The organism is Kitasatospora sp. SUK 42, assembly GCF_015776785.2.
Classification (GTDB): domain Bacteria; phylum Actinomycetota; class Actinomycetes; order Streptomycetales; family Streptomycetaceae; genus Kitasatospora.
In genome coordinates this window covers 129600-185516 of sequence record NZ_LFMD02000005.1, presented here as the reverse complement: position 1 = coordinate 185516, position 55917 = coordinate 129600, and the positions used below count along the sequence as shown (strand labels likewise).

50 protein-coding genes are annotated in these 55917 nt (G+C 74.3%); 31 read left to right on the top strand and 19 right to left on the bottom strand.

Going from position 1 to position 55917, the window contains the following annotated elements; all coding sequences use genetic code 11:
- The first annotated feature begins 68 nt into the window (after positions 1–68).
- Both RZ50_RS19500 and RZ50_RS19495 read left to right on the top strand, forming a co-directional pair.
- A complete protein-coding gene (locus tag RZ50_RS19500) occupies positions 69–521 on the top strand; it encodes a universal stress protein (RefSeq protein WP_196952223.1) in 453 nt (150 codons plus the stop codon).
- Positions 522–585: 64 nt separating this feature from the next.
- Positions 586–1434 (top strand): Fpg/Nei family DNA glycosylase, encoded by an 849-nt coding sequence (locus RZ50_RS19495; protein WP_196952224.1) that lies wholly within the window; start codon positions 586–588, stop codon positions 1432–1434.
- Here RZ50_RS19495 and RZ50_RS19490 read toward each other — a convergent pair.
- Together RZ50_RS19490 and RZ50_RS19485 are read right to left on the bottom strand one after the other, a co-directional pair.
- Positions 1382–2017, bottom strand: a complete 636-nt coding sequence (locus tag RZ50_RS19490; RefSeq protein WP_196952225.1) for a uridine kinase — start codon at positions 2015–2017, stop codon at positions 1382–1384. The two genes, RZ50_RS19495 and RZ50_RS19490, sit on opposite strands and share 53 nt — an antisense overlap.
- Positions 2018–2098: 81 nt before the next feature.
- Complete coding sequence (locus RZ50_RS19485) at positions 2099–3394, bottom strand: PQQ-binding-like beta-propeller repeat protein (RefSeq protein WP_196952226.1); 1296 nt, start codon at positions 3392–3394, stop codon at positions 2099–2101.
- Between the two features lie 151 nt (positions 3395–3545).
- On the opposite strand from RZ50_RS19485, the gene RZ50_RS19480 reads away from it, so the two are divergent.
- The 8 genes from RZ50_RS19480 to RZ50_RS19445 all read left to right on the top strand — a co-directional run bounded on the left by RZ50_RS19480 (position 3546) and on the right by RZ50_RS19445 (position 12996).
- Positions 3546–4112, top strand: coding sequence for a Uma2 family endonuclease (locus RZ50_RS19480; protein ID WP_196952227.1), 567 nt, complete (start codon positions 3546–3548; stop codon positions 4110–4112).
- 83 nt (positions 4113–4195) lie between these two features.
- Positions 4196–6727: a SpoIIE family protein phosphatase gene (locus tag RZ50_RS19475; protein ID WP_196952228.1), complete on the top strand. Its 2532-nt coding sequence runs from the start codon at positions 4196–4198 to the stop codon at positions 6725–6727.
- 21 nt (positions 6728–6748) lie between these two features.
- Positions 6749–8407, top strand: coding sequence for a histidine kinase (locus tag RZ50_RS19470; RefSeq protein ID WP_308271880.1), 1659 nt, complete (start codon positions 6749–6751; stop codon positions 8405–8407).
- Positions 8408–8548: 141 nt separating this feature from the next.
- The gene (locus tag RZ50_RS19465) at positions 8549–9217 is read left to right on the top strand and encodes a response regulator transcription factor (RefSeq protein ID WP_196952229.1); all 669 of its coding nucleotides are present in this window, start codon (positions 8549–8551) and stop codon (positions 9215–9217) included.
- 553 nt (positions 9218–9770) lie between these two features.
- Positions 9771–10532, top strand: a complete 762-nt coding sequence (locus tag RZ50_RS19460; protein WP_196952230.1) for a transglycosylase family protein — start codon at positions 9771–9773, stop codon at positions 10530–10532.
- A 182-nt stretch (positions 10533–10714) separates the two neighbouring features.
- Positions 10715–11398 (top strand): trans-aconitate 2-methyltransferase, encoded by a 684-nt coding sequence (locus RZ50_RS19455; RefSeq protein ID WP_196952231.1) that lies wholly within the window; start codon positions 10715–10717, stop codon positions 11396–11398.
- Positions 11399–11541: 143 nt separating this feature from the next.
- Positions 11542–12297, top strand: coding sequence for an SDR family NAD(P)-dependent oxidoreductase (locus tag RZ50_RS19450; RefSeq protein ID WP_196952232.1), 756 nt, complete (start codon positions 11542–11544; stop codon positions 12295–12297).
- Positions 12298–12390: 93 nt separating this feature from the next.
- A complete protein-coding gene (locus tag RZ50_RS19445; protein WP_196952233.1) occupies positions 12391–12996 on the top strand; it encodes a TIGR03086 family metal-binding protein in 606 nt (201 codons plus the stop codon).
- 25 nt (positions 12997–13021) lie between these two features.
- Here the strand turns inward: RZ50_RS19445 and RZ50_RS19440 are convergent, their stop codons facing one another.
- The 3 genes from RZ50_RS19440 to RZ50_RS19430 form a co-directional block, all read right to left on the bottom strand.
- Positions 13022–14161 carry an alpha/beta hydrolase gene (locus RZ50_RS19440; RefSeq protein WP_196952234.1) on the bottom strand — a complete coding sequence of 380 codons (1140 nt, stop codon included), beginning with the start codon at positions 14159–14161 and terminating at the stop codon, positions 13022–13024.
- 156 nt (positions 14162–14317) lie between these two features.
- Positions 14318–14779: a (2Fe-2S)-binding protein gene (locus tag RZ50_RS19435; protein ID WP_196952235.1), complete on the bottom strand. Its 462-nt coding sequence runs from the start codon at positions 14777–14779 to the stop codon at positions 14318–14320.
- A 62-nt stretch (positions 14780–14841) separates the two neighbouring features.
- On the bottom strand, positions 14842–17442 hold the full coding sequence (locus RZ50_RS19430; RefSeq protein ID WP_308271876.1) for a molybdopterin cofactor-binding domain-containing protein: 2601 nt from the start codon (positions 17440–17442) through the stop codon (positions 14842–14844).
- 127 nt (positions 17443–17569) lie between these two features.
- Here RZ50_RS19430 and RZ50_RS19425 point away from each other — a divergent pair, with 127 nt between their 5' ends.
- The 4 genes from RZ50_RS19425 to RZ50_RS19410 all read left to right on the top strand — a co-directional run bounded on the left by RZ50_RS19425 (position 17570) and on the right by RZ50_RS19410 (position 22136).
- Positions 17570–18835 (top strand): MFS transporter, encoded by a 1266-nt coding sequence (locus RZ50_RS19425; protein WP_308271874.1) that lies wholly within the window; start codon positions 17570–17572, stop codon positions 18833–18835.
- 65 nt (positions 18836–18900) lie between these two features.
- The gene (locus RZ50_RS19420; protein WP_196950948.1) at positions 18901–19632 is read left to right on the top strand and encodes a Mut7-C RNAse domain-containing protein; all 732 of its coding nucleotides are present in this window, start codon (positions 18901–18903) and stop codon (positions 19630–19632) included.
- 291 nt (positions 19633–19923) lie between these two features.
- Complete coding sequence (locus tag RZ50_RS19415) at positions 19924–20223, top strand: cupin domain-containing protein (protein WP_196950949.1); 300 nt, start codon at positions 19924–19926, stop codon at positions 20221–20223.
- 26 nt (positions 20224–20249) lie between these two features.
- A complete protein-coding gene (locus RZ50_RS19410) occupies positions 20250–22136 on the top strand; it encodes a CocE/NonD family hydrolase (RefSeq protein ID WP_196950950.1) in 1887 nt (628 codons plus the stop codon).
- A gap of 119 nt (positions 22137–22255) precedes the next feature.
- Here RZ50_RS19410 and RZ50_RS19405 read toward each other — a convergent pair whose 3' ends face one another.
- Both RZ50_RS19405 and RZ50_RS19400 read right to left on the bottom strand, forming a co-directional pair.
- Positions 22256–23332 (bottom strand): restriction endonuclease, encoded by a 1077-nt coding sequence (locus tag RZ50_RS19405; protein ID WP_196950951.1) that lies wholly within the window; start codon positions 23330–23332, stop codon positions 22256–22258.
- A gap of 271 nt (positions 23333–23603) precedes the next feature.
- On the bottom strand, positions 23604–24899 hold the full coding sequence (locus tag RZ50_RS19400) for a pyroglutamyl peptidase (protein WP_196950952.1): 1296 nt from the start codon (positions 24897–24899) through the stop codon (positions 23604–23606).
- Positions 24900–24968: 69 nt separating this feature from the next.
- Here RZ50_RS19400 and RZ50_RS19395 point away from each other — a divergent pair, with 69 nt between their 5' ends.
- Positions 24969–26162 (top strand): cytochrome P450, encoded by a 1194-nt coding sequence (locus RZ50_RS19395; RefSeq protein ID WP_308271872.1) that lies wholly within the window; start codon positions 24969–24971, stop codon positions 26160–26162.
- Between the two features lie 93 nt (positions 26163–26255).
- The gene (locus tag RZ50_RS29925; RefSeq protein ID WP_196950953.1) at positions 26256–27338 is read left to right on the top strand and encodes a TerD family protein; all 1083 of its coding nucleotides are present in this window, start codon (positions 26256–26258) and stop codon (positions 27336–27338) included.
- Positions 27339–27433: 95 nt separating this feature from the next.
- Here the strand turns inward: RZ50_RS29925 and RZ50_RS19385 are convergent, their stop codons facing one another.
- Positions 27434–28063, bottom strand: a complete 630-nt coding sequence (locus tag RZ50_RS19385) for a TetR/AcrR family transcriptional regulator (RefSeq protein ID WP_196950954.1) — start codon at positions 28061–28063, stop codon at positions 27434–27436.
- Between the two features lie 183 nt (positions 28064–28246).
- Here RZ50_RS19385 and RZ50_RS19380 point away from each other — a divergent pair, with 183 nt between their 5' ends.
- Positions 28247–29284 carry an aldo/keto reductase gene (locus tag RZ50_RS19380; RefSeq protein ID WP_196950979.1) on the top strand — a complete coding sequence of 346 codons (1038 nt, stop codon included), beginning with the start codon at positions 28247–28249 and terminating at the stop codon, positions 29282–29284.
- Between the two features lie 166 nt (positions 29285–29450).
- On the opposite strand, the gene RZ50_RS19375 is transcribed toward RZ50_RS19380, so the two are convergent.
- Positions 29451–30371, bottom strand: a complete 921-nt coding sequence (locus tag RZ50_RS19375; protein ID WP_196950955.1) for an NADP-dependent oxidoreductase — start codon at positions 30369–30371, stop codon at positions 29451–29453.
- A gap of 75 nt (positions 30372–30446) precedes the next feature.
- On the opposite strand from RZ50_RS19375, the gene RZ50_RS19370 reads away from it, so the two are divergent.
- On the top strand, positions 30447–30860 hold the full coding sequence (locus RZ50_RS19370) for a helix-turn-helix domain-containing protein (protein WP_196950956.1): 414 nt from the start codon (positions 30447–30449) through the stop codon (positions 30858–30860).
- 139 nt (positions 30861–30999) lie between these two features.
- On the opposite strand, the gene RZ50_RS19365 is transcribed toward RZ50_RS19370, so the two are convergent.
- From RZ50_RS19365 to RZ50_RS19350, 4 genes are all read right to left on the bottom strand, one after another.
- On the bottom strand, positions 31000–32472 hold the full coding sequence (locus tag RZ50_RS19365; RefSeq protein WP_217680664.1) for an alpha/beta fold hydrolase: 1473 nt from the start codon (positions 32470–32472) through the stop codon (positions 31000–31002).
- Positions 32473–32731: 259 nt separating this feature from the next.
- On the bottom strand, positions 32732–34444 hold the full coding sequence (locus tag RZ50_RS19360; protein ID WP_196950958.1) for an Ig domain-containing protein: 1713 nt from the start codon (positions 34442–34444) through the stop codon (positions 32732–32734).
- A gap of 145 nt (positions 34445–34589) precedes the next feature.
- Positions 34590–35393 (bottom strand): hypothetical protein, encoded by an 804-nt coding sequence (locus RZ50_RS19355; protein WP_196950959.1) that lies wholly within the window; start codon positions 35391–35393, stop codon positions 34590–34592.
- Positions 35394–35548: 155 nt separating this feature from the next.
- Positions 35549–36034: an FBP domain-containing protein gene (locus tag RZ50_RS19350; RefSeq protein WP_196950960.1), complete on the bottom strand. Its 486-nt coding sequence runs from the start codon at positions 36032–36034 to the stop codon at positions 35549–35551.
- Positions 36035–36107: 73 nt separating this feature from the next.
- On the opposite strand from RZ50_RS19350, the gene RZ50_RS19345 reads away from it, so the two are divergent.
- From RZ50_RS19345 to RZ50_RS19320, 6 genes are all read left to right on the top strand, one after another.
- Entirely contained in the window at positions 36108–36677 is a 570-nt protein-coding gene (locus RZ50_RS19345) for a TetR/AcrR family transcriptional regulator (RefSeq protein ID WP_196950961.1), read from the top strand.
- Between the two features lie 228 nt (positions 36678–36905).
- The gene (locus RZ50_RS19340; protein ID WP_196950962.1) at positions 36906–37790 is read left to right on the top strand and encodes an ABC transporter substrate-binding protein; all 885 of its coding nucleotides are present in this window, start codon (positions 36906–36908) and stop codon (positions 37788–37790) included.
- 31 nt (positions 37791–37821) lie between these two features.
- Positions 37822–38844, top strand: coding sequence for an amino acid ABC transporter permease (locus RZ50_RS19335; RefSeq protein WP_196950963.1), 1023 nt, complete (start codon positions 37822–37824; stop codon positions 38842–38844).
- 35 nt (positions 38845–38879) lie between these two features.
- Entirely contained in the window at positions 38880–39638 is a 759-nt protein-coding gene (locus RZ50_RS19330) for an amino acid ABC transporter ATP-binding protein (RefSeq protein ID WP_196950980.1), read from the top strand.
- A gap of 29 nt (positions 39639–39667) precedes the next feature.
- Positions 39668–41308, top strand: a complete 1641-nt coding sequence (locus RZ50_RS19325) for a D-aminoacylase (protein WP_308271869.1) — start codon at positions 39668–39670, stop codon at positions 41306–41308.
- On the top strand, positions 41305–42153 hold the full coding sequence (locus RZ50_RS19320) for a serine hydrolase (RefSeq protein WP_196950965.1): 849 nt from the start codon (positions 41305–41307) through the stop codon (positions 42151–42153). The genes RZ50_RS19325 and RZ50_RS19320 overlap by 4 nt, the downstream gene beginning before the upstream one ends.
- Before the next feature lie 34 nt (positions 42154–42187).
- On the opposite strand, the gene RZ50_RS19315 is transcribed toward RZ50_RS19320, so the two are convergent.
- From RZ50_RS19315 to lysA, 3 genes are all read right to left on the bottom strand, one after another.
- Positions 42188–42364 carry a hypothetical protein gene (locus RZ50_RS19315; RefSeq protein ID WP_196950966.1) on the bottom strand — a complete coding sequence of 59 codons (177 nt, stop codon included), beginning with the start codon at positions 42362–42364 and terminating at the stop codon, positions 42188–42190.
- Positions 42365–42461: 97 nt separating this feature from the next.
- On the bottom strand, positions 42462–43388 hold the full coding sequence (locus tag RZ50_RS19310) for a LysR family transcriptional regulator (RefSeq protein ID WP_196950967.1): 927 nt from the start codon (positions 43386–43388) through the stop codon (positions 42462–42464).
- Between the two features lie 9 nt (positions 43389–43397).
- On the bottom strand, positions 43398–44747 hold the full coding sequence (lysA, locus tag RZ50_RS19305) for a diaminopimelate decarboxylase (RefSeq protein WP_308271867.1): 1350 nt from the start codon (positions 44745–44747) through the stop codon (positions 43398–43400).
- Positions 44748–44989: 242 nt separating this feature from the next.
- Between lysA and RZ50_RS19300 the strand changes: the two genes are divergently transcribed.
- From RZ50_RS19300 to RZ50_RS19285, 4 genes are all read left to right on the top strand, one after another.
- Positions 44990–45631: a GntR family transcriptional regulator gene (locus RZ50_RS19300; protein WP_196950969.1), complete on the top strand. Its 642-nt coding sequence runs from the start codon at positions 44990–44992 to the stop codon at positions 45629–45631.
- Positions 45632–45712: 81 nt separating this feature from the next.
- The gene (locus RZ50_RS19295; protein ID WP_196950970.1) at positions 45713–46981 is read left to right on the top strand and encodes an MFS transporter; all 1269 of its coding nucleotides are present in this window, start codon (positions 45713–45715) and stop codon (positions 46979–46981) included.
- A gap of 108 nt (positions 46982–47089) precedes the next feature.
- A complete protein-coding gene (locus RZ50_RS19290; RefSeq protein WP_196950971.1) occupies positions 47090–47599 on the top strand; it encodes a GNAT family N-acetyltransferase in 510 nt (169 codons plus the stop codon).
- A gap of 187 nt (positions 47600–47786) precedes the next feature.
- The gene (locus RZ50_RS19285) at positions 47787–48356 is read left to right on the top strand and encodes a Uma2 family endonuclease (RefSeq protein ID WP_196950972.1); all 570 of its coding nucleotides are present in this window, start codon (positions 47787–47789) and stop codon (positions 48354–48356) included.
- Positions 48357–48387: 31 nt separating this feature from the next.
- Here the strand turns inward: RZ50_RS19285 and RZ50_RS19280 are convergent, their stop codons facing one another.
- Positions 48388–50454: an MDR family MFS transporter gene (locus tag RZ50_RS19280; protein WP_196950973.1), complete on the bottom strand. Its 2067-nt coding sequence runs from the start codon at positions 50452–50454 to the stop codon at positions 48388–48390.
- Positions 50455–50741: 287 nt separating this feature from the next.
- Here RZ50_RS19280 and RZ50_RS19275 point away from each other — a divergent pair, with 287 nt between their 5' ends.
- Positions 50742–52226, top strand: coding sequence for an MFS transporter (locus tag RZ50_RS19275; protein ID WP_254802880.1), 1485 nt, complete (start codon positions 50742–50744; stop codon positions 52224–52226).
- A 28-nt stretch (positions 52227–52254) separates the two neighbouring features.
- Here the strand turns inward: RZ50_RS19275 and RZ50_RS19270 are convergent, their stop codons facing one another.
- Positions 52255–53082: an ABC transporter permease subunit gene (locus RZ50_RS19270; protein ID WP_196950975.1), complete on the bottom strand. Its 828-nt coding sequence runs from the start codon at positions 53080–53082 to the stop codon at positions 52255–52257.
- Positions 53079–53990 (bottom strand): ABC transporter ATP-binding protein, encoded by a 912-nt coding sequence (locus RZ50_RS19265; protein ID WP_196950976.1) that lies wholly within the window; start codon positions 53988–53990, stop codon positions 53079–53081. The genes RZ50_RS19270 and RZ50_RS19265 overlap by 4 nt, the downstream gene beginning before the upstream one ends.
- A gap of 125 nt (positions 53991–54115) precedes the next feature.
- Here RZ50_RS19265 and RZ50_RS19260 point away from each other — a divergent pair, with 125 nt between their 5' ends.
- Together RZ50_RS19260 and RZ50_RS19255 are read left to right on the top strand one after the other, a co-directional pair.
- Positions 54116–55372 carry a sensor histidine kinase gene (locus RZ50_RS19260; RefSeq protein WP_196950977.1) on the top strand — a complete coding sequence of 419 codons (1257 nt, stop codon included), beginning with the start codon at positions 54116–54118 and terminating at the stop codon, positions 55370–55372.
- Entirely contained in the window at positions 55369–55701 is a 333-nt protein-coding gene (locus tag RZ50_RS19255; protein ID WP_374199959.1) for a response regulator transcription factor, read from the top strand. Before RZ50_RS19260 ends, RZ50_RS19255 begins: the two co-directional genes overlap by 4 nt.
- Positions 55702–55917: the final 216 nt, after the last annotated feature.

Here is a 55917-nt window from a genome sequence, read left to right as displayed (position 1 = left end):
GAGCACGCAGGAACAGCACGAGCAATACGAGCAGCACGAGCAACACGAGCAACCGAAGGAGCAACGGCATGAGTGCCAACCCCCGGATCGTCGTCGGTGTGGACGGCTCGCCCGCCTCGGAGCAGGCGCTGCGCTGGGCCGTCGACTACGCCAAGGCCGTCGGCGGGACGGTCAACGTGATCGCCGCCTGGGAGTACCCCGCCTTCTACGGCTGGGTCGGAACGGGCGTCCCCGTCTCCGAGGCCTTCAACCCCGAGGAGCTCGCGGGCAAGACCCTCTCCGACACCGTCGCCAAGGTGGTCGGCGAGGACCCCGCCGTGCGGATCAGCGAGACCGTGATGCCCGGCAACGCCGCCCAGGCCCTGCTGGAGGCCGCCAAGGGCGCCGCGCTGCTGGTCGTCGGCAGCCGAGGCCTCGGCGGATTCTCCGGCGTACTGCTCGGCTCCGTCAGCCGCCACCTCACCGAGCACGCGCCCTGCCCGGTGGTCGTGGTCCGCGAGGGCCAGGCCGCCTCCGAATAGCCCGAACGGCCCGCGGACGGGGGGTCCCGTCCCACGGCGCCGCCGCGCGGACCAGAATGGAGTCATGCCAGAAGGTGACTCCGTCTACCGCGCGGCGGCCCGGCTGCACGACGTCCTCGCCGGACAGCCGCTGACCAGCGCCGACCTGCGGGTGCCCGGGTACGCGACCGCCCCGCTGGCCGGCCGCCGGGTGCTGGAGGTCCGCCCGCGCGGCAAACACCTGCTCACCCGCCTCGAAGGCGGCCTCACCCTGCACACCCATCTGCGGGTCGAGGGCCGCTGGGAGGTCTACCGGCCCGGCGAGCGCTGGACCGGCGGCCCCGACTGGCAGATCCGTGCCGTCCTCGGCACCGACCGGGGCACCGCCGTCGGCTACCGGCTGCCCGTCGTCGAGCTGCTGCGCACCACCGACGAACGCCGGATCGTCGGCCACCTCGGCCCCGACCTGCTCGGCCCCGACTGGGACCCGGTCGAGGCCGTCCGCCGACTCCTCGCCCGGCCCGCCCGCCCGCTCATCGAGGCCCTGCTCGACCAGCGCAACCTCGCCGGGATCGGCAACGTCTACGCCAACGAGCTGTGCTTCGTCGCCGGCGTCACCCCGTGGACCGAGGCCGGCGAACTCCCGCACCCCGACCGGCTGGTGGAGCGCGCCCGGGCGATGCTCGACGCCAACAAGCTGCGCCCCGGCCACATCACCACCGGCGACACCCGCCCCGGCTACCAGCACTGGGTCTACGGCCGGGCCGGACGGCCCTGCCCGCGCTGCGTCACGCCCGTCCTGACCGGGCGCCAGGGCACGCCCCCGCGTGACCGGGTGGTGTTCTGGTGCCCGTACTGCCAGCGCGGACCGGCCCCGGAGGTCACGTCCGCTCGACCAGGGCGGGGTGGCGCGGGTCGTCCATCCGCACGGTGACGTCGGCGGCCTCGGCGGGCCCGGTCTCCGCCTCGTAGCGGGCGAAGGCGGGCAGCGTCCACTGCTGGTCGTCCGGGGTGCGGCGGGCCAGCGCGGCCGGGGTGAGCGCCAGGTGGACGGTCAGCTCCAGCGGCAGCCAGCGGCCCAGCAGCAGGGCGCCGTCCAGCAACAGCACACCGCCGGGCGGGAGTTGGGTGTACGGGGCGCGGGTCGAACGGTCGGTGGCCGGGTCGCGCAGCGAAGGCAGCACCCGGCCGCTGCCACCCGGCTCCAGCGGATCCAGCACCTCGCGCAGCAGGGCGCCGTCGTCCAGCCAGAGGTCGTGGAAGGCGTCCGCGTCCTGGTGGCCGTACTCCAGCCGGATCGAGGCCGGGCGCAGGAAGCCCGCCGCCGACACCCGCAGCGCCGGGCGGCCGCGCAGCCGCAACGGCTCCACCAGCGCGTCGGCCAGCACCTCGGGCCGGGCGGCCGCGGCGCCGTCCACGGCCACCCGCAGCCGGCGCTCACCGGCGCCGGGCAGCGCGGCGATGCGGTCGGCGAGCAGCTCGGCCAGCTTGTCGGGGGAGATCGGGCGCACCTGCATCAGGCCATCCTGCCGCTTCGTACGGCCGTTCGGTCCAGTTCGGCGCAGTTCACGTCCGGCTCACGTTCGGCGAAGTTCGGTTCAGTTCAGGGGCAGGGCGTGCAGGACGTCGTCGTGGCCCGCGTAGAGGCGGCTCCCGTCGGTGGAGACGGTCCAGACGTCCCGCCCCGGGCCGGAGTCGCGGAACGTCCACCGCAGCCGGCCGGTCGCGGTGTCGATCGCGCCGACCCCGCCGGCCGCCGGCCCCGGAACGAACAGCGTGCCGCCGATGGCCAGGGGGCGGCTGCGGCGGTCCAGGAGGAACGGCAGCCGGCAGGTCCAGAGCACCGCGCCGGTGGACGGATCGTGGCTGCTGACGACGCCGTCGTCGCGGGGGACGAACACCTGGGCGCTCCCCAGGACGGGCGGAAGCGCCCGCCAGGACTCGCCCCGGGCCGGGGAGTGGCTCCAACCCGGCCCCCCCGTAGTGGGGTTCACCATGCGCACGCCGCCGTTGCCGTCCGGGACCAGGAGCTCCTGGAGACCGGTGACGCACCAGCGCAGGTCCTCGGCGCCGGGGGCGGTCCACAGCTCGCGGCCGGTGAAGGCCTCCCGGGCCACCAGCTGGGTACGGCCGCCGAGGGAGCGGACGCAGGCCAGGACCAGGCCGAATCCGGTGGCGGGGGTGACCGGCTGCTCGGTGCCCTCCGTGCGGACGGTCCAGTCGAAGGAATGGTCGGCGAGCCGCAGAGCGAAGACCCGGTCCTCCGGAGGGGTGCCGTCCCGCCGGGGGTCGCCCCAGACACTGCCGTAGAGGAAGATGCCGTCGACGCCGGCGAGCCTGGTCTGGCCCTGCAGCTCGTCGGGCAGCGGCTCGCTCCAGTCGCCGCCCGGGTCGGTGAGGTGGTGGGCGTCGATGTGGCCCCGGGAGGTGGCGGAGAGGAGGTGCTCGGGCCCGAGCACGACCTTCCCGCCGGGCAGTTCCAGGTCGCTCGGCCAGTCCGCGGGCCGCGGCGGGTCGAAGACCAGCAGCCGCCGAGGGTCGCCGCTGACGGGGTCGAGCACCTGCAGCCCGGCCTTGGACAGGTACGCCGGGTGGCGCGGCAGGGAGACCAGCCGCTCGGGGGTCATCGCCTCCGGCCCCCGGTACGTCCACAGCGGCTTCGGCCCGGACAGCGCGGTCGGCTGCGGCTTCGGCCCGTCCCCACCCGAGCCGGCGAACGCCCACGCCGCCCCGCCGGCCGCCAGCACCCCGGCCCCCACCAGCACCCCGCGCCGGCTCAGCCGCGGCCCGCCCCCGCCGCCGATCACGTCCCCGGGCGCCTCCGCCCCGCCGCCGGCCTCGTCCCACTGCCACGACGTCTCCCGCGCGGCCCCCTCGGACGACGGCGACTGCATACGGCTCTCGCTTCCACCCCCGGCGGCCTCGTCGCCGCCACTCGCCGGGAGGATATCGAACGGCACCCGAACCACCCGAGACGATCACAGCGGCCGTACTAGGCTGTGGCACACAGCACAGGCCCGCCGAGGAGACCGGGGGAGGTACGCCGTGACGGCCGAGATGATCGCACCCGAGTGGATGCACCGGCAGATCACCAGTGAGGAGTACGACTCCTGGTCCGAGGAACAGTGCGCGGGCATCGAGATCGTCGACGGGATGGTCGTCGTGAGTCCGAGCGCCTCGAAGCGCCACAACCGTTTGGCGCGCCTCCTGGCGAACGCTCTGGACGCGGCGGGCGGTGCGGAGTGGAACGCCGACACCGACTTCGACGTGCGGTTGCAGGACGTGCCGCTCAACAACCGTCGGCCGGACGTGGTGGTCTACCGTGCGGACGCCATCGACGAGTCGCCCACCAGACCGGACCACGTGCTGCTGCTGGTCGAGGTGGTCTCGCCGGGCTCGGAGACCACCGACCGGGTAGTCAAGTTCGACCAGTACGCCAAGGCGGGCATCCCCTTCTACTGGAGGGTCGAGCAGGCTGCCGGTCGGGTGCCGATCGTCCACACGTACGTGCTCGACCCGGCGAGTCGGTCGTACGAGGCGGGTGAGCTGTTCACCGGGCTGGTCAAGGCCGTGGCGCCGTACCCGGTGGAGATCGACCTCCCCGGGATCTGAACGCTCACCCCGTCGGCCGGCGGGCGGCTCGGGTCGCAGGTGTTCGTGTTGACAGGGTTGCGGGTGGGACGTAGCAAGAGAGCATGCGCCTTCCGGATGAGACCGGTGGGGCCGCTGAGCCGGTCCGTGAGGCGGTCTCCGAGGCGGTTCATGCGCGGGACCGCCTGCTGGCGGCGGCCGTGCGCCGGGTGCTCGGGTCGACCGGGGCGTACGGGGTGCTGGTGTACCTGCGTTCGCGGGACGGCCGGTCGCTGGTGCTGCGGACCATCGCGGGGGTGCCGCTGTCGATCATGAGCCCGTTCCGGCGGGTGGCGGCCACCGGGCCGCTGCCGGTCGCGGTCTGCTTCCGGACCGGGCGGCCCGTCGAGCTGATCAACAACGAGGACACCATGCGGCGCTTCCCGCAGCTCGCCGTCGGCCTGCCGTACGACTTCGTCTCGCTGGGCGTGCCGGTGGGGCACGGCGGGGAGCGGTTCGGGGTGCTGACCCTGCTGTGGCCCGCCTCGGACGAGGGCGTGCCGGCCGCGGAGGCTCCGCAGGTGGCCGCCGTGGCCTCCTGGCTCGGCGCGGGGCTGGACGGGCTGGCGGAGGCCGGGCGGTCGGTGGAGCCGGGCGGGGACACGGCCGTGGTCGAGCTGCCGGCGCCGGCGGTGCCGACCACCCGGGTGGGGCTGTTCGACTGGGACGTGGCCACCGGCGCGCTCGCCGCCGACGCGCAGTTCCGGGAGATCTTCGGCTTCGCGCCCGGCGGGTTCGACGGCACGGTGGCCTGTCTGCACCGCCGGATCGCCCCCGGGGACCTGCCGGAGTTCCGGGCCGCCGCCCGGACCGCCCTGGAGCGCGGCGAGGTGCTGGGCGCCCGGGTGCGGGTGCTCGGGCCGGACGACCGCCCGTACCCCGTGGAGCTGTGGGCCCGGATACCCGGAGCGATCTCCGACGGCCGGACCCACCTGGTCGGCGCCGTCCTGGACGTGCGGACCCTCAGCGCCGCCGCGGCCGCCGTCGAGCGGCTGCGCGAGGGCGTGTTCTCGCTCGACCCGGACGGTCTGATCGGCTACGTCAACCGGGCCGCCGAGCCGCTGCTGGGGGCCCGCCGGGAGGAGCTGGTCGGCCACCACCCGTGGGAGGCGCTGTCCTGGCTCGCCGACCCCTTCTACGAGAACCGCTACCGCGCCGCCCTGCTCTCCCAGCGGCCCACCGCCTTCCTGACCCCCCGCCCGCCGGACGGCTGGCTGGCCTTCTCGCTCTACCCCGACCCGTCCGGCGTGACGGGCCAGGTGGTCGCCGCCGAGGCCCCGCCGGATGCGGCCGAGCCGCCCGCCGCCGCCCCGCCGCCGCCCACCGCCACGGCCGGTACCGGCACGAGCGGGGTGGGCAGCACCCACCACCTGCTCCAGCTCGCCAGCGCACTCACCGAGGCCGTCACCGTGCGCGACGTGTGCCGGGCGGTGGCCGAGGAGATCCTCCCGGCCTTCGGCGGGCAGGAGCTCGCCATCTACGGGGTGCGCGACCGGCGGCTGCACCTGGTGTCACAGACCGGCTACCCGGACGGCTTCCTGGACGCCTTCGAGGGCACTCCGATCGATGCCCGCGTCCCCGGCGCCGAGACGCTCAGCTCCCGCACCCCGATCTTCTTCGAGTCGGTCCGGGAGCTGGCCACCGCCTACCCCGGGCTGGTCCTGGACGAGATGGGCGCCTGGGCCTTCCTTCCGCTGCTCGCCTCGGGCCGCCCGGTGGGCAGTTGCATCCTCGGCTTCGAGCGCCCGCACTCCTTCACCGTCGAGGAGCGCGGCCTGCTCACCGGCCTCGCCGGCTTCATCGCCCAGGCCCTGGAGCGCGCCCGGCTGTACGACGCGGAGTTCACGCTCGCCCGCGGCCTGCAGCAGGGCCTGCTGCCGCACCGGCTCCCGCGGGTGCCGGGGATCCGGACCGCCGCCCGCTACCTGCCGGGCACCCAGGGCATGGAGATCGGCGGCGACTGGTACGACGCGATCACCACCGGCGCCGACCTGACCCTGGTGATCGGGGACGTCGAGGGCCACAACGTGGGCGCCGCCGCCGCGATGGGCCAGCTGCGCAGCGCGGTCCGCGCCTTCGCCAGCGGCGGCGAGCCGCCCGGCGAGGTGCTGGCCCGGACCAACCGGCTGCTGCTGGACCTCGATCCGGGGCTGCTCGCCAGCTGCTGCCTGGTCCGCCTCACCCCCGCCGACGGCGTGGTGCGGATCGCCCGTGCCGGACACCTGCCGCCGGTGCTGCGTCACTCGGACGGCCGAGCGGAGGCGCTGTACGTCCCGGGCGGGCCGCTGCTGGGGGTGGACGAGGGCGCCGAGTACCCGGTCAGCGGGCTGCGGCTGCGGACCGGCGGGGTGATCGCCCTCTACACGGACGGGCTGGTGGAGGACCCGGCACTGGCGATCGACCAGGGGGTGGACCGGCTGCGGGCCGCGCTGGCGCACGGCCGGACGGGGGAGGACCTGGAGGATCTGGCCGAGCGGCTGCTGCGCGAGGTCGGCTCCTCCGGGCGGGTGGACGACGTGGCGCTGCTGCTCACGGCCTTCGGACGGTCGACTTTCGTCGGTCCGGACGGCGACGAAGGGGGACCGCGGGACCGGTGACCGGCCCGCTAGCCTCGTCGGGTGGATGCGATCGCACGGGCCTGGTCGAAGGTGGTACGGACGGCGCTGCCGGGGCCCTGGCCGCCCCGGCGGGTGGTGGGCGAGGCCCTGTTGACGCTGCTGATGGCCGGGTTCGCCGCCCTGCTGGAGGCGGTGGCCGACAGTGGGCTGACGCTGCCGGTCGGGCTGGCCGTCGCCGTGCTGTGGGTGCTGCGGCGGGGGTTCCCGGCGCCCGTGCTGATGCTGACCGCGGTGGTGACGGGCTGGTCGGTCGGGTCGGTGCTGCTGCTGGTGTGCGTGGGCTGGACGGCCGGGGCGCGGATCCGCCGGGTCTGGGCGCTGGTCGGGGCGTTCACGGCGAGCTGGTTGCTGTTCATGGTGTCCGGGGTGCTGAAGGACATGGGCTCGGCCTCGCCCAAGCTGATCATCGGGCTTTCGCTGGCCGGCTTCCTGGTGCTCGCGGTGCTGCCCGCGCTCTACGGCCGCTACCGGGCGCAGCGGCGCGCGCTGCTGGACGCGCTGCGCGAGCGCAACGACCAGCTGCTGCGCGAGCGGGTGATGGTGGTGCACCAGGCGCGGCTGCGCGAACGGCACCGGATCGCCCAGGACATGCACGACAGCCTGGGCCACCAGCTCGCGCTGATCTCCGTGCACTCGGGCGCGCTGGAGGTGGACCGTACGCTGAACGACCGGCAGCGGGAGGCGGTCGGGGTGCTGCGGCAGGCGGCGGTGGCCGCGATGCGCGAGCTGCGCGAGGTGGTCGGGGTGCTGCACGACGAGTCGACGGCGTTGCCGCCGGTGGCCGGCCCGTCGGGTGGGGCGGCGGCCCGGGGCGGGGTGGACGGGATCGCGGGGCTGGTGGAGTCCTCCCTGGCGGCCGGGGCGCGGGTGGCGTTCTCGGCGGAGGGGGAGCGGCGTCCGCTGGCGGCCGCGGTCGACCACGCGGCGTACCGGATCGTGCAGGAGGCGCTCACCAACGCGCACAAGCACGCCCCCGGCGCACCGATCGCGGTCGCGCTCCGGTACGAACCGGATGCGCTGGTGGTGGAGGTGACCAACCCCCGTGCGCCGGAGCTCGTCGGCGCGCGCTCCGGCGCGGGCCAGGCGGTGAGCGGCGGTCAGGGGCTGGCCGGCCTGCGGGAGCGCGCCCGGTTGGTCGGCGGCATGGTGCACGCCGGGCCGACGCCCGAGCTGGGCTTCCGGCTCGCGGCCGTGCTGCCGTACGAGGGGGAGGAGCAGGACGGCGCGGTGGCCGGGCTCGACGACTGGGCGCTGGACGGCCTGTCGCCCGCCGACGAGGTGGACGGCGGGCGGCGCAGCCCGGCGATCGGCTGCGGGGTCGGGGTGGGCGTGGTCGCGCTGACCGTGCTGGGCCTGCTGGTCTGGGGCGTGGTCGCGTTCGTCCAGGGCACCAACGACGCGACGGTGAGCAAGTCGGTGTTCGACCGGATCACGGTCGGCACCGCGGAGTCCGAGGTGCTGCGCACGCTGCCGCGGGGCAGCGACTTCTTCACCGAGGACTACAAGGGCACCGGCCCCGAGGTGCCGGCGGGCGCGCACTGCCGCTGGTTCGTCCTGGACGGCGAGGGCGGCGTGGCCTGGAACGAGCAGCACGTGGCGAGGTTCTGCTTCAAGGACGGCGCGTTGGTGGACAAGCAGGAGTACGTCAGCAAGAACTGAGCGCCCGCGTGCTCCCGGGAGGCGGGGAGGGCCGGGCGGCTGGTACCGGGTCGGTTCGGGCCGGGGGTGGTGCGGGCCGGGCCCGGCGGGATGTGAGGATGGTGCGGCAGCCGACCTGCCGTTCGAGGGGAATGACCAGCAGTGATCCGAGTCCTCGTCGCCGACGACGAGCCGCTCATCCGGGCCGGGATCAGGATGATCCTGGGCTCGGCCGACGACATCGAGGTGGTCGCCGAGGCCGCCGACGGCCGGGAGGCGCTGGAGCTGGCCCGGGCGCACCGGGTGGACGTGGTGCTGCTGGACATTCAGATGCCGGTGATGGACGGGCTGACGGCGCTCGGGGAGCTGGCGAGGGTCGCGCCCGGCGCACGGGCGATCATCCTCACCACCTTCGGGGAGCGCGAGAACGTCCTGCGCGCCGTGACCGATGGCGGCGCCGGATTCCTGCTCAAGGACACCGCGCCGAACGAGCTGATCCAGGCCGTACGGGCGGCGGCCAGCGGGAACGCCTTCCTCTCCCCGGCCGCCACCCGGCACATCGTCGACTCGCTGGCCGCCGGGCGCGGCCCCTCGGCGGCCGCCCGCAGCGCCGCGGCCCGGCGCCGGCTGGAGGTGCTCACCGCGCGCGAGCTGGAGGTGCTGGCGCTGCTCGGTGAGGGTCTGTCGAACGCGGACGCGGGGGCGCGGATCCACATGAGCGAGGCGACCGTGAAGACGTACGTCAGCCGGATCCTGGCCAAGCTGGGCTGCGAGAACCGGGTGCAGGCGGCCCTGCTGGCGCGGGACGCGGAGCTCGACGGGCGCGACTGAGCGCGATCACGCGGTCGCGGAGGGTGCCGGGTGTGGTGGATCCCACTTGGCGGCCGCACGGAATCGGGAACTCCGGTTGCGATGGTGACGGTGCGTCAGGAAGTGGTCGCGGTGTGTGGATGGTGTGCGGCGCTTCACGGATGGATAGGTGTGAGCGCAAGCACGAAGATTGATCATTTGATCTAGAAAATGTGGTCAAATGCGGTCATATCGGGCGCACGTTCTTGATCGATACCGCCGGTAACAGTCATCTGACCTGCGGCGACCAAGAATCGCTTGCTGAGGCTCCGTCATGCCCCTAGCTTCATTGGCGGCGCAACGAGCGCCACCCGGGTCCACCCCGACGCACGGCCCGCCGACTGACCCCCGGCGCGAGGGCGGTGCCCGCCGACGAGACCGGCTCGAACAGGCCGTCGGCGAGCGGAGGTGACCGGGGCGGCACGGCACGTCCGACACGTGTCCGGCCGCCCATCGAGTGCGGTGAGTGCGACGGCCGGCCCATGTCCCGGGCCTGGTTCCGCCTGCCCGCCCGGGGCTTGTCGAGAGGACCTGTATGAATCCCCGTCACGAGACCGCCGCTGCCACCACCACCTCCACCGCCACCAAGCGCAACCGCGTGCGGATGGCGGTCGTCGCCGGCGCCGCTGTCGCGGCCCTGCCGGTGGCCGGCCTCGTCACGGCCACCTCGGCCTCCGCCGCGACCACCTCCGCCTGGGACTCCGTCGCCCAGTGCGAGAGCGGCGGGAACTGGAGCATCAGCACCGGAAACGGTTTCCACGGCGGACTGCAGTTCACCCCGTCCACCTGGGCCGCGTACGGCGGGACCGCGTACGCCTCCCAGGCCAACCAGGCGACCAAGGCGCAGCAGATCGCCGTCGCCGAGAAGGTGCTCGCCTCGCAGGGGCCGGGCGCCTGGCCCGTCTGCTCCCAGAAGGCGGGCCTGAGCAGGGGCGGCGCCCCGGCGGCCCCCGACACCACCGCGGACTCCGGCTCGGCCGCGACGTCCAAGCGGGCCGCGAAGCCCGCTGCGAAGCCCGCGGCGAAGAGCACCCAGCAGGCCGCGCCCAAGGCGAAGGCGCAGGCTCCGAAGGCGCCGCAGGCGTCGAAGGGCCAGCCGTCGGCCAAGCCGGCCCAGTCGGCGCCGGTCGCGCCGAAGAACACCGCCGGCGGCGGCTACACCGTCAAGAGCGGTGACACCCTCAGCGGCATCGCGGCCAAGTTCGGTACCAGCACCGACGGCCTCTACCAGAAGAACGCGCGCACCATCGGCGGCGACCCGGACCTGATCTACCCGGGCCAGACCCTGACCGTCTGACGCGGTCCCTGCCGTAGCCCCTGACGCTGCGCCTGGCACGTCCCCGACGCGTCCTCCGACGCGTCCTCCGACGCGGCCTCCGGCGCAGCCTCGCAACCCCGGCCGAGCGGCCGCCCCCCGACCCAGGGGCGGCCGCTCGGCCCGGTGCGTCGGCCCGCCACCGGCGCCGGTAGGGTCGGCCGATGGTCCGACTGATCAGCGACAGCGAGCTCACCGCCTCCTCCGTGGTGGCCAACCGCACCATGAACCGCGAACGCGGTCTCAGCGGAGTCAACAGCTACGCCCGGGAGCTCGGCTTCGATCCCGCCGGCTGGCTGCGGGAGCGCGGCGCGGCGCCCGGCTGGCTGGACCTGTGCAGCGGGGAGGGGCGGGCGCTTGCGGAGGCCGCGCGGCTGCTGCCCGCGGCGGCCGAGCTGACCGGCGTCGACCTGGTCGGGCCGCTCGCCCCGCCACCGGCCGCGGCCGTTCCGGGGAACCTCCGGCTGGTCACGGCGGCGCTCGCGGACTGGGCGCCGCAGCGGTCGTACGACCTGATCACCTGTGTGCACGGGCTGCACTACCTCGGCGACCAGCTCGGCGTGATCGCCCGGGCCGCCTCCTGGCTGGCCCCGGACGGGCGCTTCGCCGCGCACTTCGACCCGGACTCGGTGCGCCGGCCCGACGGGTCCGGTGCGGCGCGCGCCGTGGTGGCGGCGCTGCGGGCGGCCGGGTTCGAGTACCGCGCGCGCCGGCACCTGCTGCTCCTGGACGGCGGGCGGCCGGTCGAGCTGCCCTTCGAGTACGCCGGCGCCGACCCGGCGGCCGGACCGAACTACACCGGACAGCCGGCGGTCGGTTCGTACTACCGGGGGCGCGCGGGGTTGTAGTTGAAAGTTGAACGCGACGTCTGAATACCGCCGGAGATGTCAAGCCCCCTGGATCAGGATCGACTCGTGTCCGAGAGCGGAGCACTGATCGGAACCCCGATCGGGCCGCGATCGAAACATCCGGAACGAGGAGATCTTCAGCCATGACGATGAACGGTGCGGCGGCGCTCGACGGCAAGGTGGCCCTGGTGACCGGCGGCAGCCGGGGGATCGGTGCGGCGGTAGCGCTGCGGCTGGCCGAGGACGGCGCCGACGTGGCGCTGACCTACCAGGGCTCGGCCGAGCGGGCCGAGGCGGTGGTCGCGAAGATCACCGCGATGGGGCGCAACGGCTGGGCCGTCCGCGCGGACAGCGCCGACCCGGAGGCGGTGCGCGCCGCGGTGGCGGCCGTCGCCGAGCGGTTCGGACGGCTGGACATCCTGGTGAACAACGCGGGCGTCGGCGCCGCCGGGCCGATCGAGGAGGCCCCGCTCGACGAGGTCGACCGAGTGCTGGAGGTGAACGTCCGCGCGCCCCTGCTCTACGCGCAGGCCGCCGCGTCGCACCTGACCGAGGGCGGACGGATCGTGAACATCGGCAGCTGCATCGCCCAGCGCGTCGCCTTCCCCGGCGCCACGCTCTACGCGACCAGCAAGGCCGCGCTGATCGGCCTGACCAAGGGGCTGGCCCGGGAGCTCGGCCCGCGCGGGATCACCGCCAACCTGGTGCACCCGGGGCCGATCGACACCGACATGAACCCGAGCGACGGCGAGTCCGCCGACCTCCAGCGCGGCTTCATCGCGCTCGGACGCTACGGCGCGGTGGAGGACGTCGCGGCCGCCGTCTCGTACCTGGCCGGCGAGGGCGGCCGGAACGTCACGGGCGCGGAGCTGTCGGTGGACGGCGGGTTCGCGGTCTGAGACCCGGGGGCGCGGTGTCGTGCCGGGCGGCCGTCGGCGGCCGCGCTTACGATCGCCCGGCACGACCCGTGCTCCCCGACCGAGAGGTGTGCCATGACCGCAGCGGACGACCCGATCGACCTGCTCGCCCGCGCCCTCGCGCAGACCGCAGGGCTGATCGACGGCATCGGTGTCGAGCTGGCCGGGCACCCGACCCCCTGCCGCTCCTGGGACGTCGGCGACCTGATCAGCCATCTCCTGTTCGACCTGCGGCAGTTCACCGTCCGGGCGCGCGGCGGCCGGCCGGACTGGTCGCAGCCCTTCGAGCGGGTGGAGGAGGACTGGCTGCACGCCTTCGAGGCCGGGTCGGAGCGGCTCGTCGAGGCCTGGCGCGCGGCCGGCGACCTCTCCGGCACTCTCGACGTCCCCGGCGCGGGCCCCCTCCCGGCCCGCTTCCCGGTGGATCAGCAGATCGCCGAATTCGCCGTCCACGCCTGGGACTTGGCCCATGCCTCCGCCCAGTCCACCGGCGGCCTGGACCACGAGGTCGCGCTCACCGCCCTCGACTGGGCCCGCGGCGCCCTCAAACCGGAGTACCGCGGCGGGGAGGCGGACCACCACGCCTTCGGCCCCGAGGTCCCCGCCCCGGCCGACGCCCCGCCCTACGACCGCCTGGCCGCGTTCTTCGGCCGGGACCCGCAGGCCGGCGCCACGGGCTGATCCGACAAGATCCGCAAGACGCGCCTCAGCCGCGGCTCCAGAGGAACTCGACCTCGGGGAAGCGCGGGGACGGCCCGTCGAGGAGCGGGGCGGGGCGGTCGCGCAGGAAGCGGTCGGCGAAGGCGCGGACGTAGGTGCGGGTGACCTCGGTGGCCCGGTCGGCGGTGATGGTGCCGATCAGGGCGGCGTAGAGGTCGGCGGGGAGGTGGTCGCGCAGGTGGCCGGAGGCGGCGACGTGCGGCAGGTCGGTGAAACTGTAGTGGCCGGCGCCGGCGGTGTGCAGTTGGCGGCCCCAGGCGTGGTGGTGCTCGCGCCAGCGCTGCCAGGTGTCGTGGTCGGGGAAGCCGGTGAGCAGCAGGAACGGCCGGTCCAGGCCGAGCTCCGGGACGGGGGAGCCGAACAGTCCGCCGTCGAGGTCGGCGCCGATGCGCAGGCGCGCGTCCTGGCGCAGCGCCTCGGCGGCCGCGGCGCCGCCCAGGGAGTGGCCGAGCGCGCCGATCCGCGACTCGTCCACGCGGAAGTCCGAGTGGCGGCTCGTCAGGTACGTGGTGACGAAGGCGAGATCGCCGACCCGGGTGGCGACCTCCTTCCGTTCGGCGGTGTCCCGGTCCGGTGGCTCCTCCAGGAGGACGCTGCGCACCAGCCGGCCGTCGGGGAACTCGACGGCGGCGGCGTCGTAGGTGTGGTCCACGGCCGCGACCAGGTAGCCGTGCGCGGCCAACTCCTCGGCCAGCGCGGTGCAGTTGCTGCGCCCGCCCTTGCGGCCGTGCCCGAGCAGCAGCAGCGGGAGCGGGCCCGGGTGGGCGGGGGCGTCGACGCGCGCGGTGGGGCGGACCAGGGTGAGGGTGCCCGGGTCCACCGACAGGGCCTGCTCGATCACGGCCGCGACCCGAGGCGTGGTGTAGGGCGCGCGGGGCCTCCCGGCGGCGGCGAGCGCCGGGTACCAGAGCTGCACCATCAGCTCGCGCGGGCCGGGGGTGGGGGCGAACGGGTCGAGGCGGTCGTGGTCGATCAGGTGCAGGGTCGTGGTGCCGACCGGCCGCCCGACGGTCGGCGCGGGCAGGTCGATGGTGCGTGGCGGGGCGGCCTGGGCGGGTGCGGCGGGCAGCAGGGCGGCGGCCCCGCCGAGGCTCGCGAGGGTGAGCAGAGAGCGGCGCCTGATCATCCATCGTCCTTTGTCGGCAAGGTGGTTGAGGTCCGGCCACCCTAAATGGTCCGTACCGGTGGCGCCAGGGTGCCGTTCGCGTGCGGTCGTGGTCGGAGCGTCTGCCGGGCCGTCGCTCGACACTCGTGCCAGGGCGCCCGCGTCAGGGTGTCTGCGTCAGGGTGCCTGCCGGGCCGCCGCGCGCTTGATCGCCTCGCGGATGCGCGGGTAGCTGCCGCAGCGGCAGATGTTCTGGATCTGGTCGATGTCCGCGTCCGTCGGGTTGGGCGTGCGGCGCAGCAGGGCGACGGCCGTCATGATCTGGCCCGGCTGGCAGAAGCCGCACTGGGCGACGTCGCAGTCGATCCAGGCCTCCTGCACCGGGTGCAGGGTGTCGCCGTCGGCCAGGCCCTCGATGGTGGTGACGGTGTGGCCTTCGCAGTCCTTGACGGCCCGGGTGCAGGGCTGGAACTCCTGGCCGTCCAGGTGGCTGGTGCAGGCGCGGCAGACGCCGACGCCGCAGCCGTACTTGGGGCCGGTGACGCCGAGCTTGTCGCGCAGCACCCAGAGCAGCGGCATGTCGTCCGGGGCCTCGACGGTGACGGACCGCCCGTTGAGGACGAAGGTGTGCGTGGGCATGGGGAGTTGACGTCCTCGGCTCTGGTGGGTCGGTCGGGGGTGCGGGGGTGCTCTTGTGGATGTCAGAAGTGGATGGGGAAGGAGCGCGGGCTGGTGCCGGTCGCGCGGGCGTAGGCGTTGGCGACGGCGGCCGAGGCGGCCGGGACGCCCAACTCGCCCGCGCCGCCCGGTGCTCCGCTCGGCGGCAGGATGTGGATCTCGACCGACGGCGGGGTGTTCCGCTGCCGGGCGTACAGGAAGTCGGCGTAACTGCCCTCCCGCACCGCGCCGTTGTCGATGTGGTTGCCGGCCTGGAGGATGACCGAGATGCCGTCGATCAGCGCGCCGGTCAACTGGGCCTCCAGGCCACGGGGGTTGATGGCCCGGCCGACGTCGGCGGCGGCAACCGCCCTGGTGACCCGGGGGTTGGCCCGGTCGGAGGCGTCCAGTTCGACCAGGTAGGCGACCCGGCCGCCGTTCTCGTCGTGGTAGCCGACGCCCTGGGCCTGGCCCGGCGGCATCGGCCGGCCCCAGCCGCCGGCCCTGGCGACGGTGTCCAGGACGGCCTGCCCGGCGGCGTCGCGCAGCCGGGCGCGGCGGAAGGCGACCTCGTCCTGGCCCATTCGGCGGGCGAGCTCGTCCATCATGATCTCGTCGGCGACCCGGACCATGCCCGAGTAGACCGAGCGCCAGCTGCCGGTGTGCACGTCCAGCGGAAGCTCGGCGAGCAGCTGGGTGGGGATGCCGACGTTGTACGGGTTCTTCTCGGTGAGCAGGAAGAAGGCCTGGGCGAGGCTGAGCCCGGCCAGTGAGAGGTTGAACCCGGCCCCGGTGAGCGCCTCGCCGAGGCCGTGCCCGAGGTCGGTCTTCACGGTGGCGGCGCGGTGCTCCCAGGTGAGCACCTGGCCGAGGCCGTAGGTGGCGCGGATCCGGTGGTGGCTGGCGGGGCGCATCCGGCCGTGGCGCATGTCGTCGTTGCGGGTCCACATGAGCTTGACCGGGCGGCCGGCGGCCTTGGAGATCTGGGCGGCCTCCAGGGCGGCGTCGAAGAACAGCCGGCGGCCGAAGGAGCCGCCGCCGCGCACGACGTGGACGGTGACGGCGCTCTGCGGCAGACCGAGTTCGGCGGCGATGGTCTGCTGGGCGATGATCGGGCTCTGCGCGGCGAACCACAGTTCGGCGCGGTTCGGCCGCACGTCGGCGACGGCGGTGAGCACCTCCATCGGGGCGTGGTTGACGAAGGCGAAGTCGAACTCGCCGTCCAGGTACTCGGTGAGCAGCGGCGGCAGCAGGAAGGGGGCGTGCGCGGCGCGCAACCGGGCCTGGATGTCGCCCGTGGACAGGTTCGCGACCGGGCCGGGGTTCCAGGTGGTGCGCAGCGCGTCGCGGGCCTTGATCGCCTGGTCGAAGGTCTCGGCGAGGACGGCAACGCCGCTGGGGATCTGCACCACGGCGTACACCCCGGGCATGGTGCGGGCGACGGAGGCGTCCACCGACTTGAGGGTGCCGTTGATGGTGGTCGGTCGGGCGACGACGGTGGGGACGGCGCTCGGGATCTGGAGGTCCCCGGCGTACTTGACGCGGCCGGTGACGATGTCGCGGGCGTCGATCCGACCGGTCGGTCTGCCCACCAGGCGCAGCTGGTCGGGCGACTTGGGTTTGCCCGGGACGGCGGGCACGACCACCGCGGCGGCCGCGGCGGCGAGTTCGCCGTAGCCGAGGCTGCGGCCGTCGGGGGCGAGGACGGCGGAGTCGGCGGTGCGCAGGCTGTTCGCGGGAACGTTCCAGCGGGTGGCGGCGGCGGTCACCAGCCGGGCGCGCGCGGCGGCGGCCGCGGCGCGCACCGGGTCGTACAGCGAGCGCACCGAGTTGGAGCCGCCGGTCAGCTGGTTGAAGAGCAGCTCAGGGCGGCCGTCGGAGAGCGGCACGTCCACGTCGGTGAGGCGGGCGTCGAGCTCCTCGGCGACCAGCATGGCGATCGCCGTGGTGAGGCCCTGGCCGACCTCCAGCCGGGGCAGGTACAGCGCGGCACGCCCGGCGGGGGTGATTTCGAGGACCAGCAGGTGCGAGGTGGGCAGCCCGGCGAGGATCATCGCGTCGCCGAGGTCGATGATGTCCGGGATCCCCGGCAGGCCGAGCAACTGTGCGGGGGCGGCGGCGGTCCGGGCCGCCTCGGCGGCGCGGACCGCCGCCTGGGCGGAGGCGGGCGCGGCGGCGTCGAGGCCGAGCCGGGCGGCGACGGTGAGGGTCGGGGCGGCCAGCAGGTAGGTGAGGAAGCGGCGGCGGCCGGTGGGCCCGGTGGTGTCGGCGGAGCGGTCGGTGTCGGCGGAGTGGTCGGCGTCGCCGGGGTGTCCGGTGTCGCCCTGGTGGCCGGTGGAGTCCGAGGCGGCGGTGGAGGTGCTGATGGGAGGAACCCTTCGAGCCGGTGGCGGCGCCGGATCGGGTGGGCGTGGCGGCCCCGGCCCGGTGCCGGATCGCGAACGCCGTTGAGCATAGGAGGGTGTTACTGACGGATCAACACGGTCAATCTTGGCCCCCCGGTCGGGTGGTGGAGGTGTTCCATCCGCTTCGGGCGCCGGACTCGGAGCGGGTACGGACGGCGCTTCGGCGGCGCGGGCGGGGCCGGGCCCGTGGGGCGGGAGTGCGGGGAGTGAACGGAAGCCCTTCCCCGTACGGCAGTTCACCGGTCGTCCAGGGGTGCAGTGGATGCTTCGAAATGGCCCAGGAAAACGCGAGATCACTGGACCTGTCGGGTGGTCCATTCGCCTCCTAGCGTGGCTCCCGAGCCACCGGCCACCCGACAGGAGAGACGTGCCGAACCACCGCACCGCCCGATCTGCCGCACTGCCGCCCCCCGGACCCCAGCGGACCCTCGCCGCCGCCCAGTTGGCGAGCGCCGTGGGCGACGGCGCGTACTACACCACCTCCGCGCTCTACTTCACCCGTGTCGTCGGCATGTCGGTGACCGCCCTCGGAGCCGGCCTCGCCGTGGCCTGGGCGCTCGGTTCGCTCGCCGGCGTCCCGCTCGGCCACCTCGCCGACCGCCGGGGCCCGCGCCGTACGGCGGTCGCGCTCGCGCTCGGCGCGGCGGGCGTGGTCGCCGCCTTCCTGGTGATCCGCTCCTCCTGGCCGTTCATGCTCGCGATGTGCCTCTTCGCCACCGCGCAGTCCGGGCTCACCGCCGCCCGGCAGGCGCTGGTCGCGGGCCTCGTCCCGCCCGCCGAGCGAACCGGGCTGCTCGCCCACCTCCAGTCAACCCTCAACGGCGGACTGGCCGTTGGAGCCGCCATCGGCGGTGTCGCACTCACCCTCGGCACCCGCGCCGGCTACCTCGGCGCCTTCGCCGTCACCGGGCTCGGCTTCCTGGCCGGCGCGCTGCTCCTACGGCGGCTGCCCGAAGTCCCGCCCGCGCCGTCGGGGCCGTCGGGGCCGGGCGACGGCCCGCGCCTGGCCGTGCTGCGGGACCGGCGCTACGCCGCCGTCACCGCCGTCAACACCGTGCTGCTGCTCCGGATGCCGCTGCTCAGCCTGATCCTCCCGCTGTGGATCGCCGAACGGGCCCCCGGGCTCGGCTGGCTCGGATCGGCGCTGTTCGTGCTCAACACCCTCGCGGTGCTGGCCTTCCAGGTCCGTACGGCCCGCGGCGTCACCGGGCTCGACTCGGCGGTGCGCGCCGTCCGCTCGGCCGGGGTGCTGCTGCTCGCCTCCTGCGCGGTCTGCGGACTGTCGGCCCTGGACGTGCCGGTCTGGACGGTCGGCGCCCTGCTGGTGGCCGCGGCCGGGCTACAGGTGGCCGGGGAGATGCGGCAGTCGGCCGGCTCCTGGCAGCTCGGATTCGACCTCGCGCCGCCGGAGCGGATCGGCCAGTACCAGGGCTTCTTCACCACCGGCGTGGCCGTCGCCCGCACCCTGGGCCCGCTGCTGCTCACCGCGCTGCTGCTGGACGGCGGGCTCGCGGGCTGGCTGCTCCTCGGGGCCCTGTTCCTCGCCGCCGGGCACGCGATGGGCCCGGTGGCCCGTTGGGCGGCGGCCGGCCGCCACCCGGGCCCCGTCCCGGCGATCGCCGTCCCGCGCTGAGCCGGGGCGACCCCCTGGCCGGAAAGCGGTGGCCCCCGCCCGCCGCCCGCTGGCATGCTGGCCGCGTGGACCGACCCCAGATCTCGCTCGACTTCGCCCCTGAGCTGCACCTCTTCGTCTCCGCGCCCCGGCGGGCCGGCCGCACCGCGCTGCGCACCGACGGCACCTCCACCCTCGGCCACGTGGTCGAGTCGCTGGGCGTGCCCCTCACCGAGGTCGGCGCCCTGCTGGTGGACGGACGGCCGGTGCCCGACGGGTACGTCCCGGTCGACGCCGACCACGTCACCATCGAGGCCGTCGCCCGGCCGCAGCCCTCGCTCGCCCCGCCGCGCTTCCTGCTGGACGTCCACCTCGGCACCCTCGCCCGCCGCCTGCGCCTGCTCGGCGTCGACGCCGCCTACGAGAACCCCGACATCGGCGACGCCGCGCTGGCCGCCCGCTCCGCCGCCGAGCAGCGCGTCATGCTTTCCCGCGACCGCGGCCTGCTGCGCCGCCGCGAACTGTGGGCCGGCGCGTACGTCTACAGCCACCGCCCCGCCGAGCAACTGCGCGACGTGCTCTCCCGCTTCGCCCCGCCGCTCGCCCCCTGGACCCGCTGCACCACCTGCAACGGGACGCTGCGCACCGTGACCAAGACCTCGGTGCGCGAGCAACTGCGGGACGGCACCGAGCGCTCCTACGACGCCTTCGCCCAGTGCACCGAGTGCGGACAGGCCTACTGGCGCGGCGCCCACCACGCCCGGCTGGACGCCATCGTCACCGACGCCGTGCGCGAGTTCGGGGGCGTCCCGGGGTAGCCCGCCCGGGGGTGTCCCGGGGTAGTCGCCCGGAGGTGTCTAGGGGCCGTCTCGGGGTCGGGTACGCGTCGGGGCGTATGGCGGGCCCCGGTGCGACCGTGGTCTGATCGGCGGTGGGGGACGAGCCCAGGAACTCCACGCCGAGGAGAGAGGCCGGGTCGTCGGATGAGCAGTCAGCCGGTACAGCAACCCTTCCGGACCACCGAGATCGGTGACACACCCGCGGTGACCGCCCCGGACGGGGCCAGGGTCCACCCGCTACTGGTACTGGAGGGGCAAGGAAGCCTCGCCGTGTTCGAGCTGGACCCCGGGGAGGTCACGCGCGCGGTGTCGCACGCCACCGTGCAGGAGTTGTGGCAGGTCACCGCGGGCGGCGGCGAGCTGTGGCGGCGCCAGGGCGACCGGGAGGAGACGGTCCGGCTCGCGCCCGGGACGGCCGTCTCGATCCCGCTCGGCACCGCCTTCCAGTTCCGCTCCGACCCGGACGGCGACGGACCGCTGCGCATAGCGGCCGTCACCCTGCCACCCTGGCCGGGGACGGACACCGAGGCGCGGTCAGAGGACGGCCCCTGGAAGGCGACCGTCCGATGAGCCGGGGAACGATGAGCCGGGGGAGGATGAGCCGGGGGAGGGCCGACAGGCGGACGCTGCGCCGCGCCTCGGCGGCGGCCCTGTCGGCGCTCACCCTGCTGGGCCTGGCCACGGCCCCGTCCGCGGCCGCACCCGCGGCCGCCGCCGAACCGCACCTCCAGTCGCGCTACGTCACCATGCCCGACGGCGTCCGCCTCGCCGTCGACGTCTACCTGCCGCCGGGCACCGAACCCGGCGCCAAGCTGCCCACCGTCCTGGTCACCCAGCGCTACTGGCGCGCCCGGGTCCAGCCCGGCAAGCCGGGTGGCACCAACGGCACCGCCGAGCTGTGGAACGCCCGCGGCTACGCCTACGTCGCCGCCGACCTGCGCGGCACCGGCGCCTCCTTCGGCACCCTGACCTCCGAACTGGGCGCCGACGCGATCGCCGACAGCGGCTCGCTCAGCGACTGGATCGCCGCCCAGCCCTGGTCCAACGGCCGGGTCGGCACCACCGGCATCTCCTACGGCGGCGACACCGCCATGCTGGCCACCGCCCTGGGCAACCACCACATCGCGGCCGCCGCCCCCCTCTCGTACGACTTCGACCCGTACGAGGACCTGGTGCGCCCCGGCGGACTGCTCATCGAGCCCCGGCTCGCCCCGTACGCGCTGCTGCTGCGCATCCTCGACCAGGCCGGCGGCACCACCTGCGACACCGACGAGGCGACCAGGCAGGTCTGCGAGCACACCGGACTGATCGGCCTGACCCCGAGGCCGGTCGACGGCCCGGACGGACCGGCCCTGCTGACCGCCGCGCGCGCCGAGCACGCGAACAACGCCAACCTGGTCGAGATGGCGCACACCGGCGTCCACCGCGACTACCAGGACGGCCCGAAGAGCTGGACGGTCGGCAGCGTCGGCGAGAAGACCGACGCCATCGAGGACGGCGGGGTGCCGGTGCTGACCCGGGCCGGCTGGCTCGACGCGGGCACCTCCAACGGCGTGCTCTCCCAGTTCACCGGCCTGTCCAACACCCAGGACGACTGGATCGGCCCCTGGAACCACGGCTCCGGCTGGTTCGCCGACCCGTTCCAGCCGGCCCGCCCGCTCACCGAGGCCGAACACGACCAACTCGACCAGCGCACCTTCGCGTTCTTCGACCGCTACGTACGCGACGGCGCCCGCCCCGACGGCCGGCGGCAGGTGCACTACTACACCTTCAACGAGGGCGTCTGGCGCACCACCACCCGCTGGCCGGTGCCCGGCACCCACACCCGGCGGCTCTACCTCGGCCAGGGCAACACCCTCGACGGCCGCCGCTCCGAGGAGGAGGGCCTGCGCTCCGGCTCCGACCTGCTGCGCCTCGACCCGACCGCCGGCACCGGCGAGTTCGACCGCTGGAACACCAACCTCAACGGGGGCAAGGTCAGTTACCCCGACCGCGCCGCCGTGGACGCCAAACTGCTCGGCTACACCACCGCCCCGCTGACCGAGGACACGAGGGTCACCGGCAACGGCAAGGTCACCCTGGACGTGACCGGCCTGGCCGGCTCGGCCGAGGGCGCCCTGCACGTCTACCTGGAGGACGTCGCCCCCGACGGCAGGGTCACCTATCTGACGGAGGGTCAACTCGCTGTCGCGGACCGGGCGGTGTCCGATCGTGGCGACAATCCCGACTGGCGCCGGCTGCGCACCCCGCGCACCTACGCGGCCGCCGACGCCGAGCCCCTCCCGCAGGGGCGCGCCCAGCGGGTGGTGATCGACCTCCAGCCGGTCTCGGTGCTGTTCCGCGCGGGCGACCGGATCCGCCTCAGCGTCGCCGCCGCCAACCCCGACTCCTTCCAGCTCCTCCCGGCCGACGGGCAGGCGAGCTACCGGATCGGCTACGGCGGCGGGCGCGCCTCGGCACTGGAGCTGCCGGTGGTGGGCTGAGGCCGGAGGCCGGCCGGTGGCAGTGGCGCCCCGACACCCGTCCTGCCCCGATACCCGAAGTGAAGGGGCCCCCGCCCGCGACGAGTCCGCGGGCGGGGGCCGGGTGCCGGGCACCCGGGCTACGCGTCCTCGACCTCCAGGCCGTAGGCGACGACGGCCTGACGCAGCCCGCCCGGGTACCCGGCGAGGGCCGGGGTGAACTCCCAGTCCCCCGAGGCGTCGCGGTCGAACCGGCCCAGCCGCATGGCCGTGTTGGTGTCCGCGCCGTCCGCCAGGTGCACGACGGCCGCGTCCTGTCCGGCACCGGCCTCAAGGATCAGGGCCGGTCCGGCGAACCCGCCCATGGTGGCCTTCGGGTGGTTCTCGGTGTCGGCCGCGGCGACGATGACGAGCCGGTCGACCTCGGCGGGCAGTGCGTCGAAGTCGACCATCAGGCAGGCGTTCGCGTCCCCGTAGCCGGTCACCAGCCGCACCGAACCGTCCGGCGTCGAGCCGTTGTTGTAGAACACCAGGTGGTCGTCCGACAGTGCGGTGTTCCCCCGGCAGACCAGGGCGGCGATGTCGTACTCCTCCTCGCCCGTCCAGTGCAGGAGCAGCCGCGAGGGCTCGGCGGCGACCTCGATCGGCGGCAGGTCGTCCAGGCCGTCGGCCCCGGCGGAGGTCTCGTCCTGGGCGGCCGCGAACACCTCGTGGAAGCCGTGGTGCTTGAGCAGCCCGACCAGCTCGGCGCCGTTGATCAGGGTGATCGGCTTGCCCGAGGCGAACTGGTGCGAGCTCGGGCCGAACCTGCTGGTGGTGATGAGTACGGCCCTCGTCGCGACCTCGTCGTGCCGCAGCGTGCCGTACAGCTCCCGTACGGTCGAGGGCGCCACCGTGTCCCGGTGGCGCTTCACCCGCACGATCACGTTCCCGCCGCGGAACGGGTCCGGGTCGATCCCGCGGGCGTCCACCCCGCCGTTCCACGACCGGGGGGCGAGCTCGACCTTCATGCCCATCGCCTCCATCAACCGGGCTATGAGCTGCTCGAACTCGACCGGGTCCATCGCCAGCAGGACCTGGAGCTCGCGGACGCGCTTCGCCATCCGGCCGCGATCGGCGTTGGTGTCGTCGCGCAGATGGCGGAACAGCACGCGCTGGGCGCGGCGTTCGTCGGCGTCGGGATTTCCGAGGCGGTGGAGCTTCCGGCTCCGGGACATGGAGTGCCCCCCTTGCAGGTGACGGATTGTTACAGGCGCCACGGTAGGGGAGGAGGCGTCCCGCCGTCATCGACCTCGCGGAACCGATGGGTGGCCCGCGCACGATCGGTGTCCGCGACGGGGCCGACGGGTCGGTCGGCCGGGGTGCGTCACGGCGCGTGCGGGCCGGGGGCCTGTCTTCGGGCGGTGTAGCCGCCCATCCGGGTCGGGGTGGCGTTCGGCCGGTGCCACGGCCAGGCCCCCGGCCGTACGGCGCAGCGAGCCGAAGCGATCAGAGCGTGGCGCTGCCGATGATCGCCCGGACCTCGCCGGAGATCGCGGCCTCGTTGTTCTCGAACTCCGGCGAGGTGACCTGGTCCTGCTGCGCCGGGAGGCCGGTGAGCACGGGGGTGTGCAGGTGCCCGCCGGGGAGTTCGGGGGCGAGGTCGAGGCGCAGGCGGTTGGAGCGGTAGGCGACCTCGTTGGAGAGGTATCCGCCGCCGCCCCCGGCGACCGCGCGGGAGCCGGGGGTGGGGCCGTCCGGGCGGACGACGGGCTCGGTGGCGCCCGCGGGGATCTCGGTGACGGGGGTGTTGAGCAGGACGGGGTAGGGCTGCTGGACGGCGGTCATGGCGTCGGTGGGCAGTGTGGTGCGGATGAACTGGGGCCCGTCCGCCAGGCCGGGGGCGTCGACCGGGTGCCGCGTGGTGCCGCCGGAGAGCGCGCGCACGTTGTCGGTGGCCGGGTCGGCGGAGCGGGCGCGCCCGGCCCAGGCCTCCAGGGTGAACTTGCCGGGGTAGCCCTGGCTGATGCTGGTGATCAGGTCGGCGGACTGCCGACCGGGCCGCAGGTGCGGTCCGAAGGCGCGTTCCACGATGCCGTCGTCGAAGTCGCCGTAGCGCACCGGCAGGACGACGGCCCGCACCTCGGCGGTGCTGCCGTCGGCCAGGGTGATCCGCTGCCCGTGCAGTTGCAGGACGGCCGCGCCGGCGGGGTTGGCGCGGCGCGGCTCGCTGTCCAGACCGTACGGGTCGAAGCCGCTGACGAAGATCCGCCGCACCTGGCGGGCGTTGCCGAAGCCGTCGTCCAGGCCGCGCGAGGCGTCCTCGAAGCGGGCCCTCAGCCCGGCGCGGTCGACGTCGAACCGGGGCTCCCAGCGGGCCAGTTGGACGGTCATGGCGAGCCTGGTCCAGTACAGCGGGCGGTCGTCGAGGGCGGGCAGCTCGCCGTGCGGGCGCCGGCCCTGGGCGCGGTCGACGCCGGCCTGCCAGAGCGCCCGGCCCCACGCGTCCACCACCCGCTCGGCCCGGTTGGCGTTGCGGGCGGCGCACAGGGCGGCGGGGAAGCCGCGGAGCAGGTCGTCGAGGCCGGAGCGCTCGGTGAAGGCGGCCGTCCGGGTGTCCTGGAGACGGGCCTGTTCGGCGTCCAGGGCCGCGGTGGTGACGGTCCGGCAGCCGGCCGGCGCGGCGTGGGCGGCGGCCGGGGCGAGCAGGGCGGAGAGCGTGCCGGCGAGGGCGGTGGCCACGGCGGCGGCCCGTCCGGTTACGCGTCCGGTGGCGCGTCCGGCGGCGCGGCGAAGGCGTGTCATGTGACCTGACAATAGATCGCGGGCTGACGCACCGCCAGGGTGCCTGTTTCGTACCCGTAGGCTGAGCGGGTGACCGCCCTCGACCCGACCGTGAAGTCCCTGATCGCCGACCCCTACGGCGCCTACGTCAAGCTGCGCGCCGAGGCCCCCGTCCACCGGGTCGTCGGCCCGGACGGGCTGCCCGTCTGGCTGGTGACCCGCTACCAGGACGTCCGCCAGGCCCTCGCGGACCCGCGGCTCGCCCTCGACAGGGCGCACGCCGCGCCCGGCAACTACCGGGGCTTCTCGCTGCCGCCCGCGCTGGACGCCAACCTGCTCAACATGGACCCGCCGGACCACACCCGGATCCGCCGGCTGGTCTCCCGGGCGTTCACCCCGCGCCGGGTCGCCGCCCTGCGCACGCCGATCGAGCGCGTCGCCGAGCGGCTCCTCGACACCATCGAGCCCCTGGGCCGCGCCGACCTGCTCGCGAGCTACGCGGCGCCGCTGCCGATCACCGTCATCTGCGACCTGCTCGGCGTCCCCGAGGGCGACCGCCTCGACTTCCGCACCTGGACCGACTCCCTGATCACCCCGGACCCGGCCCGGCCCGAGCAGGCCCGCGCCGCCGTCAAGGCGATGCTCGGCTTCTTCACCGGCCTGATCGAGCGCAAGCGCACCGACCCGGCCGACGACCTGCTCTCCGACCTGATCGCGGTCCGGGACGAGGAGGGCGGCGGCGACCGTCTCGGCGAGGACGAACTGACCTCGCTCGCCTTCCTCATCCTCTTCGCCGGCTACGAGAACACCGTCCACCTGATCGCCAACGCCGTCCTCGCCCTGCTCACCCACCCCGAGCAGCTCGCCGCCCTGCGCGCCGAGCCGGAGCTGATCGCGGGCGCCGTCGAGGAGTTCGCCCGCTTCGACGGGCCCGCACCGCTGGCGATCCGCCGCTTCCCGCGCGAGGACGTCGAGATCGGCGGCACCACCGTCCCGGCGGGGGAGACCGTGCTGCTCTCGCTCGCCTCCGCCAACCGCGACCCGGAGCAGTTCGCCGACCCCGACCGGCTCGACCTGCGCCGCCGCGAGAACGGCCACCTCGCCCTCGGCCACGGCATCCACTACTGCCTCGGCGCCCCGCTGGCCCGGATGGAGACGGAGCTCGCCCTGGGCGCACTGCTGCGCCGCTTCCCCGACCTCGCCCTGGACGCGCCGGTCGAGCGGCTGCGCCACCGGCCCACCATGCGGGCCCGCGGCCTGCTGGAACTCCCGGTCCGGTACTGATCCGGTACCGGCCGGCGCGGCGGGAACCGGCGCGATCTCTACAGCGTTGTCGTGGTCGAACAGCGTGAATCGGACGGTGGTGGAGGAACCCCCATGAGTGTGGCCCTGACCAAGGGCGGCAACGTCTCCCTGAGCCGGCAGGCCCCCGGGCTGCGGACGGTGCGGGTCTGCCTCGGCTGGACGGCCGGAGCCGGGTACGACCTGGACGCCAGCGCGCTGCTCTGCGGCGCCTCCGGGAAGGTCCTGACGGACCAGCACTTCGTCTTCTTCAACAACCTGCAGAGCCCGGACGGTTCGGTCCGCCACCAGGGCGGCAACGGCGGCGGCGAGGACCGCGAGCGGATCGACGTCCGGCTCGCGGACGTCTCCGCCGACGTGGAGCGGATCGTCTTCCCGGTGGCGATCTACGACGCGGCGCAGCGGCGCCAGAGCTTCGGGCAGGTCCGGGGCGCGTACATCCGTCTCGTCGACGCGGACGGCGGCGGCGAGGTGGCCCGCTACGACGTGGCGCCGGAGGCGGGCAGCGAGACGGCGATGGTGTTCGGCGAGCTCTACCGGCACGGCGCGGACTGGAAGTTCCGTGCCGTCGGGCAGGGGTACGCCTCCGGGCTCGCGGGTATCGCCACCGACTTCGGTGTGGACGTCCTGCAGCCCGCGCCCGCCGCCGCGCCCGCCCCGGTGCCGGCCCCGGTGTCCGCCCCCGCCGTGCCCGCGGTGCCGCCGCCGGTCGCGCCGCCCGTTCCGAAGACCCAGCCAGTACCAGGGAGTTCGCCCGTGACGTGTTTCTTCGACCCCTCGCACGGCCCCGGTTCGACCGCCGTGCTGTGGCAGCCGCAGTGGGGCGTGCCGCGCCAGGTGGAGACCTGCGCCGCCTGCGCCCAGCGGGTGCAGACCACCGTCCCGCCGTTCTACACCCCGCCGCAGGGCTACCCCCAGGCCGGCTACGCGCAGCCCGGCTACCCGCAGGCCGGGTACCCGCAGCCGGTCCAGCAGGGCCACCCGCAGGCACCCGGACAGCCGGAGCAGGGCGGGCGCCGCTTCGGCACCGGCGCGATGATCGGCGCGGGTGCGGCCGGTCTGGTCGGCGGCGTGCTGCTCAACGAGGCCCTGAGCGACGACGGGCCCGAGGTGGTCGTGAACAACTACTACGAGAGCGACGACGACGGCTTCTTCTAAACCCTGGGACAACCTCTCGGAGCGGTCCCGCTCCGACCCCTGACGGCCGTACGGCGCGCTCGCGCCGTACGGCCGTCGGCGTTCCCCGGGCGGGGTCAGCCGTTCCGCCGCCGGTACGCCCCGGCGCGGGCGGCGGCCTCGGCGGCGGTCGCGGCGCGGTCGGCGGCGGCCTCGTCCAGCGGCTCGGCGGTGGTGAGCATCCGGTAGTAGAGCGGCGCCGAGACGGCCCGGACGACCTCGAACTCGTCGGTGTCCGGCGGGAGTTCGCCGCGCTCGACGGCCTCGGTGACGCACGGCGCCCACTCCTCGACCCGGCGGCGGTAGAAGTGCTGGAGGGCCTCGGCCGTACCGGGGTCGCCGTTGGCCGCCACGAGCACCGCGCGGAACAGCGCACCCTGCCGGGGGTCGGCCAGGGTGCGCTGGACCAGCCGCGCGTTGGCCCGCAGGTCCTCGGTGAGCGAGCCGCTGCGGGCGCGCGGCAGGGACTGCTCGGCCATGTCCGTCAGCAGGTCGGCGACCAGGGCGGTGGTGCTGCCCCAGCGGCGGTAGACGGTGGTGCGGCCGACCTCGGCGCGCTGGGCGAGGTCGGCGAGGTCGAGGCCGCTGAAGCCGTGCTCGACCAGGGCGTCCTCGGCGGCCCGCAGGACGGCGGCGCGGACCCGGGCGGTCCGGCCGCCGGGGCGGACGGTGCCGGGGGTGGACGGGTCGGCGGGCTCGGCGGTCATTAACGGGATTCCTGTTCCATTAGGTGGATGGAGCGTGCTAGCTTGAAGGCATCCTAACGGAACGAGAGTCCCATTAGGGACTTCGAGGGGAGTACTGTCATGGCAACCACCGATGTGAGTTCCACCGGCCTGGAGTCCGGCGCGGGATCCGGCATCCCGGGATCCGGCATCTCGGAATCCGGCATGGAGTACCGCCGACTCGGGGCGTCCGGACTCATGGTCCCCGCCCTCAGCCTCGGCACCGGCACCTTCGGCGGCCGCGGCCCGCTGTTCGGCGCCTGGGGCACCACCGACGTCCAGGAGGCCCGCCGCCTGCTCGACATCGCCATCGACGCCGGGGTCACCCTCTTCGACACCGCCGACGTCTACTCCGACGGCGCCTCCGAGGAGGTGCTCGGCCAGGCGATCCGCGGCCGCCGCGACCAGGTGCTCATCTCCACCAAGGCCGGCCTGCCGACCGGCGACGGCCCGCAGGACGCCGGCACCTCCCGCGCCCGGCTCATCCGCTCGGTGGAGGACGCGCTGCGCCGCCTCGACACCGACCACCTGGACCTCTTCCAACTGCACGCCTACGACGCCGGCACCCCGATCGAGGAGGTGCTGGCCACCCTGGAGGACCTCGTCCGCGCGGGCAAGATCCGCTACACCGGCGTCTCCAACTTCTCCGGCTGGCAGCTGATGAAGTCCCTCGCCCTCGCCGACCGCCACGGCCGCCCCCGCTACGCCGCCCACCAGGTCTACTACTCCCTGGTCGGCCGCGACTACGAGTGGGAGCTGATGCCGCTCGCCCGGGAGGAGGGCGTCGGCGCCCTGGTGTGGAGCCCGCTCGGCTGGGGCCGCCTCACCGGCCGGATCCGGCGCGGACGGCCGCTCCCGACCGGCAGCCGCCTGCACGACACCGCCGACTACGGCCCGCCGGTCGAGGACGAGCTGCTGTACCGGGTGGTCGACGCGCTCGACGAGGTCGCCGCCGAGACCGGCCGCACGATCCCGCAGGTGGCGATCAACTGGCTGCTGCGCCGTCCGACCGTCTCCTCGGTCATCATCGGCGCCCGCAACGAGGAGCAGCTGCGGCAGAACCTCGGCGCGGTCGGCTGGTCGCTGACGGAGAAGCAGGTGGCCCGGCTGGACGCCGCCAGCGCCCGCACCGCGCCGTACCCGTACTTCCCGTACCGCCGCCAGGAGGGCTTCGCCCGGCTCAACCCGCCGATCGCCGGCTGACCCCGCACGTCCACGGGCCGGGGTGCGGCGGCGTACGCGGGGTCACGCCGAGCCGCCGCACCGATCTCCCGGCCGGCAGAGCCTTCCTCAGTGGCTGCCACGGAGAGCCCGAGTGCTCCTTCAGCCGGTGGGCACGGCCTGACCCGCATCGGGGGTGATCCTCACATCAAGGCACCAGGACCAGGCGACCGCGCAGCCCACCCGCCGCGAGCCTGCGGTGCGCCTCGGCGACTTCGTCCAGCGGCAGGACGTCGGCGATCCGCGGACGCAGCCCGGCGGCGGCCAAGTCGGCGAGGCGGGGGCCGTCCGCGCGGACCCACACGTTGTCCACCCGGGTGCCGCGCAGCGGCGTCGGCCCGTTGCCCAGCACGCTGACCAGTGAACCTCCGCCGCGCACCGCGTCCAGCGCGAGCACGCCCACGGACGCCGCGTCGACCGCGGCGCGCACGCCACCGGGCACCAGGTCGCGTACCGCGGCGGGCAGGTCCGCGGTCCGCGGCACGAAGAACTCCGCGCCGAGTTCGCGCACCAACTCCTCGTCGCCGGTGTCCGCGACCGCGACCACCCGAAGACCGGCCAGTGCGGCGAGCTGGACCGTGTAGCCGCCCACGGCCCCCGCCGCCCCGGTGACCAGCAGCGTGTCGCCGGGCTCGGCCCCGGCGATGTCGAGTGCCTGAGCAGCGGTGAGCCCGCCCAGGGGCAGGGTCGCGGCCGCCACCGGATCGGTGCCGGCCGGCACCGCGGCGACCGCGCCCGCATCCAGCACCACGTACTCGGCCTGCGTCTTGAGCGGCAGCGCCAGCCGGTCGGACAACCCGATCACCGCGTCGCCGGGTCGGAAGCCGGCGACCCCGGGGCCGAGCGCATCGACGGTGCCGGCGACATCCCAGCCGATGCCGATGACCTCCCGCTCGGGGAGCAGGCCACCCGCCGTCAGCCTGCCGGCACGGGTCTGGACGTCCACCGGGTTGACAGCCGCGGCGGCGACCCGGATCCGGACCTGGCCGGAACCCGGTTCCGGCACCGGAACCTCCGCCACCTCAAGGACGTCCGGGCCACCGAAGGAACGTATGATCACAGCTTTCATGCGCACGAACCTATGGGGTGTTACTCTCCGCTGGGAAGTACGCACTTCGGAGTGCCTACCCGACCTGGGAGTGCCATGGCCACCCGCACCGCCGCCCAGCGCCGCACCGACGAGCGCGCCGCCTACGACGCCTACCTCGCCACCTGCCCGGCCCGGCAGCTGCTGGACCGGATCAGCGACAAGTGGGTGAGCCTGGTGCTGAACGCGCTGGCCGACGAGCCGCTGCGGTACCGCGACCTGAACCGGATCATCGCCGGGGTCAGTCAGAAGATGCTCACCCAGACGCTGCGCGCCCTGGAGCGCGACGGCCTGCTCACCCGCACGGTGACCCCGTCGGTGCCGGTCCGAGTGGACTACGAGCTCACTCCGCTGGGCCGCAGCCTGCTGCCGGTGATGGCGTCGATCAAGGCGTGGGCCGAGTGCCACATCGAGGAGGTCCAGGCCGCCCGTGGGGACTACGACCGGGGCGCTGCCGCGGCTTGCGAGTAGCGTGCGCGTGGCTCGCTGCCGGCTGAGGGGGGTTCCAGGACTCGAACGGCGTCGGTCGAGGCCGTGGGTGTGGTGCCACGAGCCCTGAAGGCCCGTCGGCCGCGCGGCGGCGGAAGCCCGTGCGGCCGACGGAGCCCGGTCAGGCGGGTAGCCGGCCGGTGAGCATGAAGGTGGTGAACGGGGCGCTGACGCGGGGGTCGGTGAAGTCCACGCCGTGTCCGGCCGCGTCGATCGTGACCATGGCGGCCCGGTGGCCGAAGGCGTGCAGGGCTTGCCGGGCGCCGGAGTACGGGGTGTCGGGGTCCTGGAGGTTCTGCAGGATCAGGATGTCGCGCGGTCCGTCCGGGTTGGGGCGGACCGGGGGCTCGGACGGGCGGTAGTGCCAGAACGCGCACGGCCAGACGTTGCCGGACATGCCGTTGGTGAGCGGGTAGCGCTCGCGGTCGGCGGCGGTGCGGGCCGCGTAGTACGCCGGGTCGCGTGGCCAGGCCGAGTCGTTGCAGACCACGGCGTCCTGTGCGGCGATGAAGTTGTCCGGAATCACCCTCGGCAGAGCGGAGCCCGAGTGGCCGCCCGGGGGAGTGGTGGTCCGGGTGGCGGCCAGCTGCCAGCCGAGGGCCGCCAGCGGGTAGTAACTCGGATGGGTCAGCGAGGAGTAGGTGAGGGCGCGCAGGGCGTTCCCGGTGAGGGTCCGACCGTCGCCGAGGGGCAGCGGTGACCGGTCGAGTTCGGCCGTGAGGCGGAGGTAGGTGGCGCGTACGGCGGCGGGGGTGGCGCCGAGGTGCAGCGCGTCGTCACGGGCGGCCAGGTAGGAGGCCAGCGCAGGGAAGGTGTCAGCCGCGCCCTCGCTGAAGAGGCCGATGCCCTCCCGCATGCCACCCGGGGCCACCGTGCTGTCCAGGACGATGTGGTCGGCACGGGTGGGGAAGAGGCTCGCGTAGACCTGCCCGAGGTAGGTGGCGTACGAGTTGCCCAGGTAGGAGATCGTGGGGTCGCCGAGCGCGGCCCGGATCCGGTCCAGGTCCCGTGCCGAGTTCGCGGTGCTGATGTCCGCCAGGTAGGAGCCGCTCGCGGCCGCGCAGTCGTCCGCGATCGTGCGGGCGTGGGCCAGGTTGGCGGTGATCGACCCGTCGGGGGCCGGGAAGGGGTAGTTGAGCTCGGCGGCGCGCTCGGTGGCGGGCAGATCGCACCGCACCGGCGTACTGTTGCCCACCCCGCGCTCGTCGAAGCCGATCAGGTCGTAGGAGCGCAACACGGCGGACGGCAGCACCGAGGCCATCTGTCCCGGGTAGTCCAGGCCCGAACCGCCCGGTCCGCCCGGCACCACGACCAGGTCGCCGCGCCGGTGTGCGGGGTCGGCGGTGCGGATCCGCGAGATCTCCAGCGTGATGCTGCCCCGGCCCGGGTGCTGGTAGTCACGTGGCACGCGCAGGCTCGCGCACTGCTCGCGCGGATCGCGCGGGTACGGGACGCCGTTGGCGTTCGGGGTCGGCGTCGGGCAGGTACCCCAGGCGAGTGCGTTGGCCGGGGCGGCGGGGGCCCCGACGGCGGGCGGGGCCGCGGCGCCCAGCGCGAGCGCGGCCGACAGCAGCGCGGCACCGGTCACGGTCATACGGCGCAGGATTCCAATCATGCCGCGACGGTAGGACGGCTGATGGTCCGTCATGATCGGTGCCGGGGTGGAGGTCCGGGTGGATGTGCGCGGCGGCGGCGTTCCACCCGCCTCCACCTCCGGGTGGACGCTCGCGCAACTCGGCCCCGCCACAGCCGCCGGCGTCGACGCCCGGGAGGACCGGCCTCGCCCGGCTGAATCCGTGCCCACTGCCACGGTTGCCCCCTCCCCGGGCGGAGAGGGGGCAACCGGCCCTGGTTCACGCCACGTTGACGGCCGTGTCGTCGAGGACGAAGGAGGTCTGCTTGGTGTAGTCCTCGGCACCCGTGAACTTGAGGGTCACGGTCTGGCCGGCGTAGGCGGACAGGTTGAAGCTGTGCTGCTGGTAGCCGGCGGCCGCGTTGACGTTGGAGTAGGTCGCCAGGGTGGTGCCGTTCGCGGTCACCTTCAGGGTGTCGAAGGCGGTGGTGCTGCTCGCGGCGGTGTCGATGTGCAGCCAGAAGCTGAACGTGTAGGTGCTGCAGCCGGTCGGCAGGGTCACCGTCTGGGCGAGCGTGTCGGTGTTGGTGCTGCCGTACCCGTCCAGCCAGGCGTCGTACGTGCCGGAGTGCGGCGGCTCGCTGGAGCTGCTGTTGATGGTGCTGCTGCCGCTGGTGTTGGTCTCCGTCCAGCCGGCCGTCGAACCGGCCTCGAAGCCGGGGTTGGTGAGCAGCTGGGCCGCGGCGCAGCCGCTGCCGCCGGCGGGCTGGACGGTCCAGGTGAAGGTGACGGAGGAGGACGGACCGGTGGAGTCGGTCGCGGTGGCCGTCACGGAGTAGGTCCCGGCGGCGGTCGGGGTGCCGCTGATCAGGCCGGTCGTGGTGTTGACGCCCAGGCCGGCGGGCAGGCCGGACGCGCCGTAGCTCAGGCTTCCGCCGGCCGTGTCGGTGGCGGAGAGCTGGAGGCTGGTGGCGGTCTGGGCGGTGGCCGTCCGGGCGCCGGGGTTGGTGAGGGTGACGCTGCCGGTGGTGCTGCCGCCGCTGCCGCCGGCGAGCCAGGCGGTGGCGTTGAGGGCGAGGGCGGCGTCGGTGCCGGCCGGGTCGTTCCAGCCGTCGTAGACCGTCTTGCCGGGCTCGCCGGTGCCGTCGTCGATGGCCGAGCTGTCGCCCCAGAGGGCGACCCGGCCCTTGCCGAAGCCGCTGGTGGCGAAGAAGGCGCCGGTGTTGCCGCTGTAGCCGGTGCGGTAGACGAGGCCCTTGACGGCGGGGTTGTCGGCGGGCTTGAGGGTGAAGGTGGTGCCGTTGCGGATGATCGAGCCGGTGACGGTGCCGAAGGGGCCGTTCAGGACGGGGTCGGCGGGGGCGCTGACGGCCCGCGGGTTGTCGGTCTGGATGTTGAGCAGGTCGACCGAGAGCCCGAACGGGTCGTTGCCGTTGACCGAGTTGGTGGTCATCAGGTCGTTGATGATGGCGGGGGAGTCCCAGCCGTCGTTGTTGCGGTCGCTGCCGGTGTGGTCGGAGATCAGGAAGAGCCCGCCGCCGTTCTGGACGAACGTCATGACGGCGGTCTTCTCGGAGTCGCTCAGCCGGATGTTCGGCTCGGGCAGGACGAACTCGTCGAAGTTGGCGAGGTCCAGCGCTCCGCCGGTGCCGTACGTGATGGTGGAGCCGCTCGGCAGGGTCTTGAGGCTGTACTGGCCGGTCTTCTGGAGGGCCACGCCCCAGGCGGAGATGGCGCCCGTCCAGTCGGTCTCGGACTGCGGGTTGGCGTTCTGGGCGAGCGGGTCGGGCTGGCTGGTGCTGATGATCCAGTCCGCGTTGCCGGCGGTCTCCGCCTTGCTGTTGTCGAACAGGACGCGGTGCTGCGCGGTCGTGGCGGTGGGCGTCGCGGTCGCCGCCGTGGCCCGGTGGGGTGCGGCGCCCGCGCCGGCGAGCACGGTCAGGGCGACGGCGCCCAGGGCGAGCGGACGGATGGCGCCAGTGTGTCTGAGCATGGGTCAAGCTCCTTGTGCCGTGGGGGACAGGGGCGTTGCTACGCGCGTAGGCGCGCCGGACACCGTCCCATGGTGGGGTAATCGGAGCTTGAACGGAACACGACGAATTGCCGGAAGGTCCGGGGAGGGGCGCTCCCCGGCCGGATCACCCGGGGGTCCGGCCGATGTCGCGGCCGAGTTCGAGGGCGAGGATCTGGTCCAGACGCACATAGGTCTCGAAGCGGGTGCCGTCCGGCAGGGCGGCCCGGGCCTCCAGCGCGTGCAGGGCGCGTACCGCGACCCGGGCGTCCAGATCCTCGTTGAGGCCGTCGAAGCCCGCCTGGATCATGCCGGCTTCCGGCGGGCCGGACGGCTCGCGGGCGATGTCGGCCACCAGTGCGCGCCAGCGGGCCAGCTCCGCCGAGGCGTTCGCCAGATCGTCGTCGGTGAGCCGGATCGGGGCGGTGACGGCGTGTTCGAGGAAGGCGAGGCGCAGCGCGAGGGGATCGTGCCCGTCCACGGTGATCGAGGCCGGCGCTTCGGCCCCGGGGTCCGGACGGACGCGCAGGGGCGCCGTCACCGGCCCGGCGACCAGGAGCGACGTGGACGCCGGGCCGGGGCGCAGCGGTGAGCGGCTGGTGATGACGAGATCGGCCGGGGTCCGGTTCGAGCCGTCCACGTCGTGGCGGGTGCTCAGCCTGGCGGGTGGGTGGACGCCGAGTCGGCCGGCGACCTCCAGCAGCGCCCGGGCCTTCTCCGCGGGGGCGTCCGGGACGACGAGTTCGGTGATCACCTGCATCCCCTGGGCCTCGCAGGTGCGGACCAGTACGTCACCGGCCACCAGGGCCCGCAGGTCCCCGAGGCCGAACGGGTGGCCCTGCTCGCCGACGTCGACGGTCGCGCGCAGGAGCCCGACCCGGCGCGGGTGGATCTCGGTGCGTTGCCCGGTGCGGGCGTCGGTGATGCGCAAGGCGGCTCCCTCTCGGCTCGGTGGTGTGCGGCCAGGATGCGGGACCGCCCGGGTCGTCGCCGGTAGGGCCGTCGCCGGGGCTGGCGAGTTCCCACCGAAGGTCCCGCGCGGGACGCGTCGGCGATGGAGGCCTCAGGGCGAAGCCCCGACCCCGGTCACGCGGTGACCTTGGAGACGAAGGCGGTGAGGTTGACCACCGTGCGGCGGATCTTCTCCTCGACGGTGAGCGACTCGTGGAGCCGGGTGCCGACCTCCCGCTTGCCGCGCACGTAGAGCGAACAGGCGAGGTCGGCGCACATGTACGCGCCGACGGAGTTGCCCTGCTGGCCGGCCTTCCCCGCCCGGGGAGCGACCAGCAGCGAGACGCCCCCGGTGTGGGTGGTCACGCAGAGCGAGCAGATGCTGCGCCGGGCCTGCCAGGAGGCGGCGCCGGAGGAACGCAGCACGACCGCCACCGTACGGCCGTCGAACTCGGCCGCGAGGTAGGCGCGATCGGGGGCCTGCGGGTCGCGCCATCCGAGGAAGTCCAGGTCGTCCCAAGGCCGTTCGACCAGGTCGCGGGGCACGTGCAGGCGCTTCGCCTCCCCCTTGCTGCAGTTCACGAAGGCGGAACGGATCTCTTGTTCGGTCATCGGCTTCATAGGAGTCAACGTAAAATACCTAGGAGTATTAGGCAAACGTATAATGGCCCTCGGCGATCGAAGGGAAGCACACATGGCGCGCGTAGGACTGAACGCGGAACGACTCACCCGAGCGGGTGCGGAACTGGCCGACGAGGTCGGCTTCGACAAGGTCACGGTCTCGGCGCTCGCGCGACACTTCGGCGTCAAGGACGCGAGTCTGTACTCGCACGTCAGGAACTCCCAGGACCTCAAGACCAGGATCGCCCTGCTCGCCCTTGAGGAACTCGCCGACCGGGTCGCCGCGGCCCTGGCGGGGCGCGCCGGCAAGGACGCCCTGGCCGCCTTCGCCAACGCCTACCGCGACTACGCCCGCGAGCACCCCGGCCGCTACGCCGCCGCGCAGCTCGAACTCGACTACGAGACCGCGCGCAACAGCGCCGCCGTTCGGCACTCCCGGATGACCCGCGCGATCCTGCGCGGCTACGACCTCGCGGAGCCCGACGAGACCGACGCCGTCCGTCTGCTCGGCAGCACCTTCCACGGCTACGTGGCCCTGGAGCGGGCGGGGGGCTTCCAGCACACCCCGCGCACCACGGAGGACACCTGGCCGCGGATCCTGGACGCCCTCGACGCCCTGCTGCGCAACTGGCCGAAGGCCTGACCCCGCTTCTCAGCCCCCGCTTCTCAGTCGTCGCCGGGCCGTGCCGGGCCGCGCCGGGCACGACGAAACCTTCACAAGCGGCGACGGTCCGTCCGGCGGCAAACACGCAGGGCAGCGGGGCTAGCGGTACGAAAATCGTTGGTCAGCCAGCAATAGCTTCATCATCTTCCGTTCACCCGGACTCGGCTGCCAGCATCGGCGCACCGTCACCGCCTGAGGGAGTCGCCGATGAACCGCCCCCGTTCCCTGCGCTGTCTGGCCGCGCTGGCCCTGGTCGCACTCGCCGCCACCGCCTGCGGGCGGTCCGACCAGGGCAGCTCCCCGTCCGCCGCCGGCGGGCAGAACACCTCCGGCAAGAGCGCCGCCGAGCTGCTCCCGGCGAAGAACAAGCAGAGCGGCGTGCTCAGAGTGGCCACCTCCGTCGGCTACCCGCCGATGGAGATGTACAAGACCGGCACCACCGAGCTGACCGGCGTCGACCCGGACCTCGCCGCCGCGATCGCCGCACGGCTCGGGCTGAAGCTCGAACTCTCCAACTCCTCCTTCGACGGGCTCATCCCGGGCCTCCAGGCCGGCCGCTACGACCTGGTGATGTCGTCCATGACCGACAGCGAACAGCGCCGCCAGGCCGTCGACTTCGTCGACTACTTCCGCACCGGCGGCGTCATCATGACGAAGAAGGGCAACCCCGAGGGCATCAAGTCCCTCGAAGACCTCTGCGGCAGGAAGGTCGTCCTCGCCAAGGGCAGCTCCAACCTGGAGATCGGCGAGCAGCAGAACGCCAAGTGCGGCACCAAGATGGCCATCTCGCAGAGCGAGGACGCCCCGACCGGGCTGCTCCAGCTCGACAGCGACCGCGCCGTGGCCACCATCGTGGACTACCCGGTGGCGCAGATGTTCGTGAAGAACAGCGGCTCCTACGAGGTGCTCCCCGAGCAGTACGGCACGGCGCCGTGGGGCATCGCGGTCGCGAAGAAGGACGGCGGACTGCGCGACGCCGTGCAGAAGGCGCTCCAGGAGCTGATCGACAGCGGCGACTACCGCAAGGTGCTGGACACCTACCAGGTGGGCGGCAGCGCCGTCGAACGCGCCACCGTCAACGCGGCGCAGTGAGAACGGCGGGCACGACGAGATGAGCACCGACATGAGACACCCCGCGCCCCCCGCCGCCACCGGGGCGTACGAGGACGACCTCGCGCTCCTGGTGACCGGCCGCCCCCGCCCGGGCCGCTGGATCGCCGTCCTGGCCGCGGCCTTCGCGGCCGTCTGGCTCGCCTGGACGGTCATCGTCAACCCCAACCTGCACTGGGACATCGTCGCGAAGTACCAGTTCGACGGCGTGATCCTGGAAGGGCTCTGGGTGACGGTCCAACTCACCCTGATCTCCCAGGTGGTGGGCATCGTCATCGGCGTGGTGGTGGCGGTGATGCAGCTGTCCGACAGCCCGGTGCTGCGCACCACGGCCGGCGCGTACACCTGGTTCTTCCGCGGCACCCCGCTGCTGGTCCAGCTGATCTTCTGGTTCAACCTGGCGCTGCTCTTCCCGGAGATCAGCATCGGCATCCCCTTCGACGGCCCCAAGCTGGTCAGTTGGCAGTCCAACACCCTGATCACCGGCTTCGTCGCGGCGCTGCTCGGCCTGTCGATCAACGAGGGCGCCTACATGTCCGAGATCGTCCGGGCCGGCATCCAGAGCGTGGACCCGGGGCAGCGCGAGGCCGGCGCCTCGCTGGGCATGTCCAACCTGCGGATCCTCACCCGGGTGGTGCTGCCGCAGGCGATGCGGGTGATCATCCCTCCGTTCGGGAACCAGTTCATCTCGATGCTGAAGACCACCTCGCTGGTGTCCGTGATCGCCGGCGCCGACCTGATGACCGTCTCCCAGCACCTCTACCTCGCCAACTTCGAGGTGATCGCGCTGCTGATCGTCGCGTCGATCTGGTACCTGGTGCTGACGACCATCGCGAGCATCGCCCAGCACGCGGTGGAGCGCAGGTTCAACCCGGCCGCCGCCCCGCCCCCGCTGTACCGGCGGGTGCTGGGCAACCTGCGGCCGGGGCGCGGGCCGAAGAAGCCCGCGGCAGCGAAGCAGGCCGCGAGGCAGCCCGAGAAGTCCGTGGAGAAGTCCACGAAGTCCGCGAAGTCCGCGAAGGGGGAGACCAGGTGAGCACGACGCTGAGCAAGCCGCCGACCGACGAGGTGATCCTCTCGGCCCGAGGGGTGCGCAAGCGCTTCGGCGAGCTGGAGGTGCTGTGCGGCATCGACCTGGAGGTCCGCGCCGGGGAGGTGCTCTGCGTGATCGGCCCCTCGGGCTCCGGCAAGTCCACGCTGCTGCGCTGCTTCAACCACCTGGAGAAGATCGACGCCGGGCGGATCGAGGTGAACGGCGAGCTGGTCGGCTACGAGCCGTACGGGTCGGCGGGCCGGCTGCGTGAGCGGCGTCCGCGCGACATCCGGCACCAGCGGGAGCGGATCGGCATGGTCTTCCAGCGCTTCCACCTGTTCCCGCACCGCACGGCCCTGCAGAACGTGATGGAGGGCCCGACGGTGGTCAAGCGCCGCCCGCGCGGGGAGGTCGAGAGCCGGGCCCGCGAACTGCTCGACCGGGTCGGCCTCGCCGACCGGGCCGACCACTACCCGGCGCAGCTCTCCGGCGGCCAGCAGCAGCGCGTCGCCATCGCCCGGGCGCTGGCCATGGACCCGACCCTGATGCTGTTCGACGAGCCCACCTCCGCGCTCGACCCCGAACTCGTCGGCGAGGTCCTGGGCGTGATGCGCGACCTCGCCCGCAGCGGCATGACGATGGTCGTGGTCACCCACGAGATGGGCTTCGCCCGGGAGGTCGCCGACCGGGTCGTCTTCATGGACCGCGGCGCCGTCGTGGAGGCCGGCAGCCCGGCCGACGTGTTCACCGCCCCGCGGCACGACCGCACCCGGGCCTTCCTCTCGACCGTGCTCTGATGGGACTGCCTGTGACGATGGGACCGCCCGTGACCGCAACCCCGACCGGACCCCGGATCGACCTGCTGCTGCGCGGCGGCACCCTGGTCGACGGCACCGGGGCCGCCGCCCGGCCGGCCGACCTCGCCGTCTCCGACGGCCGGGTCACCGTGCTGCCCCCGGGTGCCGCGGTGTCCGCGGCCGAGACCCTGGACGTCACCGGACGGGTCGTCACCCCCGGCTTCATCGACGTCCACACCCACTCCGACGCGCTCGCCGCACCGCTCGGCGGCGGCACCCACACCGACGGCGACGCCCTCGACGAGCTGCGGCTGGCCCCGCTGCTCCAGGGCGTCACCACCGAGATCGGCGGCAACTGCGGCAGCAGCCTGTTCCCCTCGCTGCCCGAGCGGCTGCCCGAGCTGGCCGAGCACCTGCGGGTCTCCTTCGGCCTCGGGCCGGTGCCGCCCGCCGAGGACTTCGACGCGTTCGCCGCCGGCCAGCGGCCCGAACTGCGGCGCAACCACCTCGCCTCGCTGGTCGGCCACGGCACGCTGCGGGCCGGGGTGATGGGCTTCGAGGACCGCCCGCCCCGCCCGGAGGAGCTGGCCGCCATGTGCGAGCTGCTCGACCGGGCGCTCACCCAGGGCGCCGCCGGGCTGTCCACCGGGCTGATCTACCCGCCCGGGGTCTACTCGGACACCGAGGAGATCGTCGCCCTGGCGAAGGTCGCCGCCCGCCACGGCAAGCCGTACGTGACCCACCTGCGCGACGAGATGTCCCAGGTGGAGAAGGCACTGGAGGAGGCCCTGGAGATCGCGGTGCGCTCCGGCGCCCCCTTGCAGGTCTCCCACCACAAGACCGCCGGCCGGTACGCCTGGGGCGCCACCCTGCGCACCCTGCCGCGCCTGGAGCAGGCCCGCGCCGAGGGCGTGGACGTGCTCTGCGACGTCTACCCGTACACGGCGGGCAGCACCGTGCTGCACGCGATGCTGCCGCCGTGGACCAGCGAGGGCGGGGTGGCCGCCCTGCTGGAGCGGCTGCGCAGCCCCGAGGTGCGCGACCGGATCCGGGAGGACATCGCGAACGGCGTGGACGGCTGGGAGAACACCGTCGGCAACGGCGGCTGGGACCTGATATCGGTGGCCGCCGCCCCGGCCCGCCGCGCCGCCGAGGGCGGGCGGATCGCCGACCTGGCCGCCGAACGGGGCGCCGACCCGGTGGACTACGTCTGCGACCTGCTGCTGGACTCGCAGGGCGAGGTGACCATCATCAGCCACTCGATGCGCGAGGACGACGTCCGCCGGGTGCTGGCCAGCCCGCTGTCGATGATCGGCTCGGACGGGGTGCCCAAACCCGGCCGCCCGCACCCCCGTTGGGCGGGCAGCTTCGCCCGGGTGCTCGGCCACTACGGGCGCCGCGAGGGGCTGCTGCCGCTGGAGCTCGCGGTGCACAAGATGACCGGGCTGCCCGCCGAGCGCTTCCGCCTCGACGGGCGCGGCGTGCTGCGCGACGGCGCCGTGGCGGACCTGGTGGTGCTGGACCCGGAGGCCGTCCTCGACGGTGCGACCTTCGAGCAGCCGCTGCTGCCGCCGGTGGGCGTGGAGACCGTCCTGGTGGCCGGACGGGTCGCGGTGCGCGACGGCCGGCCGACCTCCGCCCGGGCCGGAGAGGTGGTGCGGGTCCGATGAGCCTCGCCCAGGTGGCCGCCGCCGCGCGCAGCTCGGCGGCGCTGCCGCTGACCCTGTCCGTCGCCGCCGTCGACGTGGACGCCGGGGGCGGGGGAGAGGCGGTCGGCGTGGACGACACGGTCGTCCTGCCGGTCGCCAGCGCCTCCAAGCTGCTGCTGCTGGCCGAGGTCGCGCGGCGGCTGGACAGCGGCGAACTGGCGGCGGACGGGCCGGTGGAGGTCCGGCCCGAGGACGTGACCGGCGGCACCGGTCTGCTGGGCCGGCTCAGCCGGCCCGGCTGGACGGTCGAGGACCTGGCCTGGCTGACCGCCGCCGTCAGCGACAACACCGCCACCAACGCGCTGCTGCGGCTGGTCGGCCTCCCGGCAACCGTTCGGCTCGCGCGCGGCCTCGGGCTGGAACACCTCACCCTGCACGACCGGGTGCGCGACGAGCGCGGGCCCGGCGTGCCGCCGGTCTTCGCCACCGGCACCGCCCGGGACCTCGCCCGCCTGGTGGCCCTCGCCGTCCGCGGCGAGCTGGCCTCCCCGGCCGCCTCGGCCCGGCTGCTCGACTGGATGCGCGCCAACACCGACCACGGGCTGGTGCCCGCGCTGATCGACCACGACCCGTACGCGCCGGGCTTCCCCGAACCGCTGCCCGGCCGCCTGCTGGTGGCCAACAAGACCGGGACGGACACCGGTGTACGGGCCGACGCGGGCGTCATCGTGGGCGCCCGCCGGGTGGCGTACGCGGTGGTCGCGCACTGGGACGTGGCGCTGGGCCCCAGCACCGAACGGGCCGCCGTGCACGCCATCCGGGACGTCGGCCGCGCCCTCGCCGCCTGGGCCCAGCGGGCGGCCTGAACCGGGAGGGCCGGGACGTGGCCGGCCGGTCGCCTCAGGCGCCGGTCGGCTCCACGCGGTTCTGGGTGTGCCCGCCCGCGGTGGAGGCGGTCTCCTCGTCGGCCGTGACGGAGGTGGAGGACGAGGCGTGCCGGTCGTAGGCCGTCGCCGTCGCCACGACGGACAGGACGGCTGCGGCGGCGACCAGGAGTGCGGATATCCGACGGATCATCGGTCGTTCCCATCAACGGACGGATGCTGGCGGGTGCAGCATGGCACACCCGCGGCCCGCCGCACAGGGCCCGGAGCGGTGGTGCCCGCAGGGGAGGTCAGACGGCCCACTGCATGTCGAGCAGGGACCTGATCTCCCCCGCGGCGGAGGCCAGTTCGGCGAGGAAGGCGCGCAGCACCGGGTTGCGGTTGGTGGCGCGGGTGGCCACCCCGATCCGGCGGTGCAGCTGGGGGTGGTCCAGCCGGCAGACGTGCACCCCGGCGCTGTCGGCCAGGCCGAGCGCCGGGATCAGCGCGACGCCCATGCCGGCCCGCGCGAGGTTGATGGTGACCTGGTAGTGGTCGCTGCGGCAGCGCACCCGGGGGCGGAACCCCTCGGCCGCGCAGGCGCGTTCGAGCACCGGCTCGCCGGTGCTGCCGCCGTGCGTGCCGATCCAGCTCTCGCCCTCCAGCTCGGCCAGCCGCACCACCGAACGCCGCCCGAGCCGGTGCCGCAGCGGCACCACGACCAGCTGCGGCTCCTCGAAGAACATCCGTACGTCCACCGCCGCCTGGCGGCACCACGGGTCCAGCGGGTGCTCGAAGACCACGGCCACGTCCAGCCGGCCGGCCTCCAGGTCCGGCAGCAGCTCGTGCGGCTGGCCCATGATGAGCTCCAGCTCCACCTGCGGGTGCCCGGCCGCGAACGCCGCCAGCGCCCGGGGCAGCAGGTCCAGCCCGGCGGAGGCGAAGAAGCCGATCCGCAGCACACCGGCCGCGCCCTCGGAGTGCGCCCGCAGGTCGTCCTGGGCGACGGCCATCAGATCGGCGATCGCCTGGGCGTGCTCGGCCAGCCGCACCCCCGCGGCCGTCAGCCGCAACGACTGCGGAGCCCGTTCCACCAGCGCGACACCCAACTCCTGCTCCAGGCGGGCGAGCTGGTGCGAGATGGCGGACGGGCTCAGGTGCAGGGCCTGCGCCGCGGCCACGATGGTGCCGCGGCGGGCGATCTCCAGCAGGACGTGCAGTCGGGCGCTGTTCAGCATCGGCCCAGGTTAGGCCGTGTGTACGGGCTGCGCAGCCACCAGCTCGGCCTGGTCGGCCCGGTCGGCGGCCACGTCCAGCCGCAGCAGGTCGTGCTCGGTCTCCCGGCGCACCACGAGGCGGGCCCGGCCGTCCCGGACGAAGACCACGGCGGGCCGGGGCAGCTTGTTGTAGTTGGACGCCATCGCGTAGCCGTAGGCCCCGGTGACCGGGGTGGCCAGCAGGTCCCCGACCCGGAGGTCGGCCGGGAGCGCGGCGTCGTCGATGATCACGTCGCCGCTCTCGCAGTGCTTGCCGACCAGCCGGGCCCGCCGCGGCCGGGGCGCCTCGGGGCAGCGCGGCAGGAAGGCCTCGTAGCGGGCGCCGTACAGGGCGGGGCGCAGGTTGTCGCTCATCCCGCCGTCCACACTGACGTAGGTGCGGACGCCCTCGATCGGCTTGATGGTGCCGACCCGGTACAGGGTCATCCCGGCCCGGGCGGCGATCGAGCGGCCGGGCTCGACGCCCACCTCGCCGGTCCAGCCCGCGCCGCGCACCGCCGCGCGCACCCGCTCGGCCCAGACGGCGAAGGAGGGCGCGCTCTGGCCGCTCAGGTAGGCCACGCCCAGGCCGCCGCCCACGGTCAGCCGGTGCACCCCGGACTCCACCGCGAAGCGGGCCATGGTGGCGGCGCCGTCGGCCAGTTCGGCCGGGTCCAGCACCTGCGAGCCGACGTGGGCGTGCACGCCCTCCAGCCGTACGGCGGGGGAGGCGGCGGCGCGGCGCACCGCGGCCTCGGCGGCGCCGCCGGCCAGGCCGAAGCCGAACTTGGAGTCGTGGCCGCCGGTCTGGATGGACTGGTGGGCGCCGGCCGCGACGCCGGGGGCCACCCGCAGCTGGACCCGGGCCGGGGGCAGGCCCTCGGTGTGGTGCAGCCGCTCGATCCGGTCCAGCTCGTCGAAGCTGTCCACCACGATGTGGCGCAGGCCCACGGTCATCGCGGTGCGCAGCTCGGCCTCGTCCTTGTTGTTGCCGTGCAGCACGATCCGCTCCGGCTCCACCCCGGCGTACAGCGCGGTGCGCAGCTCGCCGCCGGAGGCGACGTCCAGCAGCAGGCCCTCCTCGGCGGCGAGGCGGGCCATGGCGGTGCAGAGGAAGGCCTTGGAGGCGTAGGCGACGTTGTCGCGGCCGAAGGCGGCGACGGCCTCCCGGCAGCGGCGGCGCAGGTGCTCCTCGTCGTAGACGAACAGCGGGGTGCCGTACTCGCGGGCCACCGCCTCCAGGGGGACGCCGCCGACGGCCAGCCCTTCGGGCCGGAACTCGGCGGTGAGCGGCAGCAGGCCCGGATCGACGGGCGGCAGGGCTGGCGACAGAGGGGACACGGCTTCCTCCCGGCAGGGCTGGCTGGCCCGCCCATCCTCGGCCCTGCGGGAGGGGGCGAGAAAGCGCATTCTTCCGGCGCTGACCAGTACGGAAATCGATGCTGCTCGATGCCGCCGACATCGGCGCCGCCGGAATCGACGCTCCCGACATCGACGCTCACGAACGACCGGTGTCCCGTGCGTGGACCACCGCGTCCGAAGCCATGCATCCAAGCTTGTATCTATGGTGCTACGGTGGCTCCATGCCCGACACCCCGCCACCCGCCCGCATCCCGGCCGCGGACCGCGCGTACGAACTGGCCAAGGACCTCATCCTCAGCGGCGGCCTCCCCGGCGGGACGCTGATCAGCGAGGGCGAGATCGCCGAACGCGCCGGACTCAGCCGCACCCCGGTCCGGGAGGCCTTCCTGCGGCTCCAGGCGGAGGGCCTGCTCCAGCTCTTCCCCAAGCGCGGCGCCGTCGTGGTGCCGGTGGGGCCGGGCGAGGCCGAGGACGTGCTGGAGCTGCGCGAGGCGCTGGAGAGCACCGCCGTGCGCCGGATCACCCGCCGCGCCGAGCCGCTCGACGACCTGCTGCGGCAGCTGTCCGAGCTGATCGACCTCCAGCGCGAGCCCGCCCGCCGCGCCGACGTCGGCGCCTTCGCGGACGCCGACGAGGCCTTCCACCGGGGCATCGTGACGGCCGCCGGCAACGCGCTCGCCGAGCGCTTCTACGAGACGCTGCGCGACCGCCAGCGGCGGATGGCCGTGCAGCTGCTCCAGCTCCGGCCGGAGCGGCTGGCCACGCTGGTCGAGGAGCACACCGCGATGGTCGAGCGCATCGCGGCCCGCGACGCCGCCGGCTTCACCGAGGCGCTGCGCACCCACCTGGACGCGCACCGCTGACACCCCCTGGCGCGGGGCGGCGACCCGCGTGCACCCCCGACGGACCGCCGGGACCACCATCCGACAAGGAGCAGCACCACCATGAGCACCACCCGGCGGCCGTCCGCCAGCCCCGTCGCGCCCACCGGCCGGGGGAGGCCCTGGCTGGTCGCGGCCCTGGCCATGCTCTGCTGCGGCTGGGGCGGCAACCAGTTCACCCCGCTGCTGCTGATGTACCGCCACCTCGGCGGCTACTCCGAGGTCACCGTCGACGCCTTCCTGGGGGCCTACGTGCTCGGGCTGGTCCCCGGGCTGCTGGTCGGCGGGGCGGCCTCGGACCGCTACGGGCGCCGCCCGCTGATGATCGGCGCGGTCGTCGCCTCGCTCGCCGCCAGCGGCGTGCTGTGCGGCGGCGTCACCGGCGAACTCCCCATCTACGCCGGGCGGTTCCTCACCGGCATAGCCGTCGGCATCGCGATGGCGGTCGGCACCAGCTGGGTCAAGGAGCTCTCCCAGGCCCCGCACGACCCGGCCGCCGACCCGGGCGCGGGCGCCCGGCGGGCCTCCCTCGCCCTCACCCTCGGCTTCGGCCTCGGCGCCGGGGTGGCCGGCGCGCTCGCCCAGTGGGGCCCCTGGCCGATGGTCACCCCGTACCTCGCCCACCTGCTGGTCACCGTACCCGTGCTGTTCCTGCTGCCGAAGGCGGTGGAGTCGCGGGCCCGCTCGGGCGCGGTCGGGAGCCTGTGGGCCGACCTCAAGGTCCCCGCCGCCGGGCACCGCCGCTTCCTGCGGGTGGTCCTGCCGATGGCCCCCTGGGTGTTCGGCTCGGCCGGCGTCGCCTACGCGGTGACCCCGCAGCTGGTCGGTGACCGGCTCGGCCACTGGTCGCTCGCCTACGCCACCCTGCTGACCGTCCTCACCCTCGGCACCGGCGCGCTGGTCCAGCCCTTCGCCAAGCGGCTCGACTCCCTGGACTCGGCGCGCGGCATCCTCGTCTCGATGGTCCTGATGGCCTGCGGGATGGCCGTCTGCGCCGGCGACGCGGCGCTCCGCTCACCGCTCCTCGGCCTCGGCGGTGCCGTCTTCCTCGGCGCCGCGTACGGGATCGGCGTCGTCTCCGGCCTGCTGGAGATCCAGCGCATCGTCACCCCGGACGACCTGGCCGGCATCACCGGCGTCTACTACGCCCTCTGCTACTCGGGCTTCCTGCTGCCCGCCCTGCTCGCGGCGCTCTCCTCGCTGGCCTCCTACACCGTGATGCTCTCGGTGGTCACCGCCCTCGCGCTCGCCAGCCTCGCCGTGATCGCCTTCTCCTCCCGCCGCACCGCCCCCGCCGCCGAGCCGGCCCTCGCCGGGTCCTCCGCGCTCTGACGACCGGTCGGCCCCCGCCGCCCCGCCCGCACACCGGGCGGGGCGGCGCGCTACCCCCGGGCCGAAATCGGCTTGCCCCGCCCGGCGCCGTACGGCAGGGTCCACACCATGCCTGAACTGGACGAACTGGAACTGCGCCGGGTGAGCCCCGACGACTGGCCGCTCTGGCGCGAGCTGCGCCTGGCCGCCCTGGCCGAGGCGCCGTACGCCTTCGGCTCGACCCTGGCCGACTGGCAGGACGCCGAGGAGGCCCGCTGGCGCTCCCGGCTCGACCTGCCCGGCGCCCTCGACCTCGTCGCCCTGCTGGCCGGCCGCCCGGTCGGGATGGCCAGCGGCGTACCCGTCGAGGCGGACGCGGCCGCCGCCGAGCTGATCTCGATGTGGGTCGGCCCGCAGGCCCGCGGCAAGGGCGTGGCGGACCGGCTGATCACCGAGATCGCCCACTGGGCCACCGACCAGGGCCGCACCACCCTCAAGCTGGCGGTCGCCCCGGACAACCCCGCCGCCCTCGCCCTCTACCGCCGCAACGGCTTCGCCGACACCGACGAGCCCGGCGACCTGATGGCCGACGGCCTACGCCGGGAGCTGGTCATGGCGAAGGCCCTGAAGACCCCGTAGCCGCGGCGTCCGGGCCGCAGGCCCGGACGGCCCGGACGGCAGGGGCCCCGGACAGCCCCCATGGTCCCGGGCCCCGACGCCGCCCCGGGCCACCGTGACCTTCACCGACCCCTGGGCGTTGAACCCGTTGGTCGGCCGAGAGACCGCATGCTCTGGTGAAGAATCGCGGGAGGGAAGGAGACGCGTTGTGAGTACAGCACCCCACATCCCTGACGACTACAGCACCGTCAGCGACCCCGAGCGGGCCTTGAAGTACGCGATCCAGCACATCGCGGGCACCCGCACCGAGATCGTCGAGGGAGTGATCACCCCCGTGTCACCGTCCTGGGCACACGAGTCCGCCGCCGAGGTCGTCCGTCGGCAGCTCAGCGCCCGGCTGGAACAGCTCGACCTGGTGTCCGGCTCCGGCAACCTCGACCTGCCCGGCAGCGAGAACTGGTACGTCCCGGACCTGGCCGTCGTGCCCGCCGAGCTCGCCGCGAAGACCGAAGGCGCGCTGCTGCCCGATCAGACCCTCCTGATCGTCGAGGTGAGTTCCCCCTCCAACGCGGAGACCGACCGGGTCGTCAAGCGCCGTCGCTACGGCCAGTACGGTGCTCCGCTCTACCTCCTCGTCGACCGGGAGCACCGCACCTGCACCCTGTACAGCGAACCGACCCGCCTCGGTTACGCCGAGGAGAGCGGCCCGCACCCCTTCGGCACGCCCGTTCACCTCCCGGCGCCCTTCGGCCTCGATCTCGACACGACCCGCCTGTAGCCGGCGCTGCCCGAACCTTCCGCAACAGGTTTCAGACCCTGGCGCCGTTCTTCGGGCGGGCGTGGGCCGGGAGGCCGTTGGCGAGGTCCTCGACCAGGAGGCGCCAGGCGATGGCGTCGGCCGCGGCGCGCAGTTGGGGGCTGCGGGGGCGGCCGGCGTCGGCGTCGAGGCGGGCGTTGAGCCAGTCGGACCACGCGTGGGCGAGGGTGCGGACCTCGTGGGTGCCGGTGTCGGTGGGGGCGAGCCGGTCGCCGTCGCGGGTGAGGTAGCCCTCGGCGGTCATCCGGTCGAAGACCGGCTCCAGGACCTCGGGCGGCAGCCGCTTGCGGGCGGCGATCAGGTCGAGCGAGGCGTGGCCGACGGCCTTGGTGTGGCGGGCCACCTCCGTCAGTGCCCAGGCCCCGGCCAGGTCGACCCGGGTGTCGGCGCCGCTGACGATGGTGCGGACGGTGTCCAGGTCCACGCCGCGTACGAGTTGGCAGACGGCGTACTCCAGGTGCGGGTCGGAGTCGCTGGTGGTCGGCTGGGCGAAGCCCTCGCCCATGTCGGTGGAGCCGGCCCGGGTGGTGTCGCGCAGCGGCACCTCCTTGAGGAAGAGCGCGACGACGAAGCCCAGGAGGGCCACGGGGATCGTCCACAGGTACACGGTGTGCAGCGAGTCGGAGTACGCCTGGACGATCGGTGCGGCCTGGGCGGCGGGCAGCGCGTGCAGGCCCTGCGGGCTCTCGGCGGCGCGGGCGAGCACGGCCGGGTCGGCGCCGGTGGTCCGGGCGGCGGCGCCGATGCCCCGGGCCAGGTCGCCCTTGAGGCTGTTGGTGTAGAGGGTGCCGAACACGGCGGTGCCGAAGGAACTGCCGATGGTGCGGAAGAAGGTGACCCCGGCGGTGGCGGTGCCGAGGTCCGTGTAGTCGACGGTGTTCTGCACGGCGATGGTGAGCACCTGCATGCTCAGCCCGATGCCGACGCCGAGGACGAACATGTAGAGCGAGGCGAGCGCGGTGCCGGTGCCCGGTTCGAGCCGGGAGAGCAGGTAGAGGCCGACGGCCATCACCAGGGTGCCGGCGATCGGGAACAGCCGGTACGCGCCGGTCTTGCTGACGATGTTGCCGCTGGTGACGGAGGCGATCAGCAGGCCGATCACCATCGGCAGCATCCGTACGCCGGAGACCGTCGCCGAGTCGCCGTCCACGTACTGAAGGAAGGTCGGCAGGAAGGTGAGCGCGCCGAGCATGGCGAAGCCGACGATGAAGCTGAGCACCGAGCAGACCGCGAACACCGGGTTGCGGAACAGCCGCATCGGCAGCATGGGTTCGACCGCCCGGGTCTCCGCCCAGCAGAACAGGCCGAGCGCCACCACGCCGGCGGCGAACAGGCCGATGATCGCCCCGGAGCCCCAGGCGTACTGGTTGCCGCCCCAACTGGTCGCCAGGATCAGGGCGCTGGCGCCGACCGCGACCAGCGCGATCCCCAGGTAGTCGATGACCGGCCGCACCGTCGAGCGCACCGAGGGGATGGTCCGGGCGGCCGCGGCCACCACCACGACGGCGATCGGCACGTTGACGTAGAACGCCCAGCGCCAGGACAGGTGGTCGGTGAACAGTCCGCCCAGCAGCGGTCCGATCACCGTGGCCACGCCGAACACCGCGCCGATCGCGCCCTGGTACTTGCCGCGCTCGCGCAGCGGGATGACGTCCGCGATCAGCGCCATCGCCGTCACCATCAGGCCGCCCGCGCCGATGCCCTGCACCGCCCGCCAGGCGATGAGCAGCGTCATGTCGGTGGCCAGGCCGCAGAGGAACGAGCCTCCGACGAAGACGATCGCCGACACCTGGAACAGCAGCTTGCGCCCGTACAGGTCGCCGAACTTGCCGGCCAGCACGGTGGCGACCGTCTCGGCCAGCAGGTAGGCCGTCACCACCCAGGACATGTGGGTGGCCCCGCCGAGGTCCGCGACGATGGTGGGCAGCGCGGTGCCGACGATGGTCTGGTCGAGGGCGGCCAGCAGCATGCCGAGCACGATGGTGACGAAGACGACGTTCCGCTGCCGTACGTCGAGCACTGGAGGGGCGGACGGCGGGGTCTCGGTGGCGACAGTCATGCGGCCAGCCTCGGGCGGGGGCGGGCCGGTCGCGATCCGGTTCGCCCGTTCGGGTGATGTGGGGGTCCGGCGGGCCCGGGTGGCGGCCCCGGGTGGGGCGGGCGAGGATGAGCCGAGCTGCCCGACGCCGAGCCGCCCGTAGCCGAGCCGTTCGCCGTCGAGCAGCCCGAAGCCGACGTGAGCCGGACGCCCGGACGCCCCCGTTCGCCCCTGGACGCCCCCCGTTCACTCCCGTTCGCTCCCGGTCGTCCCCCCGTTCGCTCCCGGACGCAGGGAAGGGGCCCACCATGACCGCCCGATCCTCCAGTGAAGCGGTGAACCCGCAGCCGCCCGGCGCCCCCGCCACGAACGGGCGGGCCGAGGCGCGGCGTTGGCAGGCGCTCGCCGTGTGCCTGGTCGCCGGGTTCATGACCCTGCTGGACGTCAGCATCGTCAACGTCGCCCTGCCCACCGTCCGGGTCGGGCTGCACATGTCGGACAGCGGCCTGCAGTGGGTGCTCAGCGGCTACTCGCTCGCCTTCGGCCTGGTGCTCGTCCCGTCCGGGCGGCTCGGCGACGCCCGCAGCCGGCGGGCCGTCTTCCTCAGCGGGCTCGCGCTGTTCACCGCGGCCAGCGCCCTGGCCGGGGCGGCCCGCAGCCAGGAGTGGCTGGTGCTGGCCCGGCTGCTCCAGGGTGCGGCGGGCGGGGTGCTGGTGCCGCAGGTGTCCGGCTTCATCCAGGTGCTGTTCCAGGGCGCCGAGCGCGGCCGGGCCTTCGGCGCGCTCGGCGCGACCATCGGGCTGTCCACCGCCGTCGGGCCGTTGATGGGCGGCCTGCTGATCCACCTGTTCGGCCCGCACGACGGCTGGCGCTGGGTGTTCTACGTCAACCTGCCGATCGGTGTCGTCGCCCTGCCGATCGCCTACCGGCTGCTCCCGCCGCCCCGCCCGGCCGCCGAGCGGGCCGGGCACCGCGACTTCGACCCGGTCGGGGTGCTGCTGCTGGGCGCGGGGACGGTCGCGCTGCTGCTGCCCTTCGTCCAGGAGCAGCAGTGGCACGGGGCGGTGCGCTGGCTGCTGCTGCCGGTGGCGGCGGTGCTGCTGGCGGCCTTCGTCGTCTGGGAGCGGTACTACGCGCGCAGCCGGGAGCCGCTGGTCAGCATGGCGCTGTTCGCGGTGCGGCCGTACGCGGCGGGGGTGCTGCTGTCGCTGGTGTACTTCGCCGGGTTCACCGCGATCTTCTTCATCTTCACGATCTACCTCCAGACGGGCCTGCACTACGCGGCGCTGACGGCCGGTCTGGCGGTCACCCCGTTCGCGCTGGGCTCGGGCGTGTCCGCGGCGGTCGGCGGACGGCTGGTGTGCCGGCTGGGCCGGCGGCTGGTGGAGTTCGGCCTGGTGCTGGTGCTGCTCGGGCTGCTGGCCTCGGCCGTGGTGGTGCAGTTCTGGTCGGCGCGCTCGATCGGCTGGGCGATGGCGCTGCCGCTGCTGGTCGCCGGGGTGGGCAGCGGGCTGGTGATCGCCCCGAACCAGACGCTGACCCTCCAGCACGTCCCGCTCGCCCGCGCGGGCAGCGCCGGCGGTGTGCTGCAGACCGCGCAGCGGGTCGGCTCGGCGGTCGGCATCGCGGTCGTCGGCTCGGTCTTCTTCGCCCACGCCGCCGGGCCGCACCCCGACTGGACGCTGGCCTTCCAGATGGGCGTCAGCGTGGCGGCCGGCCTGGTCCTGGCCGCCCTGCTGGTGGCCGTGGCGGAGGGTTCGGCGAGCCGCCGGGCGGCGCGGAGCGGGCCGTGACGGGCGGCCGCGGCGCTGTCGCGGAACCTCAGTGGTCCCGGCGCTGGACGACCGCCGCCGCGATCGCCACCGAGGCGAGCGACCAGAGCGCGTAGGTGGCCCAGGAGCCCGCGACGGTGGCCGGGTACTCGGTGGGGCGCAGGCCCGCCAGGGAGGTGCGGGCCAGGCGCTGCCAGGCGGGGAAGGGCAGGGCGTGCAGCAGGTCGGCCGTCCAGCGGTAGCGCTCGGTGACGAGGGAGGGCAGGAAGAACAGCACCAGTACCGTGCCGACCACCGCGCCCGCGCTGTGCCGGACGAGGGTGCCCAGACAGAGCCCGACCAGGGCGCAGACCGGGGCGAACAGCGCGGCCGCCGCGACGAAGCGCAGGGCGGTCGGGTCGGCGATGGACCGGCCGATGCCGAGGTCGGCCAGGACGGCCTGGGTGACGCCGAAGGAGACGCCCGCGCCGAGTGCGCCGAAGCCGAGCATCGCCGCCGCCAGCACGACCGCCTTGGCCAGCAGCACCGCCCGTCGGTCGGGCACGGCGGCCAGGGTGGTGCGGATCAGCCCGGTGGCGTACTCGCCGGCGATCAGGGTCGCGCCGACGCCGCCCGCGACCAGCATCACGATGTCCGCCGACAAGGTGTCGAAGGCGCTGTTGAGCGCGACCTGCGCCATCACCGCCGGATCCCCCGGGCCGGGGGTGTAGTGGCCGTGGGTGTAGACGGCCGACCTGAGGCCGGAGGCGACGACGGCGAGCGTGCTGAGGCCGAGCACCCAGGGGATCGAGCGCAGCGAACGGAACTTGAGCCACTCGGCGGCCAGCAGGTCGCCGAAGCGCGGGCGGGGGAGGGCGGGGGCGGTCACGGTGCTCATCGGGGCTCTCCGGCGAGGTATTCGACGCTGTCGGCGGTCAGTTCCATGAAGGCCTCCTCCAGGGAGGCGCCGCGCTCGGTCAGCGCGTACAGCAACAGCCGTTCCTCCAGGGCGAGTTCGCCGATCCGTCCGGCGTCCACGCCGGTCACCTCCAGGGCGCCGTCCGGGCCGGGGCGGACGGTGGCGCCGGCCGCGGTCAGGACGGCCGCCAGCCGGTCGGGTTCCGCGGCGCGGACGGTGACGGCGGTTCGACCGGCGCGGGCGGCGAACTCGGCGAGGCTCTCGTCGGCGATCAGCCGTCCGCGCCCGATCACCACCAGGCGGTCGGCGGTGTGCTCCATCTCGGCCATCATGTGGCTGGAGACGAACACCGTCCGTCCCTCGTCGGCGAGCCGGCGGAACAGCCGCCGCACCCACAGCACGCCCTCCGGGTCGAGGCCGTTGAGCGGCTCGTCGAACAGCAGCACCGGCGGGTCGCCGAGCAGCGCGCCCGCGATGCCGAGGCGCTGCCGCATGCCCAGCGAGTAGCCGCCGATGCGCCGCCCGGCGGCCCCGGCCAGCCCGACCTCGTGCAGCACCTCCTCGACGCGGGTGGCCGGGATCGCGTTGCTGAGCGCCAGCGCCCGCAGGTGCGCGGCCCCGGTGCGCCCGCCGTGCACGTCGCCCGCGTCCAGCAGCGCGCCGACCTGGCGCAGCCCGCGCGGCAGGCCGCGGAAGGGACGGCCGCCGACGGTGGCGGTGCCGCCGGTCGGGTCGCCCAGGCCGAGGATCAGCCGCAGGGTGGTGGACTTGCCCGCGCCGTTGGGGCCGAGGAAACCGGTGACGTGGCCGGGGCGGACGGTGAAGGTGAGCCGGTCGACGACGGTCCGGCGGCCGTAACGTTTGGTCAGTTCGATGACTTCGATCACGGGCACCACGGTGCCGGGACGGCCGGCCCGGGCACATCGGACCGGTGTCGACACCGCAGGTCGGCCCCGGTCGTACAACCTGGGTCGGATGCCGGACGCCACCCCGCTCGTTACGATCTCGAACCATGCCCGCGACGCCCCCGCCCCCGTTGTTCCGGCGTGTCCCGCCCGAGGCCTGGGTCGCCCTCGCCTGGTGCGTGGCCGTCGGCTATCCCGCCCTGCTGCTCGGCGGCGCCGAGCGGCTGCACCGGGGCGCCGCCCTGCACGGCGGCCTGGCCTTCACCCTGGGCGACACGGCGGTGGCCCTCCTCGGCGCCGCGCTGGTGCGCAGGGTGCCGGTGCTCTCGGTCGCGCTGCTGCTGGTCGCCACCTGGACGGAGACCGACGGCTGGGCCGGGAAGGTCCAGGTGCCCCCGGCCGCGCTGCTCGCCGTGGACGCCGCGCTGTTCCTGATCACCGCCCGCTGCCCGCGCCGCAGTTCACGGGCGGCCTTCGCCCTGGTGACGGCCTTCCTGGTGCTGCACGTCGGCCTCGTGAACGGCAACACCGTCGGCGTCTTCACCGGCACCCACGTCGGCGAGGCCGACGGCGCCGTGCTGCTCGCCCTGGTCGCCTGGCTCGCCGGGCGCTCGCTCCGGCAGAACCGGGAGCACGCCGAGGCGCTCAGCGGCCGGGCCGCCGCCGAGGCGGTCACCGCCGAACGGCTGCGGATCGCCCGGGAGATGCACGACACCGTCGCGCACAGCATCGGCATCGTCGCCCTCCAGGCCGGCGCGGCCCGCCGGGTGATCGACCGTCGGCCGGAGCGGGCCAAGCAGGCGCTCGGCGAGATCGAGTCCGCCGGGCGGGAGACCCTCGCCGCGCTGCGCCGGATGCTGGTCGCGCTGCGCGAGGCCGAGGGGGAGGCCCCGGCGACCGCCCCGCAGGGCCTGGGCGACCTCGACCGGCTCGCCGGGACGACCACGGCGGCGGGCGTACGGGTGGCGGTGCGGCGCGAGGGGGAGCAGGGGCCGCTGCCGCCGGAGATCGACCTGTCGGCCTTCCGGATCATCCAGGAGTCGGTCACCAACGTGGTCCGGCACGCCGGGGCCCGCGACTGCCTGGTGACCGTGGACCGCAGCAGGGAGGGCGAGTTGTCCGTGGAGATCACCGACCGCGGCCGGGGTGGGCGCCCCGGCCGGGGCGAGGCGCCCGGTGGCTTCGGCCTGGCCGGGCTGCGCGAGCGGGTCGCGCTGCTGCACGGCGAGTTCGAGGCCGGCCCGCGCCCGGACGGCGGCTTCCGGGTCGCCGCACGGCTGCCGATCCCCGGGGCCTCTCCCCAACGTCGCCCCGCAGACACGAGTTCGAAGACAGGCCGTGGGGCCGGGGAGGTGGTCGCGTGATCCGCGTCGTCCTGGCCGACGACCAGCCGCTGGTGCGGGCCGCGCTGGAGATGGTCATCACGGAGACGACCGACGTCGAGGTGGTCGGCGAGGCCGGCGACGGCGCCGAGGCCGTCCGGCTGGCCGCCGAACTGCGGCCGGACGTCGTGGTGATGGACATCCGGATGCCCGGCGTGGACGGCATCGAGGCGACCCGGCTGGTGACCGCCGCCGGCGGGCCGACCAGGGTGGTCGTGCTCACCACCTTCGACGAGGACGCCCACGTGTACGCGGCGCTGCACGCCGGGGCGTCAGGCTTCCGGCTCTTACAAGATTTTCGTAATCGTTGATCGCTTCAACTCGCCTGTGGTGTCGGCTTGTTGGCGGTGGCAAGCTGGCTGTGTGTGTTGTCGTGGTGGGGGACCTGCTGCCGCAGCTGGCCGCGGTGCAGGTCGAGCGAGTGGAGGCCAGCGGGGACCTGCTGCGGATCACGGCCCGGACCAGGGATGACGCTCCGGCGGTGTGTCCGGCGTGCGGGCAGGCGTCGGACTGGGTGCATTCGCGGT

What these genes read in the sequence shown, in the direction of transcription:
- RZ50_RS19345 (WP_196950961.1), top strand. Translation starts at nt 36,108, where the DNA reads ATGGCGCGCGTAGGACTGAACGCGGAACGACTCACCCGAGCGGGTGCG.
- RZ50_RS19445 (WP_196952233.1), top strand. Translation starts at nt 12,391, where the DNA reads ATGACCGCAGCGGACGACCCGATCGACCTGCTCGCCCGCGCCCTCGCG.
- RZ50_RS19300 (WP_196950969.1), top strand. Translation starts at nt 44,990, where the DNA reads ATGCCCGACACCCCGCCACCCGCCCGCATCCCGGCCGCGGACCGCGCG.
- RZ50_RS19310 (WP_196950967.1), bottom strand. Translation starts at nt 43,388, where the DNA reads ATGCTGAACAGCGCCCGACTGCACGTCCTGCTGGAGATCGCCCGCCGC.
- RZ50_RS19410 (WP_196950950.1), top strand. Translation starts at nt 20,250, where the DNA reads ATGAGCCGGGGGAGGGCCGACAGGCGGACGCTGCGCCGCGCCTCGGCG.
- RZ50_RS19495 (WP_196952224.1), top strand. Translation starts at nt 586, where the DNA reads ATGCCAGAAGGTGACTCCGTCTACCGCGCGGCGGCCCGGCTGCACGAC.
- RZ50_RS19405 (WP_196950951.1), bottom strand. Translation starts at nt 23,332, where the DNA reads ATGTCCCGGAGCCGGAAGCTCCACCGCCTCGGAAATCCCGACGCCGAC.
- RZ50_RS19270 (WP_196950975.1), bottom strand. Translation starts at nt 53,082, where the DNA reads ATGAGCACCGTGACCGCCCCCGCCCTCCCCCGCCCGCGCTTCGGCGAC.
- RZ50_RS19290 (WP_196950971.1), top strand. Translation starts at nt 47,090, where the DNA reads ATGCCTGAACTGGACGAACTGGAACTGCGCCGGGTGAGCCCCGACGAC.
- RZ50_RS19460 (WP_196952230.1), top strand. Translation starts at nt 9,771, where the DNA reads ATGAATCCCCGTCACGAGACCGCCGCTGCCACCACCACCTCCACCGCC.
- RZ50_RS19365 (WP_217680664.1), bottom strand. Translation starts at nt 32,472, where the DNA reads ATGACCGTGACCGGTGCCGCGCTGCTGTCGGCCGCGCTCGCGCTGGGC.
- RZ50_RS19340 (WP_196950962.1), top strand. Translation starts at nt 36,906, where the DNA reads ATGAACCGCCCCCGTTCCCTGCGCTGTCTGGCCGCGCTGGCCCTGGTC.
- RZ50_RS19450 (WP_196952232.1), top strand. Translation starts at nt 11,542, where the DNA reads ATGACGATGAACGGTGCGGCGGCGCTCGACGGCAAGGTGGCCCTGGTG.
- RZ50_RS19485 (WP_196952226.1), bottom strand. Translation starts at nt 3,394, where the DNA reads ATGCAGTCGCCGTCGTCCGAGGGGGCCGCGCGGGAGACGTCGTGGCAG.
- RZ50_RS19490 (WP_196952225.1), bottom strand. Translation starts at nt 2,017, where the DNA reads ATGCAGGTGCGCCCGATCTCCCCCGACAAGCTGGCCGAGCTGCTCGCC.
- RZ50_RS19385 (WP_196950954.1), bottom strand. Translation starts at nt 28,063, where the DNA reads ATGACCGCCGAGCCCGCCGACCCGTCCACCCCCGGCACCGTCCGCCCC.
- RZ50_RS19320 (WP_196950965.1), top strand. Translation starts at nt 41,305, where the DNA reads ATGAGCCTCGCCCAGGTGGCCGCCGCCGCGCGCAGCTCGGCGGCGCTG.
- RZ50_RS19260 (WP_196950977.1), top strand. Translation starts at nt 54,116, where the DNA reads ATGCCCGCGACGCCCCCGCCCCCGTTGTTCCGGCGTGTCCCGCCCGAG.
- RZ50_RS19280 (WP_196950973.1), bottom strand. Translation starts at nt 50,454, where the DNA reads ATGACTGTCGCCACCGAGACCCCGCCGTCCGCCCCTCCAGTGCTCGAC.
- RZ50_RS19295 (WP_196950970.1), top strand. Translation starts at nt 45,713, where the DNA reads ATGAGCACCACCCGGCGGCCGTCCGCCAGCCCCGTCGCGCCCACCGGC.
- RZ50_RS19435 (WP_196952235.1), bottom strand. Translation starts at nt 14,779, where the DNA reads ATGCCCACGCACACCTTCGTCCTCAACGGGCGGTCCGTCACCGTCGAG.
- RZ50_RS19315 (WP_196950966.1), bottom strand. Translation starts at nt 42,364, where the DNA reads ATGATCCGTCGGATATCCGCACTCCTGGTCGCCGCCGCAGCCGTCCTG.
- RZ50_RS19370 (WP_196950956.1), top strand. Translation starts at nt 30,447, where the DNA reads ATGGCCACCCGCACCGCCGCCCAGCGCCGCACCGACGAGCGCGCCGCC.
- RZ50_RS19455 (WP_196952231.1), top strand. Translation starts at nt 10,715, where the DNA reads ATGGTCCGACTGATCAGCGACAGCGAGCTCACCGCCTCCTCCGTGGTG.
- RZ50_RS19400 (WP_196950952.1), bottom strand. Translation starts at nt 24,899, where the DNA reads ATGACACGCCTTCGCCGCGCCGCCGGACGCGCCACCGGACGCGTAACC.
- RZ50_RS19360 (WP_196950958.1), bottom strand. Translation starts at nt 34,444, where the DNA reads ATGCTCAGACACACTGGCGCCATCCGTCCGCTCGCCCTGGGCGCCGTC.
- RZ50_RS19335 (WP_196950963.1), top strand. Translation starts at nt 37,822, where the DNA reads ATGAGACACCCCGCGCCCCCCGCCGCCACCGGGGCGTACGAGGACGAC.
- RZ50_RS19500 (WP_196952223.1), top strand. Translation starts at nt 69, where the DNA reads ATGAGTGCCAACCCCCGGATCGTCGTCGGTGTGGACGGCTCGCCCGCC.
- RZ50_RS19350 (WP_196950960.1), bottom strand. Translation starts at nt 36,034, where the DNA reads ATGAAGCCGATGACCGAACAAGAGATCCGTTCCGCCTTCGTGAACTGC.
- RZ50_RS19380 (WP_196950979.1), top strand. Translation starts at nt 28,247, where the DNA reads ATGGAGTACCGCCGACTCGGGGCGTCCGGACTCATGGTCCCCGCCCTC.
- RZ50_RS19440 (WP_196952234.1), bottom strand. Translation starts at nt 14,161, where the DNA reads ATGATCAGGCGCCGCTCTCTGCTCACCCTCGCGAGCCTCGGCGGGGCC.
- RZ50_RS19375 (WP_196950955.1), bottom strand. Translation starts at nt 30,371, where the DNA reads ATGAAAGCTGTGATCATACGTTCCTTCGGTGGCCCGGACGTCCTTGAG.
- RZ50_RS29925 (WP_196950953.1), top strand. Translation starts at nt 26,256, where the DNA reads ATGAGTGTGGCCCTGACCAAGGGCGGCAACGTCTCCCTGAGCCGGCAG.
- RZ50_RS19475 (WP_196952228.1), top strand. Translation starts at nt 4,196, where the DNA reads ATGCGCCTTCCGGATGAGACCGGTGGGGCCGCTGAGCCGGTCCGTGAG.
- RZ50_RS19275 (WP_254802880.1), top strand. Translation starts at nt 50,742, where the DNA reads ATGACCGCCCGATCCTCCAGTGAAGCGGTGAACCCGCAGCCGCCCGGC.